The sequence below is a fragment of the Anaerobiospirillum sp. NML120448 genome, from assembly GCF_023050945.1.
Taxonomy (GTDB): Bacteria; Pseudomonadota; Gammaproteobacteria; order Enterobacterales; family Succinivibrionaceae; genus Anaerobiospirillum.
In genome coordinates this window covers 1-45,582 of sequence record NZ_JALKIM010000028.1, presented here as the reverse complement: position 1 = coordinate 45,582, position 45,582 = coordinate 1, and the positions used below count along the sequence as shown (strand labels likewise).

At 37.8% G+C, this 45,582-nt stretch carries 13 protein-coding genes; 5 read left to right on the top strand and 8 right to left on the bottom strand.

The window, feature by feature from the left end:
- Window positions 1-111: 111 nt before the first annotated feature.
- Window positions 112-450 carry a GNAT family N-acetyltransferase gene (locus tag MXE38_RS06475; RefSeq protein ID WP_246913327.1) on the top strand — a complete coding sequence of 113 codons (339 nt, stop codon included), beginning with the start codon at window positions 112-114 and terminating at the stop codon, window positions 448-450.
- A gap of 1,160 nt (window positions 451-1,610) precedes the next feature.
- On the opposite strand, the gene MXE38_RS06470 is transcribed toward MXE38_RS06475, so the two are convergent.
- The 5 genes from MXE38_RS06470 to MXE38_RS06450 form a co-directional block, all read right to left on the bottom strand.
- Window positions 1,611-2,603 (bottom strand): hypothetical protein, encoded by a 993-nt coding sequence (locus tag MXE38_RS06470; RefSeq protein ID WP_246913326.1) that lies wholly within the window; start codon window positions 2,601-2,603, stop codon window positions 1,611-1,613.
- A gap of 590 nt (window positions 2,604-3,193) precedes the next feature.
- On the bottom strand, window positions 3,194-7,102 hold the full coding sequence (locus MXE38_RS06465) for a hypothetical protein (protein ID WP_246913324.1): 3,909 nt from the start codon (window positions 7,100-7,102) through the stop codon (window positions 3,194-3,196).
- A gap of 1,061 nt (window positions 7,103-8,163) precedes the next feature.
- Window positions 8,164-11,751 (bottom strand): hypothetical protein, encoded by a 3,588-nt coding sequence (locus MXE38_RS06460; protein WP_246913323.1) that lies wholly within the window; start codon window positions 11,749-11,751, stop codon window positions 8,164-8,166.
- Between the two features lie 228 nt (window positions 11,752-11,979).
- Window positions 11,980-15,906 (bottom strand): hypothetical protein, encoded by a 3,927-nt coding sequence (locus MXE38_RS06455; protein ID WP_246913322.1) that lies wholly within the window; start codon window positions 15,904-15,906, stop codon window positions 11,980-11,982.
- A 1,232-nt stretch (window positions 15,907-17,138) separates the two neighbouring features.
- Window positions 17,139-21,641: a hypothetical protein gene (locus MXE38_RS06450; RefSeq protein WP_246913321.1), complete on the bottom strand. Its 4,503-nt coding sequence runs from the start codon at window positions 21,639-21,641 to the stop codon at window positions 17,139-17,141.
- 8,373 nt (window positions 21,642-30,014) lie between these two features.
- Between MXE38_RS06450 and MXE38_RS06445 the strand changes: the two genes are divergently transcribed.
- Window positions 30,015-30,440, top strand: coding sequence for a cyclophilin-like fold protein (locus tag MXE38_RS06445; protein ID WP_246913320.1), 426 nt, complete (start codon window positions 30,015-30,017; stop codon window positions 30,438-30,440).
- A gap of 164 nt (window positions 30,441-30,604) precedes the next feature.
- Here the strand turns inward: MXE38_RS06445 and MXE38_RS06440 are convergent, their stop codons facing one another.
- The 3 genes from MXE38_RS06440 to MXE38_RS06430 all read right to left on the bottom strand — a co-directional run bounded on the left by MXE38_RS06440 (window position 30,605) and on the right by MXE38_RS06430 (window position 42,169).
- On the bottom strand, window positions 30,605-31,831 hold the full coding sequence (locus MXE38_RS06440) for an AAA family ATPase (protein ID WP_246913319.1): 1,227 nt from the start codon (window positions 31,829-31,831) through the stop codon (window positions 30,605-30,607).
- A gap of 1,448 nt (window positions 31,832-33,279) precedes the next feature.
- Window positions 33,280-37,362 (bottom strand): S6 family peptidase, encoded by a 4,083-nt coding sequence (locus tag MXE38_RS06435; RefSeq protein WP_246913318.1) that lies wholly within the window; start codon window positions 37,360-37,362, stop codon window positions 33,280-33,282.
- A gap of 646 nt (window positions 37,363-38,008) precedes the next feature.
- A complete protein-coding gene (locus tag MXE38_RS06430) occupies window positions 38,009-42,169 on the bottom strand; it encodes a S6 family peptidase (RefSeq protein WP_246913316.1) in 4,161 nt (1,386 codons plus the stop codon).
- 830 nt (window positions 42,170-42,999) lie between these two features.
- Between MXE38_RS06430 and MXE38_RS06425 the strand changes: the two genes are divergently transcribed.
- The 3 genes from MXE38_RS06425 to MXE38_RS06415 all read left to right on the top strand — a co-directional run bounded on the left by MXE38_RS06425 (window position 43,000) and on the right by MXE38_RS06415 (window position 45,506).
- Window positions 43,000-43,659, top strand: coding sequence for an SMI1/KNR4 family protein (locus MXE38_RS06425; RefSeq protein ID WP_246913314.1), 660 nt, complete (start codon window positions 43,000-43,002; stop codon window positions 43,657-43,659).
- Between the two features lie 415 nt (window positions 43,660-44,074).
- Window positions 44,075-44,857, top strand: coding sequence for a DUF4253 domain-containing protein (locus tag MXE38_RS06420; protein WP_246913312.1), 783 nt, complete (start codon window positions 44,075-44,077; stop codon window positions 44,855-44,857).
- A gap of 412 nt (window positions 44,858-45,269) precedes the next feature.
- Window positions 45,270-45,506 carry a hypothetical protein gene (locus tag MXE38_RS06415; protein ID WP_246913310.1) on the top strand — a complete coding sequence of 79 codons (237 nt, stop codon included), beginning with the start codon at window positions 45,270-45,272 and terminating at the stop codon, window positions 45,504-45,506.
- The last annotated feature ends 76 nt before the right edge of the window (window positions 45,507-45,582 follow it).

Below are 45,582 nucleotides of genomic sequence, written 5' to 3'. Positions count from 1 at the left end.
CAATATCAGTTTTAAATTTACGTACTTTCATGTTAAGAGACTATATTGAGCTATACCTAAAACTATTTTAACATGAATGTAGTACTAAGCTTATTTATTACCTAATTATTTATGTCGTTTACTATAGTTTATGGTGCTTTTTACGAAGGTAAGCTCAAAGGCTTTGTCTCAGTGGAAGCTGAGATCTTTAATGATGAGCATCGCTACTGCGACCTGTCTAGTATCCATGTTTCAGAAGATATGAGAAATAATGGCATTGGTAAGCAATTATTTTTGATTGCTAAAGCATGGGCCAAAGAAAGAGGTGCTCATAAGCTTTATATCTCAGCTCACAGTGCAGTAGAGAGCCAAGCTTTTTACAAGGCCATGGGATGTGTTGAGGCTAAGGTCTACCTAAAAGCTCATGTCGAGTCTTTGCCTTTTGACTGTCAATTAGAGTGCCCTCTTTAGTCCAAGACAGGCCGTTTGCGTTAGCTTGAACATAAATCATAAAAGCTTGTAAATCGCCAAATTGAAAACTCATTCCCATCCTCGCTATGGGATTAACTTGCCTTGACTTAGCTCCAGATAAAGCCTCACCCCCAGATCCATCCCCAGCTTCCATAACTACTGTGTGCAAAAGCTTACAGGCTAAGGTTGAGATAAGAGAGGCAATGTAAGTTCAATTTCACTTCTAAGCAATGCTTGCTGGTGGTTCGTGGTAGGGAGTAGGTGGTAAGCAATTAGGGGCAAAACAAACAAAGCTAAAAACATAGCTGTCTGCAAAGCAGATTTTCTAATTGATGGCCCCTGAAATAAGTATTCACAACCAGTATTGTCAGTGGCGAACATTGCTATTTTTTAGGAACTACTTAAGAGTGGTAAGCAAGCATATATGCAAGCCAGCATACATGCAACTAACTAACTAACTAAGTAAATAAGTAAGTAAACAAGCAAACAATAAACTAAGAAAGTAAAGCGAGCCAGGAAGAGGGCATGTCAGGCAGGACGGGTCTCTGAGAGGTAAAACAAAGCTCATTTAGTATGTATGCTCCATATGACCTCTGTGCTCACAATCAAAGTAAACACCATCGAACTTGAACAGAACTGTAAATTGCGTATCAGGCTTGCTTATTAGGAATGTAAGCCCAGCTAAGCCAAGCCACGCTAATCTAATCGAATCAAATCAAATCAAATCAAATCAAATCTAAGACAAGCTAAGTAATGCCAAGCATGGGCAAGATTTAAAGCACAAGCTATGATATCTTGGCGAGCGCTCATGAGCTTGTCGAATGGGAATTGTGTAGCAAATTATAGGGGCAAGGGCGGGTGCTTTAAAGCAGTATTAGTTGATCTTGTTAGGTGGAAAAGTTCGATTCTCTTAACTCTTAAGCCCTAAGGCTCAACTTAGATGGCCTCATATGAGGCGTAACTTTTGAGGGCCTCTTAGTAAGCTTAAAAGGAGCGCCCGCCCGCTCTATTATTAACTGCACCAGTAAGGCCGACTTAGCAGCATCGATTAAAGACTTGTTTTTCCGATGGCTATGTTTTAGCAGCATATGCATTAGCAACTGCATCTGCATCTGCAATAGCTAAAGATACTGGAGTGCTTAATCGGCATCTTTTGGTACTTAAACGGGTTGCTTGTCTTTGTCTTTGTTTTTGCCGTTGCTGTTTACCAAGGCTGTAGTCATGTTTGCAAGAAGCTTGTTAAGCTCAGTGATATTACTATTTAGAGAGCTAATACTACTTGCAAGATTATGGCTAAGGGATTGATCTGTTGATGATGGGGTTGAGCCCTTGGCCGCTACAGCTGAGGCAGTGGCAGTGGCTGTGTCTTTGTCTGTGGTTGTATCGGCATTAGCAGCTGCTGGCAGGTTAGCTTGCTCATAAGGTGGCTTGTCAGCATTAGTTGCTACTTTCGTGGCTAAGTCAGAGCTGTCCTTTAGGAGCTTATCAATAGATTGATCTAAGACTGGGATTACATTGTGCAATACAGCATTTAAAGCTTGCTGGCTTTTGTTGGCCATACTGTGGCAGAAAGTAGCCTCATGATGGTATGGAGCATGGTTTAAATGCTTATCAAGAGGGGGAGCTCTTGGCTCAGACAGAGCAAACTCACAAGCATCAAACTCAATGTTGTTTGCTCTTAAGAGAGCGAGGGCTTTTTCAAGCTTTACTTTAGCTTCTTGGTTTTGCTCCATAATGGAGTGCAGTTTAAAGTTAATCTGGCTACCAACAATCATTGAAACAGACTTAATCAAATAGTTTTGATAGTCCGTTGCTACTCTTGTCAGTTCATTGCCCAGCTCATCAAGGGCAACATTGAGATTGCTATTAGGAACAGCGTTGGGATCATAGCGAGAACTGCTTAAGAGAGTATTAGGGTTAGAGCTCTTGTAGATCTCTTTGAGCTCGTGAATGCAGGCAGATAAATCACCACCAGAACAAGTAAATATTCCGCCATTATTAAGCTTTGCGTAATACTCTTTAGCATTAGCATAGAGTTCTTGCTTATTTGAGGGCGGGCGCTTGGGAAAGCATGATGACCAAGAGGAAATTAAGAACTTTCTATTAGCCAAAGCTTTTGCCGAAAGATTGGAGCGTTTTTTACTATCGACCATATAAACCTCCTGCGGTTTAGGATGGAATCAATATACAGGCCTAAGAGATTACCTTTAGCCTTATCGCTCTTTAATTATAGAACTCTATCTATCTATTACCACCATAAACACTTATTGTCGTGACGGTAATCGTATGAAAAAAGCTATATCAGCTAAGCTAAGCTAAGCTAAGCTAAGTTCTTAGTTCCTGGTAGTAAGAGCAATTAGCTCATAAGTGTGAGCTTAGAGCTTCCATACCTTGATTGGTGCCATTACAACTATAATTGGCTGTCATAGGGATTTTATAAGAGGAGCTTCTTGGTGAAGCCTAAAGGCAACTAAATTAGGAAAGGGTAGGTCTAAGAGTAAAATCATAATGAAAAAGCCATTGTCGTGCTTGCATAGTAAACCCATGAGTATATGGATTGTGAGCGATTATAATCTTTAGATAATCTGCCCAACAAGCATTGAACAATGGCTTAAATAAATCATTTATAAGCTTTCTACCATCAGTGGTACCTTAGAGTGCACCTTATTTAGTTAAGGCAAATCTTAGGTTTCAAGATGTATGTAGAATGCTTAAAATATCTTGAGCTTAGCTGTGACAGCTGCTACTTCATAAAGATTGTTTTCATAAAAGAATCTTTTACTTTAGCTACGAGATTAAGATCATTATTAAAGGTTGGATCATCATAGCCACATTCAATATATTTTAAGAAAAATGTCATCGTGGCTTGAAGAAACTTTACTTCTGCCATGTGCATACCTGGTCTTAAATAGGTAGGATAAATACTGGTAATCTTGTCGCTAGCCTTAGCAAGCGTATCATGATTAGCTCTACATTCGCGAGCTATCAAAATTGCTTTATCCAAAAAGCCATCTGCATTTTTTATGCAGCGAATGGTAAATTCTCGAGCATCATCAGATTCAGGATTTGACAATGATGACTGATGGAAAAGTAAAGTTGCTTTAAACAGTGATAGTAGTTCAAGCTTAGGTTTAGATAGTCTAAGTTGTTCTTCGGTATTTATAGCCCAACCAAATGTGTTTTCAACAAAATCATCGATTGCGTCATCCATTTCATAAGTGGTTTTAATGTTTGAGGTAGTTTGTTTGATAAATTCCTCATAGCTCCAATTATCAACGCTCATGTCAACACCTTGATAAATATCAATTGACTCAAGAGAGCTGGCAATGAAGTCATCACTGACCTCTTTAAGCAATTGATTTAGAGCTCGTTCAACAACAGGCTTACATTTTATTTGGTGCTTGCTAGGAGAGAAATATTTATTGCAATCAGTGCCAGGCTCAATACCCCTAAAGTGAACACAAGGATGGAAAGTTTCAGTGAACTCTTTGCCAAATAAGCTTAAAAATACAGGAACGTTGTTCTTTTTAACAGCAGCTTCTTCCATAATATGGCGAGTGCAAGTAGGAAAATTAAATACTACAGGCCCATAGAACGGAGCAGAGGAAGCATATACTCCCTTTGAAATGCCCATAGCATGCTCCTTGATAGCATCAGGAATAATATAGGTTAATACTGTTGCAGGATCTGCGAGCAACTGCTCAAAGAAATAAACACTTCTTACTAAGAAATTCTCATGATTTAAGCTATCGAGTTTAAAATCAGCATAGTTAGGGTGTAAAACAGCCTGAGTAGCCAATTTCAAGGTATTGAGATATTGACCAACAATCTCTCTAAACTCATTATTTTCTGTTAAGAAAAAGTGCTCTTCGCCTGCTTGTGAATACAAAGAAGTAGCATGATCTTTTAAAGGGGCTAAGCTCTTTAGCTTATGGATAATGCTTACTAACACATTAACTTCATCAATGTGTTCAACCAAACTCTTTTTAGTAGTAAGTTTGGCCACATAATTAACCAAGCAACAACCTATACAACACAGTACTTGATACAAGAGCTTAGACACATAGTTAATGAGTACTTGTATAAATACGTGTTCACAAACAAAAGATTGCTTAACTTTTGCCACTTCCTTTGCATCTAAGTTAGGGTTGAGCGCTAACATACGATCAAGGCCAAATATAGCAAAGTAATCCATATCATAAACTGATTCATTACGAATGTCTGCGCATACCAAAGAGTAGTACTTCTTAAAAGACTCTATATCTTGGTAGTTCCAGTATGAAGAGTAAGGGCGCGCAAAATTGCACATCATTTTGCCAAAGAGGATAAAGATAGTCTCTTTGATGCTTTGATAGAAAAGAGCATTAATCGCAGAGTTTTCGTAATCTTGCTTATGGTTAGCAAAATTTGGCTTAAGTTCCTCTGGGACATTATCTAAGCTGACAATCAAACTGTTAGAGAAATATTGGACAATGTAAGTTATGTTCTTAAGTCTTGCAACAATTGAGTTGTAGTAAGACTGAGTTTTTTTAGGCGCTTGAGCAAAAATTTCGTTAACAAAAAGGATAGAAGTATGAGTAAACTCAAAAAAGCTCTGGCTAAACTCATCAACGGTCTTTAAAAAGTTAACAATGGCCTTATTTAATAGCACGTTTTCTTGAGTGCTAAGCCCAGCATCATCCTCATTGTTGTTAGCCAAAGAGTTAGCAAATTCTTCATCGTAAGAATCTGTGATCTTGAGTAATGCAACAAAGTATGGGTCTTGATAAAGCTCATTAAGCTCACCTTTAAGATCCATAATAAGAACCAATAGCTCAAAGCAACGCTTATGCGCATCAGCTAATTTAGCCACTATAGGGTGGTTGCGCCACTGCTCATAAAGAGGGTAGATAACATCAACATCTTTGCTATTGTCGCCATACCAATTAAATATGGCAGGAATGCCTTGAGTTTTGGTCTTAAAAGCAAATAGTTGTATATGATGATCATTGATTGCGTCTAATAGTAAAGACAGGCAACTAAAAATGAATACATAATCATTTGGCTGGCAGTTTAGCTGGAGCGTTTTAGAGTGAATATCGAATGTATTAGGCGCTAACGCTACCGCAAAGTCTCTTTTGAGTTGGTATGTTTGACTAAGTTCAAATTTGTAAGTACCTGGTTGATAACTGTAGTTATCAAGCTCAATGGTATATGGAAACTTGAGACAACCAATGGATTCAAGCTCTTGAGAGTAATTTAACACCTTTTGAGCAATAGCCTTAAAATCAGCCGTCACAGGATGAGTTGACTCAATGCTATCAAAAGTGGAGGCAAATTTAGAACAAGCTTGATAAATGGTCATAGGAGCATTATCGTTGAAGTCCTCAAGGAGGTCATTGTCTCTATGGCGCATGTAATCAATAGCTTTATTCGGGCTATTGGAAAATAAATAGAAGAGATCCTTGGTATAGCAAGTATCACAAAACCAGAATAGAGGCTCAGCTATCAAATTAAGATTGAAGAACTTTTTGGAATAAAACCATGGATGTTTATCATCATTAATTTGATGGTCGTATACACTTAGTTCATCAAAGATTTCAATATAGAAGCGTGCGTATTCAGCTAAGGCATTGTTGCGGTTAAGATAGGCACCTAAACACTTGGATCTAAATTGCATGCCATTTGTTACTGCTGAGCAAGCTGTTTGATACTCTTGACAAGCCTTAACTGCGCTGTCATGTAAAGACACTAATTCATTAAGGTCAATGTCAGCAATGGCATCATAGTTGCCTCTATACTCATCGCCTAAAGTAGTTTCAAAATGATACTTTCTTCTTTGGGCTACTAAGATTAAATGTAAGCCAAAGAGATCAAGGTTTTTAACAAGGTTAAAGCCAAAGTCAGCGTTTTTGCTTGGCTGGAAATAGCTAAAAGGCAAGTCATCACTTAAGCGATAGCCTAAGTTGACAGCAGCTACCTTATTGGTAATAGCTTTGGCCTTAGCAGAGCTTTTCTTTACTCGTCTTTTGTGAGCACTGGTAGCAGAGTTGGCATTTGACTTGTTCATCTGCTTCAAGAGATCTTTAGCAGTAAAATTCAAAAAGTCGAACTTTGCTACTAAATCATCCTCAGAAAAATCTAAGTGTCTTACATCTTCAAAAAAAGTAAATGGATAGTCCTCAGAGCATCTGTCAAAATCAAGATGCTCTGGCTCAGGAAGATAGTCAATATAATCTTGCAGGTCTTCTCCTTCAAGAAGGAATCGAAGTTCATCAAAACTATCTTCATGGAGTGCATCAAAATCCAGATCTTCAAGAACCTGTTTTAACTGCTCGTCAGATACATCATCTAAACAATAGAAAATTTCACAACGATCATCTGTGTAGTCTAAGCCCTCATCTAATAAAAGGGTATACATGACATGGATCGAGTGTAAATCCACATAAGCGTTAATACCATCAAAAAATAAGGAGAAATTAATATCCTTAGTAAATGTGTCCTTGCGAGGAAAGTTAATATTAATTTCATATGGCTGAGCACACTCTTGAAGATAGCTCTTTGCCGAAGCATCTCCAGATGTGTATTGTTCAATGTTTGTAAAGAACTCATCAAAAAGCCCCAATTTAAGCATTCGGCTTAATAATTTCTTGTGAGCTAAAAACAAGTACATATCAGAATAATTCCTACAGAAAAATTTGTCTTAATGTTGCATAAATCAGATATAGGGGGAAACAAGTGGTTATTTATCACAATGAGCTTGGCTCAACTGTGCATTCTAAAGTAATCTCCAAACAACAAATTTTAATAAAATCCCATATATATCAAGTTTTCATGGCACAAGATTAGAGGTTAACCTATTGTTAGGTAAGCTATACGATTTTTTGATAAACATGATATATAAGGCAAAACTGTTTCGAGGTTGTTTTAGTATGCATAGTTCAGGGCTTAGCTGTTGTGATTGAGCAGACCCCAATCTTTGATAAATGACCGCCGACTTGCAATCAACAATGTTAGTTTAACTTAACTTTTTGATTGACTCCCTTATGTCTAATACAAAATTAAATAATACCAAGCAAACTTATTTATTTCCCATAATGCAGGCAATTTTTTCAATCAACATTAATGATGATGGTAAGTAGCAAAGAGTAGGCAGGGTGAATAATAGCTTTTTGAGGTCAATAGACAATTGTGCAATATTTTTTGATGCTGCCTCGGGAAAAATTTTACTAAAAGCTAAAATTTAAATAGAAAAATGCAATTAAATACTATTCTTTTGGAGATAACAGACATAGGGGAGACAGTTGGTTATTTATCAAATTTTGCTTAGATTTTGCGTTGGGAAGGTAATAAATTCGTATAAATGACCCTCAACATACAACAAAACTGTTAGTTTAACGTAAATAATTGAATGTCTCCCCTATGTCAGAGATAAGGCTAATATTGTAAGCATTAAAGGTACTCCTAGACAATTTGGGTATGGAAGCCTTCATATAAGCCTACCTATAAGCTTTTATAGAAAACAATGTGAGCTTGCCTTTGGTAAGGTGTATGGCATATAAGCAGTGCTTAATTTTTGCCATTACTAATTAGCAAAAGGTAGGGGAAATAAAGATAGAAAAGAGCTTTGCTCATAAAGAAATGACACCTCCTGTAAAACTTAGAGAAGTTAGCCTAGAGGAGGTGTCAGAGGTCAGGATTATTAATTGATTTAGCTATGCTAATGCAGCTTTATTAATTCTTAAAAGTTCTTTCAAAAGCCCTCATTGCCAGTATGAGCTCCATTAAATTTGGATCAGCTGGCAGATTAAAAAAATCAATATCGTCATCGTCATAGTCCTCGTCCTCGTCTTCATCATCCTTGCAAATAGGAGTTTCAATGTTCTTTTTAACCTGATTGCTATACTCCTCGTAGCTCCAATTATCAGCGCTCATGTCCACGCCTTGATAAATATCAATTGACTCAAGAGCGTTGGCAATGGACTCATCGCTGACCTCTTTAAGCAATTGATTGAGAGCTCGTTCAACAACAGGCTTACATTGAATGGCTTTCTTTCTGTAAGAGAAATATTCGCTAATATCAGAGCCTGGCTCAAGATTCTCAGAGAATACACGAGGATGGAAAGTTTCGGTAAACTCCTTGCCAAATAAGGTTAAAAATACTGGAACAGTATTCTTGTAATAGCTATGTTCGTCCATAATAGGGGTAGTGCAAACAGGAACATTTAATACCACAGGACCGTAAAATGGTGCAGTGGAGGCATATACACCCCTGGTAAGGACAAAAGCATGCTCTCTGATGGCATCAGGATTAATATAAGTTAATACTGTTGCTGGATCTGCAAGTAGCTGTTCCAAGAAATAAACATATCTTACTAAGAAGTTTTCATGATTTAAGCTATCGAGTTTAAACTCTGTATAGTCAGGGTGTAAAACAGCCTTGGTAGCAAACTTCATAGCAGTGAGATATTTATTAATAATCTCTCTAAACTCATCGTTTTCAGTTAAGAAAAAGTGTTCTATCACTGCTTGTGAATGTAGAGAAATACCTTGGCCTTTTAAAGGAGCTAAGCTCTTTATATGCTTGGTAATGCTCAGCAACACATTAATTTCATCAATATGCTCAACTACACTCTTTTTGGTAGTAAGTTTGGCAACATAATTAACTAAGCAACAGCCTATACAACAGAGCACTTGATAAGAGAGCGAGTCCAATGATTCAATGAGCATTCTTAAAAATAAGTGCTCACAGACAAGAGACTGTTTAACTTTTGCTACTTCCTTTTCATCTAAGTTAGGATTTAGCGTTAACATACGATCAATACCTAAAATAGAGAAGAAATCAGCATCATATATGATATCTGTGCGCTGGTCTGCGCATACTAATGTGTAGTACTTCTTAAAAGATGCTAAGTCCTGGTAGTTCCAGAATGATGAGTAATGACGGGCAAAATTGCACATAATTTTGCCCAAGAAGATAAAGATAGTTTCTTTAATGTTTTGATAGAAAAGAGCATTAATCTCAGAGTTTTCGTAGTCTTGCTTATGCTTAGCAAAATTTACTGCCAGCTCCTGAGGAACATTATCTAAGCTAATAATCAAACTGTTAGAAAAATAATACACGACGCTCAGTATATTATTTAGTTTTGCAACAATTGAGTTGTAGTAAAGCTGAAATGAATTAGGAGCTTGAGCAAAAATTTCGTTAACAAAAGGGATTGAATTATGAGTAAACTCAAAAAAGCTTTGGCCAAACTCATCAACGGTTTTTAAAAAGTTAACAATGGCTTTATTTAAAAGAACATTTTCTTGCTTGGTAAGCTTTGGTGCATCCCCAGCGTCATCCTCATTGTTGTTAGCCAAAGAGCTAGCAAATTCTTCATCATAAGAGTCTGTTTGCTTAAGCAGGGTAACAAAGTATGGGTCTTGATAAAGCTCACGAAGATCACCTTTAAGATCCATAATAAGAACCAACAGCTCAAAGCAACGCTTATGCGTATCAGCTAATTTTGCCACTATAGGGTGGTTGCACCACTGCTTGTAGATAGGGAAGATGATATCAACATCTTTGCTGTTGTCGCCATACCAATTAAATATGGCAGGAATGCCCTGAGTCTTGGTTTTAAAAGCAAAGAGCTGTATGTGATAATCGTTGATTGCGTCTAATAGTAAAGACAGGCCACTAAAAATGAACACATAATCATTTGGCTGGCAGTTTAGCTTTAATGTTTTAGAACGAGTATTGAATTTATCAGGATCTAAATCAAATTCTCTCTTAATCTGACATGAGTAATTAAAGTCAATATGGTAAGTACCTGGTTGATAAGTGTAATTATCCAACTCAATGGCATAAGGAAACTTTAGATAGCCAATGGATTCAAGCTCTTGAGAGTAATTTAATACTTTTTGAGCAATAGCCTTAAAATCAACCACCAGAGGATGTGTTGATTCAATGCTGTCAAAAGTAGAAGCAAATTTAGAGCAAGCTTGATAAATGGTCATAGGAGCACACTTATTGAGATCCTCAATGAGTTTGTTGTCCATATTGCGCATGAAATCGAGAGCTCTTTTTGGACTATTGGTAAATAAATAAAAGAGATCGTAGTCATAGCAAATGTCGCAAAACCAGAATATAGGCTCGGATATCAAATTAAGATTGAAAAACTTTTTGGAAATAAACCACGGATGGTCATCATCATTGATCTGATGAATGTGGATGTTTAGTTCGGCAAAAATTTCATTGTAGTAGCGAGCGTATTCAACTAAGGCATGGTTGCGGTTGAGAAAGGCTCCAAAGCACTTGGTTCTCAATTGCGGAGCAGTAATTGCTGCTGAGTAAGCAGTTTGATACTCTTGACAAGCCTTTACAGCGCTGTCATGTAGAGACACTAATTCATTAAGGTCAATGTCAGCAATGGCATCATAGTCACCTCTATATTCATCGCTTAAAGTAGTTTCAAAATGATACTTTCTTCTTTGGGCCACTAAGAGTAAATGTAGGCCAAAAAGATCAATGTTTTTAACAAGGTTAAAGCCAAAGTCTGCGTTTTTGCTTGGCTGGAAGTAGCTCAAAGGTAGGTCATCGCTTAAGCGATAGCCTAAGTTTACACCAGCTACCTGATTGGTAACTCCTTTGGTCTTAGCAGATTGCTTCTTGACACGTCTTTTGTGAGCACTGGTAGCAGAAATGGCATTTGATTTATTTTTCTGCTGCTGCTGCAATAGATCATGAGCAGTTAAATTTAAAGAGCTAAACTTTGTAAATAAAGAGCTCTTATTCAAACCTAAGAACTTACAGTCTTCGAAAAAGAAAAATGGATAGTCCTTGGAGCAGTTTGCAGTAAAAAGCTTCTTTGCCTCAGGAAGATCGTCAGTATAATCTTGCAGGTCTTGTTCATCGATAGTGTCTTCGAGGCATTCAAAAGCAGAGTCATAGATATCATCATAATCCAGATTTTCAACAACCTCTTTTAACTCCTCATCTGATACATGGTCTAACAAGTCTGGAATATCCTCAGGATTTTCCTCGTAATAGTTGAAACCATCATTCTCTTCTAAAAGGGTATACAATACATGCATTGAGTGTGAATGAACGTAACCGTAGATACCTTCAAAAAATAATTCGAAATTAATATCCTTGGTAAACTTGTCCTTGCGAGGAAAGTTGATATTAATATTATAAGCCTGAGCGCATTCTTGGAGATAGCTCTTTGCTTGGACATCACCATTAGTGTATTTTTCAAGGCTGGCAAAAAACTCATCAAAAAGCCCCAATTCAAGCATGCGGCTTAATATTTTGATGTGAGCTAAAAAAAAGTACATATTAGAATATTTCCCTTGGTTAAAAATTGCCTTAGTGTTGCATAAGTCAACAATATAATAGCAATAAAATTCATGTGAAAAAACATGAGAGCTAGGCTTTTCATAAGGCTCATTAAAATTATTAGCTTGCCCCCATGCTTCGAGCAAAAGCAAAAGCACAAGCTTTAGCTTTGGATAATGGTTGCGATGGAGGCAGATAACAGTTTGAGCGTATTAAGGCTCAATTCCTTAAGGGATATAATCAGCTTTGACCTTAGCCACGTTGCAAAGATTATTATTAAAGGCTCTTTCAGACCAGATCAGCTCAATATAGTCTAAAAAGAGAAGCATGACTGATGAGAGTGCCTGAACTTCTTCTATATGCATTCCCTGATATACAAAGCTACAATAGAGTTCAGAGGCTCTGTCAGTAAATATCTCAAAGTCTACCTTAGCAGAATGAAATCCACGTGCTAGCATCATTGCTTTGAACAAGAAGTCATCAATCATGGCCAAACGGCGAGATAGCTTTGATATTTCGTCTTGGTCTTGAGCCTTGTCTAAGGCGGTTCTATGGGCTTTCAAATTATTTTCGAGCTCTTGTAGGACATCATTCTTGTTGCGAGCAAGTGGAGCGTCACCCTCACCATCATTATCGCCAAAACCATCATCAGCCTCACTCTTGTCCTCAGTCTCATCCACTGGGGCTTGAGCAGGAGCACTATAGAATGGTTCTCCAAAGTATGGATAAGCTCGAATGTCATATTCTAAAGCGTTCCAATTATCAACGCTCTTATCAATACCCTGATAAATGTCAATTGACTCAAGGGCGCTCGCAATAGCATCGTCACTTAACTCTGTAAGCATTTCATTGAGCGCTTTGGCAACAATAGGCTTACATTCAATCTTTCTCATATGATGAGGGTAAAAATTGAGACAATTGGTATTAGGTGCGACCTGCTCAAAGTAAACACGTGGGTGAAGTGCTTCGGTAAATTCTTTTCCAAATAAAGTTAAAAATACGCCAACTGTATTTTTATCATCATTGGTTTCTTTTAAGACTGCCTTTGAGTAATTAGGGAAATTAAACACTACAGGGCCATAAAAAGGAGCAGATGAAACATTTCTTACCTCAGGGAGTTTAAATATATGCTTTTTAAGCTCAAGAGGGTTGAGATAACTTAATACTGTTTTAGGTTCTGCCAGTAGTTGCTCGAAGAAATCAATACATCTTATTAAGAAATTATCATGGTTTATTGCAGTGAGTTTAAAGTCTGCATAGTTAGGGTGTAAAACAACCTGGGTGGCAAATTTTAATGGACCGAGGTATTGCCCCAAAACGGCTCTAAACTCATAATTTTCCATTAGGAAATTATTATCAGCATTAGCTTGAGAGCGCAAAGAAAGAGCATAACCCTCTAAAGGAGCCGTAGTCGATAAACGCTTAACGAGGCTGACTAGAAGATTAATTTCATTTATATGTGCAACCACACTCTTTTTAGTAGTTAGTTTGGCAATGTAATTAACTAAACAACATCCTATAGAGCTAAGCACTATATATGTGAGATTAGCTGCAAACCTAATGGCCAGTTGTGAAAAATCATTTTCACAGACAACAGATTGCTTAATCTTTACTATGTCCTTGGCATCTAAGTTAGGATTAAGAGCTAATAAGCGCTCCATAGCAAGTAAAGCGTAGGTATCAGCTTTATGCAACAAACCTAAACGTATATCAGGGCATACTAGAGAATAGTATTTCTTAAAGGAGTCAGCCTCTTGATAGTTCCAATAGGATGAGTAACTACGGGTAAAATTGTTTATGGTCTTGCCTGAAAAAATGAAGATAACTTCTTTAATGCTATTGTAGAAAAGGACATTAATCTTTGAGTTTTCGTAGTCTTGCTCATGGCTAGCAAACTTAGTTTTAAGCTCTTGAGGAATATCACCAAGATTTACTATCAAACTGTAAGAGAAATAATGGACAAAGCTTAATATAAGCTTCATACCATTAATCACAGAGTAGTAAGTAATTCTAGAATTGTTTGGGATATTGCCCACAATTTCGTTAACGAAATCTACAGAAGTATCTAAGAGCTCATAATAGTTTTTAGTAAACTCATTTACGTAGTTTAAAAAGTTAACAGTAGCCTTATTTAAAAGCACATTGTCTTGTGAGCTAAGCTTAGTTGGTTCTTTTGATAGTGTTTGGTCATCATTTAACGATTGAGCAAACTTTTCGTCATAAGAATCAGTGTTCTTGAGCAATTGCACAAAGTAAGGGTCTTGATAAAGCTCATGAAGCTCACCTTTAAGATCCATAATAAGAACCAGCAACTCTAAGCAGTGCTTATGTGCATCAGCTAATTTGGCCACTACAGGGAGTGCGCACCATTTCTTATAGATAGGGAAGATGGCATCAACTTCATTGCTGTTATCTCCATACCAATTAAATAGAGCGGGCATGCCTTGATTATCACTCTTAAAAGCAAATAATTGTAGGTGAGCATCGTTAATCGTATCTAAAACTATCGATAAACAATTAAAAATGAGTGCGTAATCATTAAGATTCAGGTTTAACTTTAGAACTTGAGAGCAAAGGTTAAACTTGGAAGGGGCATTAAGGGAAAAACTGTCTTTTATTATTAGAGCTGTCTGGTTGCGATCAAAATGGTAATTATGTGGAGTATAAACATAATTATCCAACTCAATTGGAAATGGGAATTGAGGGTAAACAACCTTAAGCTCTTGAGAGTAATTTAAAACTTTTTGAGCAATGTCTTTAAAGTCAGCTGTCAGTGGATGGGTTGACTCAATGCTGTTGAAAGTTGAGGCAAATTTAGAGCAAGCTTGATAAATGGTCAAAGGTGCACGCTTGTTAAGCACCTCAATGAGGCTATTATCAAAATTGCGCATGACATCAAGTGCTTTATTAGGGCTATTGGTAAATAAAAACAAGAGCTCTTTTTTGCAGCTATCCTGACAAAAATTGATTAATGGCTCATATACAAGATTGAGATTATAAAAAAGTTTTGTAATAAACCAAGGTTGATCGTCATGGTTAAGCTGATAGCTAAATAAGCCAAAGTCTGCAAATAAATTATTGTAAAATCCTGCATATTCAGCCAAAGCAGCGTTGCGCACAAGATAGGTACTGAAACACTTAGTATGCAATTGCGGTGTATTGGTTTGTGATGAGCATGCTGCTTGATAAGCTTGGCAAGCCTTAACGGCCTTATCATGTAAAGACACTAACGTATTGAGATCAAGGTGCTCAAGGGGATCAAAGTTGCATCTGTATTCGTCGCACAAGGTAGCTTCGAAATAAAACTTTCTTCTTTGAGCTACTAAGATTAAATGTAAGCCAAAGAGATCTAAGTTTTTAATTAGGTTAAAGCCAAAGTCAGCGCTTTTGCTTGGCTGGAAATAGCTCAAAGGCAGGTCATCGCTCAAGCGATAGCCTAAGTTTGCAGCAGCGATTTTGTTGGAAACTTCTTTAGCCTTAGCAGTGCGCTTATTGACTCGTCTTTTATGAGCGCTGGTAGCGGAATTTGCATTAAACTTATTCTTTGGTTGCAGAAGGTCGTAGGCAGTATTATTTAAATAGCCAAACTTTGAGTTTAAAGCTTCATTGCTATAGCCTAAATACCTAAAGTTTTCAAATGCAGTGAAAGGAAAGTCTGGCGGTAGGTTTAGGTCATAAATACTGCGAGCCTTAGGAAGGTTCTCAACATAATGCTTAAGATCTTCCTCTTCAACAGTTACTTTGAATTTAGCAAAATCATAATCTAACAGAACATTATAATCGAGGCATTCAAGAACCTGATTTAAGTGCTCATCAGTTATCTTATTTAAGGTTGCCTCAATATCCTCAAGATTACCATCAAAGTAGTAGATATCGTTCTTCTCTGTTAAGAGGGTATACATTACATGAATGGAGCTGATATTAATGTAATTATAAATTGCCTCAAAAAACAAGGAAAAATGAAGCTCCTTGGTAAATTTGTCCTTGCGAGGAAAGTTAATATTAATCTCATATGCTTGAGCACACTCTTGAAGATAGCGCTTGGCATTAGCATCTCCAGCAGTGTATTTTTCAATGCTGGCAAACAACTCATCAAAAAGCCCTAAATCAAGCATGCGGCTTAATAATTTCTTGTGAGCTAAAAAATAGTACATATCACAATATTTCCTTAAGAAAACTTAGCTATTAACTTTAGTTTACCAAAACCAGTCATGTCTCTAAAAGCACGTAAGACCAAACAAAGCAAAGCAAAATGCTCTCTAAAGGCCGTGCCCATCATTAGGCAAGACTGCATATACCAATCATGTGTAGCCATATGTGCGGCCATTATTGGAAATAAATCAAGACCACCATCAGCAAATTAGGCATGGCTTGTAAGTATAGGAATAGAAAAGCCTCGTCTTAAGCCAAGACCAAGTACTCTATTGTGTTGGGAGTCTTAATTAAAAAGAAGGGAAGCTCATAAGGATTATTACTTACCTTATCTTACCTGACCCAACTTAACCTAATCTTACATCTTGCGCTTGCCAAGAATATGGTAAGCTTATCTTAACTTATGTCTACAAGAGCGCTAGCTAAACAAGGTGTATATTATGAATGGTGTAGTTATCTTAGTTTTAGGTTTGGTGGCCATGGCCATAATCAAACTTATCATTGATAAGAATTGGGTTGGCCTTGCCTTATGCATCATTGCTCTATTTTTGGTTTTGGGTGTAGGACATAGTAGCAAATAGCTCCCTAGAAAAAGCGCTAGTTCAATACTAATCGCCCGCTCAACCGTTCAACAATTCAATAGCGATACTAAACCCATTTTTTTATCACAAGCGCTTAGTATCAGTGCAAAAGCAGCCCTTTAGTAGGCCAAGTATTACAAGCTGGTAAAAGCGTTGAGCTCTAAGAAATAAGGCAGCATTTAGCACCAAGAGCTTTGCTATTAAGCATTGCAAGGCAGTCAGGCAAGTTAATGCTGTATTTGAGGTTTAAGTGTGGAACATAGCTGTAGGTAGCATCAAAACAAAGCGCCCGCTCAACCGTTCAACAACTCAATGGCGATACTAAACCATTTTTTGCATAAGCTCCTAGCCTCTGAGCAAAAGCAGCCCTTTAGTTGGCTAAATCTTACATGCGGGTAAAGGTGTTGATCTCTAAGAAGTTAGGTGGCATTGAGTGATAAGAGTTTTGGTTTGTAGCATTACATGGTAGGAAGGATAGCAATAAAATCCATGTAAAAGCCCAGCTAGAGCCAGAAGAGTCATAAAGCACATTAAAACTCTTAGCTTGCCCCCATGCTCAGAGCCTCAAACTAAAGCTAAAGCTAGTTCTTTAGCTTTAGCTTTAGCTTTTGACAGTGTAAGGTTGCGATGGGGGCGGCTAATGGGTTGAGCTATTAAGGCTCAATTACTGAAACGATGTACTCAAATTTAACCTTAGCCAAGTAAGAAAGACCATTATTAAAGTTTCTAGCACCCTGGCTTAGCTCGATATATTGTAAAAAGAGAAGCATTATCTCTGTCAGTGCTCTTACATCTTGGTATTTCATACCCTGATGAAGAGTGTTCAAAAATAAGCTTTCAATCTTTTCGGCAAATAGCTCAAACTTAGCCTTAGAAACATGAAATCCACGTGCCAGCATAATTCCTTTGTTCAAGAAATCATTAATAATTTGCAAACGACGAGAAATCATTGATTTTTCGTTTTGGTCTTGGGCATTGTCAAACGCTTCTCTATGGGCTTTCAAACTATTTTTAATAGCTTGTAGCACATCACGTTTGTTGCTATAAAGCGGAACGTCACTAGTAGTGTCTCCACTAAAGAAATCTTCATCCTCACCATAGTCAGTAGCATCTACTAATACGTATTCATGCCCACCATCAGCGATGGAAGTATCAGCCTTTTTAGCCTTGGAGCGGGTGCTCTTAGCCTTGGCCTTAGGCTTGGAATCAGTCTTAGGTTTAGCGTCATCCTTAGCTGCTGTTTCAGCTGCAACGACAGCATTCTCAGCCTGGGCTAAATCTTCGCTGGAAGTATCAGCCTTTTTAGCTTTAGAGCGGGTGCTCTTGGCCTTAGGCTTGGTATCAGCCTTGGCTGCTGTTTCATCTGCAACGGCAGCACTCTCAGCCTGGGCTAAATCTTCACTGGAAGTATCAGCCTTTTTAGCTTTAGAGCGGGTGCTCTTGGCCTTGGCCTTAGGCTTAGCATCAGCCTTAGCTGCTGCCTCAGCTGCAACGGCAGCACTCTCAGCCTGGGCTAAATCTTCGCTGGAGGTATCAGCCTTTTTAGCCTTGGAGCGGGTGCTCTTAGCCTTGGCCTTAGGCTTAGCATCAGCCTTGGCATCTGCCTCAGCTGCAACGACAGCATTCTCAGCCTGGGTTAATTGTTCACTGGAAGTATCAGGCTTGGTCTCTGTTTTAACTGTATCCACGGTATCCTCTGCTAGGGCAAAATATACAAGGGTCTCATCAGCCTTGTTATCAGCCTTATCTATTTTTAACTTAAAGGTGTTGGTTTTTGATTCAGCTAAGAAGCTTAAAACTTGGCTAATTAAGCTATCAGTAGCATATGCTCTTGAGCTGATTGTTGCTTGAACAGTGGTTAAATTACAGCATAAACCTTTCAAGAGCTTTTCACCATATAATTTGGAAGTTTCTTTATCCAAAAGGTTTAAGATTGATTGCTTGGCGCAATTTGTTAAACGACCATCTCGGAGTACTGGGCTAACTCTATTTGGAGTTGGGGATAAGAGCTTTGCTATTTCAATACCAAAGATATGACAATGCAAGCTTCCAATAGGGCCATATTCGTAATGGCGCACTGATTCTATAAAGTGTTCTGCACTAAGAGCCTGGTAGTAGCAGGAATCTTTATTAAATAAAGATAATTCCCCACAAATATCAACCTTATTAAGGTCTTGATTGAGATTCATATCAGAAAGAACTTTTAATGGATCTGTTAATAAATCCTCTAGCATCTTCTGTAATGGTTGTAAAACCTCAGCATCACTTAAGCTTTGGCATCTGGCGCTTACTGGTGCTAACAGAGTAATAGTTGCTGCTAAAACTTGAGTTAGTTCCAGTACTTCTTGTGCCAAGTCTCTAAAATGCAATGGCTCGGAAAGTATGATACTTAAATTACTGATTAAGTAGTCAATGTTCTTGGTTTGCTTAATATACTTAATGGCATTGATGACTATATTGATAGTATCAAAGGAGCTCTTAAGCTCTTTTTGAGTTTTTGCATTACATAAGTAAATTGCTAACTCACAAGCAACAGCCATGGTGCCATAATTAATGACAGCTAAGCTTTGGGACAATAAGTACTCATTTAGGCCTTCTTTAACCATAGGATAGCCAAGACACTCATTTAATTCATAGCTCTTGTTAGCTTGTCCATTTAAGGCGTTTAAATGCTTAAGGGCTTCTAGACCAAACATTGATGGCAGGGTAAAGTTGGCTACAGCAGGAACACAGCTGATATAAGCCATATGTTCAATAAAGCTTTCTTTAGTCTCGAAGTTAGCATAGCAATAGCAATCAAGAGCAGTACGCTTGAGCGCAATATAGCTGTTCAAAAGCAGGACATCTCGTGCAGCATTAGCTAGCTCAACCTGATTTAACTGTTTTAACAGCATAAGATTAAAAAATTGCCTTGCCATGTTTACTAGGTGCAAAGATTTTTTGAAATTATAGTCAGCAACACCTGAGAAAACGGCAGTATTGCTATCAAGAATTGATTGTATCTCGCTAGGTAAATCTTCTTGAAGATTAATTAAAGCATTAGATAATTTAACCAGCTCGTCATCTAAGAGAACAAGTGCGGCTCCTAGAGGTTCAGAGAAATGATTATTACGAATTTCAAAGGTAAATGCTTTGATAGTTTCTGAGATTGTGTCGTTTAAAGAGGCATAGTAAGGCTCTTTAGATAAAACATCTGCATCAACTCCATCGAGTCCTTTATGCTCAATGATAATCCTTAATAAACTAAAGCAATTTTTATGAGCTTGTATGAGGTCTCTAAAGTTGTAATTAGTTAATAATTCTTGGTACTTAGGATAAATTAACTCAGCAAGCTCTCGGTCTTCTTGATACCAGTTATCGAAAGCCAAGTAATTCTTGGTTGGCCCTAAATGCTTTAAGGTACGGATAAAGAATTGGTTGATATTATCAACAGCTAAAGTTAGACAATGAGCTAGCATGACACTATCGTCTGTAGGCACAGTTAAGCTAAAACTATCAAGATAGCTTAGAGGCTCAATATCCTTATTATCTTCAATACGATAAAGGATCTTACTAAAGTCTTGCCCCTCATAATCACTTGCGTGACTAATTTTGTTTGTTAAAGAGCAATCATCCCTAAAGGAAACAATGGCAGCTATTGGTAGGTGGCTGCTCAGCAAGGTATCACGATAGCCAAAGACCTTTTGCAAAATGCTCTTAAAGTCAATGTTCTTAACTTGAATGTCTTGAGCTGTTTCAAAACCTGAGCTATATGGTGCACATGCTTCATATAGACGAATAGGAAGCTTTGCAACTTCTTGCTCGTAGCTTTGAGCAAGATTGCTAATACTATCGCATACCTCATTAGTATCATGAGTCAATGATGCCTTTACGCAGCTTGTGGTCAATTGCGATAGATTGTCTAGCATAGCAACGTAAGTAGAGTAGAAGTTAAAGAAATTGCTGGTAATACTCCAGCTGTACTCATCGTTAATATCACACTCGTACTCTAAAACATCAGACAATACGTACTCAAAATGATCCATATAGCGGCTCATGCGTACATAGAGCATGATGCTGGCAGTGGATAGTTTTTGCAGAAAACTTGGATCGCTTGCTTGGCTGGAGTTGACTTGAGCTGAGAGTTCACTAAAGCTATTAACAGCCGCAATAGCATCCTCTCTCAGTTGGTTGTAGTAATTAACATCAAAATTTCTCAGAGTACAACCAAATCTTTCATTTTTAAAAACTTCAAAACGAGTAAGCTTACTGTAGAGTTCACGTCTAAAAGATACTAAGCATCCGTGAACAACGAAAAGATCACACAACTTAACCCAGCTAAGTAGATCTTTGCTATTTTCCATAGGTTGGAAATAGCAAAGCTTAGTTTCATCGTTGAGCTTAAAAACAGGAGCAGCTTGGCCTTTATCGGTTGTTTGCTCCTGAGCCCATTGCTCTACTGTCTGGCTTTGATTGGATCGGCAGCTAAAAGTAGAGTCTTTATCGCAATGATCATACTCAAAAATGCGTTCACGAACTCTATCGTCATCAAAGGTATGAGTCCTCCAATCAATATCGTTACGCCTTTCGCCTAGTAAGTAGTCATAATAATATTGTAGTTCTTTTGCTTCAGAGCAAAAAATTTGGCGTAAACGTCCGCAAGGATCATTGTTAAATACTAAATTGTCCTTTAGCTCTTGATTTGTAATATTAAAGAGCTTGAGCTCATCTTCTACAGTGAGATTATTCTCTAAGTCCCATAAAGTGGCTGAGTATGGATCGTAAGGATCTTCGATATCATAGTCCTCATAATCGTCGTATTGATAATTCTCAGACTCCTCAGTTTTAACTGGCTTATTAGAGAAATCAAAATAGCTGTACTCACTATTATTAATGTACTTATCTTTGCTGGTTCCAAGGCCTAAGTAATTAAAGGTTACAACTGCACTGGCGTATGAGCGATAGCGCTTATATGCAATGATAAGGCTATTATCATTGCTCTTGGTCAAAGATAAATTATGTGGGACGTACAGACCATCCAAAATTTGGGTAATCTTGAACAAGGTTTCCTCATTTGGAGTCTGTTTAAACTTAGCAATGTTTTCTGTTAATGGGTCAAACAAATGAGCTTGAGCCATGCGAGCTTCTATATAATTAAAAGCGGGGAACCAACGCATAAGATATCCTTAACTAGAAGAAATCATAATTGAAAAGCTATAGATAGGCTATAAACTAAACCTTGCTAAGTAATAGCACTAAGATAGGGTGCCATGAGCGTTAAAACTATGATGTTTCATCCTGTCTTACCTATTACAATGCCACCAATACCATTTACAGGTAATGGTAAAGGTACAGATGCTGTATTAACAATGAGATAGAGAGCCTTTATAGCTAAACATTTAGGAAATATTGTACATGGATATTTAGCAAAATTTCATAGTAAGCCTAATAAGCTCTAAGAAAAAATCCTTATATCATCTGACCATACATCATACTTAAGCCTTAATAAAGCTTAATATGGATAAGACAATAAAGTATTAGACCAAGGGTTGTGCTTAAATCACCAACAATAATTCTCAAGATTGCCAGCTTGCCCTAAAGAGGCTGCTAAAACTTACTTTCAAAACACGATAAAGAACAAGGCTCTTCCATACGTACTAATATGCTTATGCTAAGGCTATTGCAGTTGTCCAAAAGATTGCAAGTACATACCTCTTTAAGGATGAGCGCTCTACCAAGCACTATAGGCAATTTGATTAACAGAATACTCGACCAGTTCGCCAGCTCGAGACAGTCAAGCTTTACTTACCAAACATGACAAACATGGTAAGAAACAAGGCATTAATAAGAAGGCTAATATCCTATTGGTGTTTATTCAAAAGCAAGCAGCAAAAATCAATTAAATAATTAGGATGCTACTGAGTGCTATAGGTAATTCGATTACCAGGCTACCAGCTTGTGCGCAACGTTTTACAAAACCTTACTTTCAAACAAGGCTTTAAAGAGAAAGCGAATCAATACACACGCCAAACGTTGTCTAATCCGATAAAGGCCTGCTATAGCAGGTAAAAGAGTGCTAGCCGCTATTAATGCGATAAATAACAAGGGTTTTGCATACGTACTAATATGCTATGACTATAGCAGTTGTCCAAAAGCTTGCAAGTACATACCTCTTTAAGGATGAGCACTCTACCAAGCACTATAGGCAATTTGATTAACAGAATACTCGACCAGTTCGCCCGCTCGAGACAGTCAAGCTTTACTTACCAAACATGACAAACATGGTAAGAAACAAGGCTTTAATAAGAAGGCTAATATCCTATTGGTGTTTATTCAAAAGCAAGCAGCAAACATCAATTAAATAATTAGGATGCTACTGAGTGCTATAGGTAATTCGATTACCAGGCTACCAGCTTGTGCGCAACGGTTTACAAAACTTTACTTTCAAACAAGGCTTTAACGAGAAAGCGAATCAACACACACGCCAAACGTTGTCTAATCCGATAAAAGCCTGCTATAGCAGCTAAAAGAGTGCTAACCTGTTTTTAACACAATAAAGAACAAGCCTCTTGCTTGCATAATAATAATATGCTATGGCTATTGCAGTTCTCCAAAAGATTGCCAGGACAGGCATTTTTAATGATTATGGCGCTACCAAGCACTATAGGCCTTGTGCTTAGCAGAACACTCAATCAGTTGGCCCGCTCGAGGCAGTCAAGCTTTGCTTCCCAAACATGGTAAGAGACAAAGCTTTAACAATCAGGCTCATATCCTATTGGTGTTTATTCAAACGCAACCAAAAGCAACTAAGCCCATACCACTAACGTTGCCTATGACAATAAAATCAAGCTCTAGCAGGAAAAGAGTGCTAGCCTGTTCTCAAATGTTGAATAAAACATTAGCTTTGCCAAAAGCTAAAGCTCAACTCTTTATCAACTTTAAATTAAATGCAGCCATTACTCATGCAATTATGAACTGAAACTAGCCGACTATCATATCAAACACTAATGCCCTGTGGAGCCTTAAATTTGAGCAACAATATGGCTCAATGAGATATCCTATTATTACTTGTGGGTATATGCCTTAATAGCAAAATAGAGTGATATTTGATGTGCTGTGATACTCGTAAACTATACCGTAGTCCCAATAGTCCAATAGCCCAAGAGCAAGCTAACTAGTTGCTTAGAGGTTGGTGATTACAAAAAGCGATAGTACGTCTGGCACTCCTATAAGAAGTGATTCAGGCCATTCGTATAGTTCTTTTATGGAGTTTTGAAACAGCTTTGAACTAGAAGTAATCACTCAAGCTAAAGAGCAAGCCCATACTCTAGTAGCCAAAGAGCTATCGAAAATTACCTCAGCTTTAGACGCTATCACTGTTCAAAATGCGTCCTTGCAAGAAAAGTTAGCTAAAGCCCTTATTTTACTTAACCAAAACGGCGTGAAATTCGATGCTAAGGACTTTGAAATAATTAGCATAAATGGTGCTGTAAGAGATAGAGGGAATGATTTTTCACAGCCTAATAGTTGCGCTGCTGATAGAGCGATTAAACTCCAGTCTATAGACCTTAGTAAGTTGTTTACTACTTCAATAGAGGACTGCATTAGTTCTAATAATCTCGCCATTAGTATTAGCTCTTTAAGCAAGAATGTTGCAGAACTTAATATGCTCATAGCAAGCCTAGCCCAAACCTCAGCAAGCAAGTTATCAAGGCTACAAAAGATTAGCAACCTGCAATGCTCCACTAGTTCAAGTCTTAGCGTAGTAAGAGTAAGACAGACATACTTATGCTCTAGTCGGACTATATTCCTCTGAATCACTTTAGAGCTCATTGTCTAAGGTAGAGTTGCCAATGGTTGTAGGTTTTAAGAAGCAATCTAATATTAGCCTTAGCCTTGGCGTAACTTTATGCTCATACTTGCAAGTATAAGCATTAGACCATATTCAACTACATACGAACAAAGCTGGGCGGGCGATAAGCATTCTTAAATGCAAGTCTGCACTGCTCAACAAGTTCAAGGCTTAGCTTATTCAGAACAAGACAAACATACTTATGCTCTAATCGTACTTACCATTCCAAAGGAGCGTTCACTTATATGCATTGTTAAAATTGAAGAAATGGTATGACCCAAGTCTAAAGCATAGGGAAAAGCAGCTCTTAAGCATAAGGTGACGCTTGGCAATTGCCTTATGCCTCAAAAGCACGCTTACTAATTCAAAATAAATACACTCAAAGAAGCATCTGTTTTAGTTAACAAGCATCCTTAAGCATTCACTCGCTTACAATCGCTTAAGTGCACTGTTTCTAGCTAAGAAAGAGTAGCGGTTGAAAAGCAAAGGCTGTAGTGGCGTTGAATAATAATAAAAGGGAGCTTTGTTAACCTAATTGTTAATCAGATGGAAATCCTACGTAATTAAACACACGAAACGACGACTTCTATAAAGAAGGTATCTTCACTAGTGCTTAGCCAACAGGTACATATTAGGCTAGTACTGCTCATGGCAAATACACTAAAAAGCGAATGCTCTTACTCTTACTTTTATGTGCACTCCTTCTATAGGAGAAAAGAAATGGTCATGTGTGAAAAGCAAATGAGTAAGCAGCTATTAAGCATCTTAGCGCTTTTTGGCTATTAGAGCTTTGGCTGTAGCTTCATAGGTGAGTTTACTTTTTGCGAAATAAATGAATATACACAGATAAGAAGCTATCTTAGGTAGGAGTGTTTTGGACACTGCATCAGCTAATGAAGTAATGGTTCTTGCTGCATATAAGAAACATACAGGGAGGTGCTTTATTCTAAAGGCAACTCTAAAGGCAACCTTTAGGGCGTATAAAAGTAGCGACTAAGCTTGGAGAGACTAGTCAAATGCTGCTAAGAAGGATAATAACGTGCCTTATTAATCAACTCAGGAAAAGGAAATGGTTGCACTAATAAAGTCTAGTAAAGCAAAGGCATGAGCCGCTGTCAGGTACTATAGGATTCAGCGAAGGCTACCAGATAATGCTACTCGCTCCATATAAAGAAATAAACTCCAATAAGATGCGGTATTGTTTAGCAATCTTAAGCTAATTGCGGCACTTTACACTTAATCAGCTTACTTTAGCTTTCCTACCTAAAGGTAGTCTTTTATGTGCAAACAGCTAACACCTAATGGCAGTAAGAAATAAACTCCAATAAGAAGCTTGGTTGGCTAGGCGTACTTATGCAATTGAAAAACTCAGTTAAAGGAAATGGCCGTTTAGGTAAAATCAAGACCATATAAGCCCTTATCACCAGAATGACTTTAAGGGAAAGCATTGTTAATCAGCCTACGGATGCATGCATCCTAAATGAGCTACTTACAGCTATCAGCTAATACCAGCTAAGATGAAAAATGGCTATCTGAGAAAGCCATGGCCAAGGCAAGCGCTGCTCTTAGGAATAAAGGAGAACCTTATTAGTCAGATTGAAAGCTCGCACGTTCCTATGCAGTCAATAAAGTCCGATAAGAAGTCTGCTTGATTAATAATACTAAGTCTTTTCAATCAAAAACTGTGAATACAGCATCCTTGTGCTTAACCTGGCAAACAAACCTCTATAGAGACGATTTAAGAGCACAAGATCCCGATTAGGTACCCCAAACTTCTAAATCTGGAGCTTATTTAATATTTAAGCTATTTGCATAAGAGAGAGAATAGGGGCGGGCGATTAGGATTATAAGAGACTTTCACTTAATCTATCTGTTCAGGCATTAACCTACTTAGAATAAGGGCATACGTACATACTTATAGGCCCATAATTCTCTTTTGCTCTCATTGGTTTATAGTGTAGCCAGTCGTTGTAGGTCTAACTTATGTCTGTCCTAAGAAGCAATCCTAAAACTATGTGCCTTCAATTGAAAGAAAGGCAATCCTATTATTCAATAGAAATCCAATAAGAATTTATCTTCGTAAAATGCCCAGTCAACAGAAGCCCACAGAAGCTAATAAAGCTGGTAGTTCTTGAGGCAAATCATAATGGAGCTTTATCCTAAATATATTTAACGGACAGCGTTGTTAGTCAGCCTACAGATGCATGCATCCCAAATGCGCTACTTACAGCTAACAGCTAATACCAGCTAAGATTAGAAATGGTCTAACTGATAAAGCCAAAGCCAAGGCTAGTGCTGCTATTAGGTATACAGAAGAACCTTATTATTCAGGCTGAAAGTTAGCTCAGTCTGAGGTAGTTAATAAATTCCAATAAGAAGTCTGCTTACTTAATAATACTTAGTCCATTCAGTCAAAAACTGTGAATACAGCTTCCATATGATTAACATCGCCAATAAACCTCTATAGCGTCGATTTAAGAGCATAAGATGCCACTAAGGTATCGCAATATATCTCAAAGCAAACAATGCTTTTAAATGAGTCGTATTGGGCCTTATTTAATGTTTAAGACATTACACACGTGAAAGATAAGCTGGGCGGGCGATAGAATAGTGTAGGCAACAAGAATAGCTAATGTTAAGAGAACTCAGTGTTAATCCATGAATAAGAGCACTCATTAGTTAGCTAGAAATGAAATCCATGAATCAGAAATATTGTTTAGCATAGGTTTGTCAATTACAACACGATAATAGACTCAAAAAGCCTGTTGGTACAATATCAATAAATGGTTGCATCTAATGGCTATTAATGGCTATCTTATAAGCTGATAAAACAAACAATAAAGGTAATGGGGCTATGTGAAAAGCTAAGACTATAGTCTCTCATAAGTAAGCTTAATAATGAACTCTTCAATAAGAAGGTGGTTTTGTTAGAAATGCTTTGACAACTGAAACAACTCAGGAGAATAGAGCTTATTGTTAATATACCTGAAATACCACTCATTCCCTAGAGGTAAACATGCACCTAAAGGTAATCTTATAAGCCAAGAAAGATAATAGCTCCTGCAAGTAAATCTTAGAGAAAGTGGCTTATAAGATTCATAGGGAAGCTGGTTAATGATTTCAAAACTAAACTCAAGCGATGGCAATAAATAAATAAAAACCTATAAGAAACTGGCGTTAGAGGTGCTTAGTCAGCAGGGGCAGCGGGATTAGTTCATGGTAAAAGAGCTCTTTGTTAATCTACCTAAAATGGCACTCATTCCCTAGAGGTAAACATGCACCTAAAGGTAATCTTATAAGCCAAGAATGATAATAGCTCCTGCAAGTAAAGCTTAGAGAAAGCGACTCATAAGATTACTGGGGATGTTGGTTAATGATTTCAAAACTAAACTCAGGCGATGGCAATAAATAAATAAAGACCTATAAGAAGCTGGCGTTAGAGGTGCTTAGTCAGCATAGTCAGCTGGAATAGTTCATGACAAGAGAGCTCTTTGTTAATCTACCTAAAATGGCACTCCTTCATTATTAAGTAATAAAGCTAGTTAAGAGGGCATATTGTTTAGGAAAAGTTAGTCAATTGCTGTTGTAGTACGTAAGGCACAAAAATCTTTTTGTTAATCTGAAAAAGGGTATTTGCTTATAAGGACTATCCTCTAAGTATATAAAACTCTTGAGAAAGGCAATGGCTCTATAAGTGAATCTGATAATAGAGAAGCTCATAAGCTTAATAGGGAAACATGTTTAGTATCGCTAGAGTTCACTTAGTCAAAGGCAACAAAGACAACTCTATAAGAAGTTGATGGCATTATAGCTGCTTAGGCGGCTGGAACAGCGCAAGGTATAAGAACTCACTTTTAATTTGCATAAAATGGTATGCAGTCTTTAGCAATGAATTAAATCCATTAAGAGGGTGCATTGTTTAGTAAAAGTTGGTCAATTGCAACACGATAAACTAGAAAAGCTAGTTGGTACCCTCTAAATAAGGACTTGCATCTAAAAGTAAGCTTCTACGCTGAAAATACACACAAGAAAGTTAAGTGCTCTACGTAAAAAGCTAAGACAAGAGTCTCTAATATGCTAAGTGGGGAAGCTGGTTAATGATTTCAACACTAAGCTCAGATAATAGCAACCAACACAGCCCTATAAAAAGCTGAAGGTGTTAGAGGTGCTTAGGATACTGGAATAGTTCATGGTAATAGAGCTCTTTGTTAACCTACATAAAATGGCACTCATTCCTTAAAGGTAAACCCTCACTGCACCTAAAGGTAATCTTATAAGCCAAGAAAGATAATAGCTCCTGCAAGGAAAGCTTAGAGAAAAGCTGCTCATAAGATTAATAGGGAAGCTGGTTTATGATTTCAAAACTCAGCTCAGGCGATGGCAATAAATACATCCTTATAAGAAGCAACTTTAGATAGAGGTGGGTAGGCAAATGGAATGGGTCAATGTAAGAGAACCCATGGTTAATCTACCTAAAAGGGAATTTACTCATTGAAAGCTGCTGATGATAAAGGCAATAGATCTGCTTTGCAAGCATAGACAATAGTCGTTCATAAGCTTAATAGGTAAACTTGGTATTTACCTTTATATGGCGCTTAGTCAACAGCAATGAGTAGGGCTCTATAAGAAGCTGGTTGTGTAAGAGGGGCTTTGGCAACTGGAACAGTGCAGGGTGAGAGAACTAAGAGTTAATCTATCTACAATTGAAATCATTCACTAGTAAGTAATATGGCTCCTTAATAAGGAACATTTTTTAGGAAAAGATAATCAATAGCTGAGGTAGCATGTTAGGCACAAAAAGCTCATTGTTAATTAGCAAAAGTAGATTATCTCTAGAAGGTAATCCTCAAAGATGAAAAAACTTCTGACAAAGGTAATGGCTCTACAAGTAAAGATGAGTATAGATTAGGTTTTAAGCTTAATAGAGAAACTTGCTAATCTCCTCAAAACTGAGCTTAGTCAACGGCAATGGGTACAGCCTATAAGAAGCTTACTTATGTTTGAGGTGCGACGGCAACTAGAACAAGTCATGGTAAGAGAGTAGCTTGTTAAGCCACCTAAAATGGCACTTATGCTTTAGCAAGAAATTTAGTCCAAGATTAAGTAGGTCTCATGGATGAGACAAGAAAAGTGCGCACTTATTATTTAGAAGTAGGCTTTGTTAATGATACCTAGTCAAAAGTGGCATAGCGTAATAGAAAGGTTCATTGTTAATCATCCTATTGGTACCTTTTCTTAAAGGTATTCGTTTGTGGTGATAAAGGAAATAGCTATGACTTTAAGGCAAAGGCAAAGGCTGAGGTTGAGGATGGGGCTAAGGCTAAAGCTAATGTAAGTGCCGCAACGTAAAGACTATTTGGTATTTAAGCCTTGAGTAAGGTTTTAAGAAAGTAAGGCGAGATTTGATAGGAATAAGCAATTATTTTGGACTTTTAATCATTTTCATAAGCTAATCATAGCTCTATTATTTTAGACATCAACCACGTAATTGTTCGCCTAGATTTGTAAAAACATTAGCCCATTCAACGAGAGGTAAATCATATATGCGTTTTTCAACCAAGTTATCTTAGAAAGACCGTTGGGACTGAACACATCTACCTCATCATAAATTTAATCACCTCGTTGCAACACTATACATGGTTAAACAATTTAGGCAGCTTAAGACGTTGTTCCTTAAGTTAGTTTGAAGAGCATTAAGATGGTAAGAAAATCGAAACTGTTTATTATGGCTGCGCTTGCATCATTATCATTAACATCAGGAGAAGCTATGGCACATAAGTTAAACTTTGCTTTTGCAAATTGTAATTATCAAGTAGAGATAGATGAAAATAGCAATAATGCTAAATTAATAGCTGCGCTTCCTCTAACCCTTACTTTTGAGGACTATGGTTCTCATGAGCGAATTGCATATCTTGAAGATAAGCTTGATATACCAGCTAGCGTCTCATGTAATCCTGTTAGGGGAGACTTTACTTATTACGTTCCTTGGGGAAACATTGCTGTGTTTACTAAGGACTTTAGAACATCGCAAAGTTTATATCGATTTGGAAAGCTTAGCGAGGAGCTGCTAGACGCAATAGCTAACAGTGGACAAGAAACAGTCACCATCAGTGTGATTGAATAATTAATTCTTACAGAGTTTCATTCTCTTAAGGCTAACACCATTAAGATACTGATAGAGGCTATTGGGGCGGGCGCTTTTAACATAAAACAAAAGTGCGCCATTGAAGGAAACGCACTTTTGTATCTTATGAACCAAAAATGGTTGAGTCAAATGATATAGGGCAACTAGTGAATTTTCTCTAGCAAGTTCTCCATTGTTACCCTATGCAAAGAGCAATTATGATAGCTTCTGACAAAGATACCATTGCGATCAAAGTGCTTACAAACAGCATCATGGTAGCCACACTGATAAGCTCTCATGCCATTACCAAGTTCAACAAAATCAATGTAATTAGTTTGCTCTTTGGCAGCAAAGCTGCTGGATAAGCGCCAATAGCATATTGAAATATTGCTTCTGTTGAGGCAATGCATTTTATAGCGCTCCATATAGAAGAGATTCTCGAACAGAGCATGCTGTTCTTGCTCGTTACGCTCTTCAATAGGGCTAAAATCATCAATAAGGTAATTACGAATTGCTATATCCGTAAAATAAACCTTAACCCCATCACTAAGCTCACCTTTAACAGAAAGATGAATAGATTTGCAAAGTTTTACAGCTAAACAGCGGTCAAGGACAGCAATGTACTCCTCAATCAAGGTTCTGCCCAACCCCATGGTTTGAGCTAACTCATTTAAATCAAGCTGTTTACCTAGCTTTTGGGCGAGAATTAACAAAAGCTCATTGAACTTGCCAATACTTAGCTGTGGAGCTAATAAGTGGATATCATGGAGTAGTAAGTCAATCTTGTCCTTTACTTCAAGTCGGATTTGCTCGCTAAAGTCAGGAGAGTTGTTTTCGTAGTTTTCAACTACCTGAGGGGTTAGGCCTTTCACTAAGCATTGATCAACAATCTGCTTATAGCTCTCTGGAGGGCAATCTGCAAGCAATTCATTGAGAGTAAACGGCCATAGGTTAACCTCTCTGAAAAGCAGGTCATGTTCATCAATATCAAGCATGCGCTCAATGTTAAAGGCTAAAAGGTTGTTCTCATCATGATTGAGCTTTAAATCGATGGCGCTGGTTACAACGATGGTGCGTTTTTCTTTAAAACTATTATTGGCTTGAGCCAAGACCTTTAGTAAATGCCTAATTTTAGGAACCTTATGGGCATTCTTAATAAAAAGGGAGGTCTTATCTTGCAAAAACTCAACAGCTGATTTTTCTGAAATAGTTAGCAAATACATAATATCGCTGCTGTCATCACCATCTAAGGAGACACAGGAACTTTGTTCTTGTAAGATTTGCTTAACTAAAGAGCTTTTGCCACAGTAATGAGGGCCATAAATGGCCAATAATTGTCTTGGATTATGCTCATTTATGACTGGGAGCAAAGTCCTTTGAATGATTGCCATACAATACAATCTCCTTACGAGTGCTAAATGACGAGCCTAAAAATAGTAAGCCATTGCGCACATGTGAGAGCAAAATAAGCAATAGCCACGAGGGTGCTATACCTTGGGCCGCATACTACAAAGATAGCAAAGAGATATGAATATAAAAAGCATTTAATCTGTTAAGTGCCACGAAGCTCAAACAATAAAAGATTAATACTACATATTTAACATATTTGACAGATAGTACAGTGATGTACTATTTTTTAATTTTAAGAGATTGTTTATAAAACTACAAGGAATTTGTCTTTTGCACAAAAGCGCCTTTAAAGGTCTAAACACGAACAGAGTAGGGAAATGGATAAGCCAATCTATAGGAAACCCAGAAACAAGAAATACTTCTGGCATTTTAGGATTTTGAATAGAGAAGATTAAGCTTAATACGCAAACTGCTGAGGCAACTAAAGCGGTTTGGGTTAAATAGATCGGTTCGATAAGTGCTTAAAAGGTGCTTTCTCTTCTTACAGGTATTTAGTGTTGTTGATATATTCATATAAGCATTTAACGTGTCCATGCCATGAAATGTAGCCATCCAGAGTTTTTATGAAACTGATGATTGACTAAGATAGGGACAAAAGCATCTAACCTAACCTAACCTGGACTTAAGCTATAGGTCTAGGGAAATTACAGGCAATAATGTTCTTTTCAAAGTTTATGGAATAGTCGATCGCTAAGATTATGTGATCTTAGTGATAATGGTTAATTGCATTAAGTCATAAGCTCGGTAAGTGGATACATTTGCCAGGATTGTTCAGTTTTTGCAGAGACTTCTTATTCCTTAGATCACTGCTGGTTTTAATGAAAGATCTTTCAATAGTACTAAGCGGACGGTGGCATTGTTTCTATCTTGAGCGACTACATAGTCAAACAAAGCAGCAAACTTAATGATGTGGACTGCAATAGGGGAGAGGCCTCTTATCTATGATGGGGTAGTGTTATAGTCGTTTTATGCAATTTAACCTCAGAACCATAGACAAAAGCCATTGATTAAGATCTATAATAGGCCAATCGCTTTTGCTCAGGTCTGGCTTTAGGCCAAAGCAACAGCCACGAATGATACTAGTGAATTTCAGTTTAGGAATAGTTAGGTGAAACCAATAGCTGCATTCAATAATCCATGGTTAACCATGTTTGCAGGCTACTCAACTGCTTCTTTTTCTATCTTTATGAAAAATTTCGATATATAACATATTATTTGCAATAAGCGTGATATTTATCAGATTTATCACTTAATATGTTAAATTTCAAAAATTTAAGAAAGTTTGTACTAAATACCATCGAGCAATACCTTATTTGTTTAGGTAGTAGGGTGTAAGGTGTTGTAAATTGGGTGTTCACTTATTCCAATAAAGCAATTAAAAAAGGCCTAAAACATTGTTTAGGCCTTTATTATGAGTTTAATTTACTGCTTAAAAGAGCCAGCGTACTCGAGCGTTGGCATTCACTCCTACAGCACCACCAGTACTAGCTGACATTCCAGCGCCCACATCTACAGTTACATCATGTTTCAAGCGCTTGCTTATCATAAGGTTGCCTGAGAAAGTCACATCATCTCGATCTTCTAAAGCATATGAAATATAGCCCGCTGCATTTCTTAAGTTTAAGCCAACTTTATCAGCAGAGCTTAGCACATTGCGCTTAGCTGTAAATTGGAATAGGTAGCTCATATCATCTTTTGTACCCTCAAACTCTATGCCCATGCCCAGATCTAAGGATGCATCATTTATGGCATCACGTTTTAAGTAGTCTGATTCACTACTTGAGGTATGGGTAAAACCAATATCCATTAAGATCATTGGTCTAATGCTAATAGGGCCTTTGCGGAAGTGGTACTTAAAGTAATTGGAGCTCATTAATAACCAGCTGTCCTCGTCAAACTTTTGCTCTCCAAGAAAGATTTCTGGAGTAAAACTGCGATCATTATTGAGGTAACCAGCAGTCAGATAGCTTTGGAGTTCCAGACCTTCTTTTTGTTCAAAAGATAGGTAGCCAGTAAGTGAATACATCATGGCTTCGTCTTTAGCATCATCTTCATTGCGATGAAGCTTAGTCATGCTAAATGCACCACCTAAAACTAAGCGACTATTATCAATGCGCCATATATTGTCATAGCCTACAGAGGTAGAGACAACATTTTCTTTCATATTGCCATCTTGCTCATAACCTACAGCAACATCAGCGTATAAGCTCTGGTGTAAGAACTTTTCAAACTGTTTCTTACCTGTGTCTTTATCGTATGTTAAGGAAGCTACAGGCTGATAGGCATTGATGCTTGTGCGTGCAGAACGACGTAAAACGGCTAATCTAGAGTCAAGAATATTATGGATAGGACGTAAAAAGCTTTCCTTTTTGATAGTTCGGGCAGCTTGGTCAAACATCTTGTTTGTACGGAAAATGATGTTGTTTAATGCCTCTACGCCTGCTTGAGTATCTGACATTGATAAGGCATCTTCGATAGCAACCTCTTGGAAGGTTAAGCCACCTTTACTATTGTGTTGCAAAATAGAAACTAAGAGGTCTTTTGCATTAGGTATTTTATTTTGATCTAAAAAAGCATTGCCCACAGGAGTATTTAGGAGTTCATCAACTGGGTTATTATTCTCCCCCCCCCCTAGTCCTGGGCCATTTTCTGGCTTTGATCCAAAAGAAAATAGGATGGTGTTATCCTTAATTTCTGTGGTTACATCAACGGCGTTACCTTGTAAGCTTATGATGATTTCTTTGTTCTTGCGTTGGTCATCTAAAGTTAGAGCCTTAACAAGTGTATGCTGGCTATTAAAGCGGATGTTCTTTAAGGATAAATAGTCATTAGAAAGTGAAGCTGATACTTCTGCATCACTCTCTAAGGTCAAAGTTTTACCAACATTAAGACCAATCCATTCTCCATTGTTTAATCCTGCCTCATTAGGATTAAGGTCGCTCATAGCGAGCTTATCACTAATAGTGATGTTGGCATCAGCTACTTGTTGACCAGCTGACTCTAAAGTTTGGAGATGAATCTTGCCATTGCCTTCTGAAATTAAATTGCCATCCTTTAGCTTCCATGTATCAGTGTAGATATTGCCATCTTGATAAGCTTTAAGGTGGCCATTTACTACTTCACCAGGTAGTTGTAAAGATGCAGCTTTTACCTCAACATTTTCAACAGAAACAGTTGAGTCAGAGCTCTTAGTAATGCTAACAGGCTGATTGGTGTTCTGTACAACGATATTACCAAGCTCTAAAGATGACTTGCCATTAACTTTGATACCTTTATCTAAAATACGGGTCACGCTGCTCTTATCTACAGCTGTAAACTTAGAGTTGTCATTAAGCTCAAAGCTGGCAGCCATTACAGGAATATGACTGGTAAATGTTGATTGAGAAGCTTTAATATCACCTTCAAAATAGATAGTGTCATTTAGATTAGACTTGCCTTCATTTAACTTCTGTTGGAAGTCAAAACCAGTAACATTATCACCTGCATTATCATCTCGGTAGATAATGGTATCACCACCAAAAGTAACGGTAGAGTTCTTAGCATCAATGTTGGTGTAAAGTGAGCTTTCACGACCTAAGCCAAAGACTGCTTTATCTAAAGCCAAACGAGATAATCTATAAGTACGATGTTTCCAATCAGGTTGGTCAAAAGAGTTCTTTTGGTTTTGTGATTTATAAATTGAGTTGTTCTTATTGTTTGCGCCTAACTCTTTGTTATAAAAATCTGCTACATAATCTCTTCTACAAGGGAATACAGGCGGGTTGCCACATTTTGATTGACCAAAAGTAGCATGAGTTACAGGCAGACCTTGCATGGTCAGCTTGGCATTTTCTACAGCAACATCACCTAAAATCTCCATGCCGCCATCAAAGATAAGATGACGTTCTTTATGCTTGGTGTCGTTACTAACTTCATCGGTAAACTTATGGTTGACATTAACATTGCCTTTAAATTGTCCATGATAGGCATAGGCCCATTTAGGTAAAGCAAAATTAATATTAGCTGTTTGAGCTGCTGTGTTGGTAATAATAGCACCATCATCAGATGCTCCAATACGCTGAAAGGTCTGTGAGTAGCCATTAAGGTCTAAGGTGCCACCATAACGAGCAAAGTAAATGCCCGTCATTTTCTCACCTTTGTTAAGTGCATCGGCATGCTCAAGCTTAACAGTGGCTTTACCATTAGCCATATAAATATTTTCGAAGGTCTTTTCAGCTCGTAGCAATACTGTACCATTGCCGACTTTAAGCTTATTGCCTTGAGCAATTTTTACGTCTAAAGTTCCTTCACCAATCTTATGCAGATCATCACTGCCATCACCTTTGATATTCCAGTAAACGGTAGTGTCTTTACCAATGTCAACACCAGCACCTTTATAGGAGTAAGTATTTCCATTGACTGTGTATGAAGTACCAGAGTCAAAGATAAGACCTCCAATGCCTAAGTGAAGATTTCTGCTAAGATTAATTTCACCACCGCCAGTAAAGGATAGATCTTTTCTGTCGGCATATTTGGTTGCTAATCCTCCATCAATGGTGTACTGATAGGTATCTTGGGGATCAAAAGTTAAGCTTCCTTTATTTAAGGCAATTTTGTGAGTAAACCTATCTTTTAGTGTATTTACAGCATTTTGATCCCAAGTAGCGTATTGGAAGAAAAAACCGCTAACGCTGCCAGAGGCACTGCCGTTTAAGGCACCAGCAAGCACCCATTCTTCATTCTGATTATCCCAAACTAACAGTCCTGAGCCACTATCACCTGTAGTTAGTTCATTGACAAAAGAAGTGAAATTCTTAAAGCCAATAAGGTTAGACTTATAGCCTCTTAAGTAGGTAAAAAGAGAGCCTCCTAACAGCTCAGGCTTATAAGAAACATCAATATAATTGATACGACCATCATTGTACGTTACGTTTAGCACGCCAGAGCCAGCACGATAGGCAACTACTTGCTTTCTGCCATCATAAATAACTCCATAACGATCAATAAACTGTTGCTCGGTTAGACTTGTGTCTATACCATGAGGCACGCCAGTAGTTTCAACAACAAATTTATTTAGGCGAACAACGGAAAAGTCTTTACCAGACTCGACATGATCCTCAGGCTTTGAGTCGAGAGTTTGATAAGTAGTTTTACCAAAAGAAGGCTTGGCAACTGAGTCGTGCCATGGGCCATACTTCTTATTGTGGGTAGCTGTAATCATATAAGCTCCACCAATAGAGGTAGCAGAGCCTAAATTTGTTACCACACTAAAGTCAGGGAATGGCACATTAGGAAGAGGGAGTACAGAGCCATCTTTACGAACTAACTCAAGACCAGTAGCACCACGCTCAAATATGCCTTTGTTTTGGCCATAGTCAAGATAGTCTTTAATCCAGTGATTAGTGACATTCATATGCAGAGCATATGCATTATCAATATATGCAACAGCTAAGCTTGGTAATACTAGTAGCCAAGGCTTAATAGAGAAAGCTCTATGTGAAGCTTCAATCTTTCGTTGTTTATTATTAGCCACTTTTTTGCCTAATAAGATTAAGACACAGCAGAGACAATTTCGTTAGTGAACTACAAGCATACCCAAAGAACAAGTTTGTTATAGTCTCAGCCCATAAAAAAATACATGTGAGGGAGTTCTTGATAAAATTAATAAAGCAAATTATTACCAAGTAAGCTTCTTATGAGCAAATTGTCTTGCGAGTCTGTAAAGTTGGTAACCAGAGAACATAAAAAAACAGCAACCAAGAAAATAAATTTCAACATTATGCAATGGTCAGTTAAAAGTGCATAGGCTTGGTAGCTGTTCCTTATGTAGTGCAATTTGCACCTTATTATGGCATTTTAACCAATACGTATGAATAGGTTAAGGTGTTGCGCTCAAAATATTAGAAAAATTCTTATTTTACTGATAAAAACTTCTAAGATGCTTGCATATTTATCCCTAATAAACTAATAGCAGATTGTAATGATGCATTTAGCTATCTAATTAAGATAAAGGCCTTCAAGTACTTTAAAGAAACTATTCGCTGAAAGGTACATTACCGCACATAAGCCTTTATGCGGCAGGGTAATTAGGGTGGGTAGATTTTCTTCGTTTGGTCAAGACTAAAAAGGCCTAAGCGGTAAGCTTAAGCCTTTTTTGATTTGTGAGTTTTAGCTATTACTTAGAATGACCTGCGTAAGCGGGCATTAGCATTCACACCTAAAGCACCTTTATCGGTAGCTGATACACCAGTACCTAAGTCCATAGTAATACCATGCGTAAAGTGCTTGGTAATCATCATATTACCTGCAAATCTAATATCATCTCGCTTGCCTAGACCATAAGAGATATAGCCGTCAGCATTTTTAAGATTAATACCAATCTCATCAGCGCTGCTCCAAACATTTCTGGTAGCAGTTACTTGGAATAGGTAGCCAATACTATCTTGAGAGCCCTCAACCTCTAAGCCTAAGCCCAAATCCAGGGTAATATCGGTTAAGGAGTCACGCTTTAAATAATCTGACTCACTGCTAGAGGTTCTAGTCCAACCTAAATCTGCAATAATCATAGGTTTGATACTGAACTGGCCCTCGCGGAAGTGGTACTTAAAGTAATTACTGCTCATAAGCAACCAGCTATCTTCATCAAACTTTTGCTCACCAATGGAAATCTCAGGCATAAAGGTGCGCTCATTGGTCATATAGCCAGCAGTTAAGTAACTTTGGAGCTCAAAGCCTTCTTTTTGCTCTAATGATAAATAGCCAGTAAGAGAATGCATAATGGCATCGTCTTTAGCACCATTGTCATCACGGTCAAGCTTAGTAACGCTAAATGTACCGCCTAATACCATGCGTTTATTATCAATGCGTAATACTCGGTCATAACCTAAGTTAGAGCTTATTACATGTTCTTTAAGTCCGTCGTCTTTCTCGTAGCCAACACCCACATCAACATAGAGACTTTGATTTAAAAAAGACTCTTTTTGGCTTTTTGAGAAAATAGGGGAATGAACTACAGAGGCAACAGGTTGATAGTAGTTAACCTGACGACGTATAGAACGACGTAAAGCTGCTAAACGTGCATCAACTACATTTTTGATTGGCTTAACCATGGTCTCATTACGAATTACCTTGGCAGTTTTGTCGTACATTGACTCTGTACGAATCACAATGTTGTTTAATGCCTGTACACCTGCCTCAATATTATCCATAGAAAGAGCATCTTTGATAGCTACTTCCTGATAAGCTAAACCTCCTTGATAGTTATGGTCTAAAACGGAAATAAGAATATCCTTACCATTAGGATGTAGTCCGCTTGTTAAGAATGCCTGACCTACTGGGGTATTAAGAGCATCTGGTAATGGTTTAGAGCCCGAACCAGAGCCTGCACCAGGGCCATTATCTGGGTTAGGCTTTGATTGATCGTCAGGGTTAGGATGTGGGGTGTCAGTAGTAAAAGAGAATAGAATAGTATTATCCTTAATCTGACTAATTACATTTACATCATTACCTTGTAAATCAAAGATAATATCTTTGTTTTTACGATAATCATTCAAGGTTAAAGCCTTAACCAGAGTATGATCCTTATTAAACTCAAGGTTTCTAAGAGACATATAATCGTTAGAAATCTGAGCTTTTACCTCAGCATTTTGCTGCAAGGTTAAGGTATTAACACTAAGACCAATCCACTCAGATGAGCCATTATGATTGCTCCTAGGGTTAATATCGCCCATATAAAGATGTTCACTAATGGAAATATTAGCATCGGCAACTTGCTGACCATAAGTCTCTAAATTAGCAATATTAATAATACCATTATCAGTAGTAGCTAAATTACTATTGTTAAGCACCCATTTATCAACAGTGATAGAGCCATCTTTATAAGCGATAAGCTTGCCATTGACTACATCACCAGGCAGCTGAATAGCAGCACCACGAGCTTCAACATTCTCAACAGAAACGACTGAGTCATCTGACTTAGTAATAGTAATAGGCTGGTTGGTGTCTTGAACAACGATGTTGCCAAGCACTAAGGTAGACTTATCTTCAACCTTAATACCCTTATCAAGAATACGAGTTATGCTATTCTTGTCAGTACTCTCAAACTTAGAACCATCTTTAAGGTCAAAGCTAGCAGCCATTACAGGAATACTGCTGGTAATATTAGACTTTTCAGCGTCAATATGGCCTTCATAATAGATGGTGCCATTTTGATCTGACTTACCCTCTTTAAGATCTTGTCTAAAGTCAAAACCAGTAACGTTGTCGCCAGCGTAGCCGTCACGATAGATAGTGGTGTTACCGCCGAAAGTTATAGAAGAATTTTTGGCATTAATGTCAGTGTAAAGATGAGTATTACGACCAACAGCCACCTCAGAGTTTTCTACATTGAGGTTCTTAAACTTATAGGTACGAGTCTCCCAATCTGGCTGGTCAAAAGAGTTTTTCTCATTAACGGACTTATAATGAGTGCCATATTTATTGTTTACCGCATTTTCTTTATTTTTAATATCAGCAACATAGTCTCTATAACATGGGAAAACAGGTGGGTTGCCACATTTGGCCTCGCCGAAAGTAGAGTGGCCAACAGGTAGACCCTGCATAGTCATCTTGGAGTTTTTAACTGACACCTCACCAGAAATCGACATACCACCATCTAAAATAAGATGGCGATCCTTATGCTTTGTAGCACTATCAGCCTCAGAGTCATACTTGTGGTTAACATTTAAATTGCCAGTAAATTGACCGTGGTAGGCGTACTTCCAAGGCACAGCAAAGTTCACATCTGCTATTTTATTATTACTATTAGTAATAATTGCGCCCTCATCGGAGGCACCAATACGTTTAAAAGTTTGAGAGTATCCATTGAGATCTAAAGTACCACCATAACGAGCAAAGTAGATGCCCGTCATCTTCTCATCTTTATTAAGCGCATCAGCGTGCTCTAGCTTAATGGTTGCTTTACCATTAGCCATATAGATGTTTTCAAAGGTTTTAGCATCTCTTAAGATAACTGTGCCATTACCAACTTTGAGCTTATTGCCTTGAGCAACCTTAACATCTAAGGTGCCTTCACCAATCTTATGAAGGTCGTCATTAGCAACACCTTTGATATTCCAATTAACGGTAGTGCCCTTACCAATATCAACGCCCGCTCCCTTAAAGGAGTATTTATCTTTAATTACATGGTTATCTTTATCAGTAAAAGTATAGTCGCCATTTACAGTATAAGTCTTGTTCTCATCAAAAATCAGGCCGCCAACACCTAAATTTAGGTTTTGGTTCAAAGTGATAGTACCGCCACCAGTAAATGACAGGTCTTTACGGTCTGCAAATTGCTCACTAGGGCCTTGATTGATTTGGTATTGATTTTTGTTTGTACCGTCAAAGGTTAAAGAACCTCTATCAAGGGCAATCTTATGGGTAAAGCGATCTTTTAAAGTATCAACAGCCTTTTGGTTCCATGTGGCATATTGGAAAAATGTACCTGAGCTTGAGCCCCATGCAATACCATTTAGAGCTCCAGCTATAACCCATTCTTTATTCTGATTATCCCAAACTAAAATACCTGATCCACTGTCACCTGTAGTTGTTTCATTGACAAAAGAAGTTAATTGCTTAAAACTAATTAAATTGGTTTTGTAGTTGAAATAATAGGTAAAAAGTGAACCACTCAATAACTCAGGTTTATATGAAATATCTTTATAGTTAATTCTACCATCGCCCCATGATACGTTTAGTACACCAGAGCCTGCACGGTAAGCAACAACCTGCTTTTTTCCGTTATACTCAACGCCATAGCGGTCAATAAACTCTTTTTCAGTTAGAGTTGTATCAATACCTCTTGGCACACCTGTGGTTTCAACCACGAATTTGTTTAAACGTACAACAGAAAAGTCTTGTCCTGCATGAACATAGTCATTTGGACTTGAGTCTAATGTTTGATAAGTGGTTTTTCCAAACGCAGGAGTGCCTACAGATGCATGCCAAGGACCATACTTTTTATTATGAGTAGCAGTTACCATATAAGCTCCTCCAATAGAGGTAGCTGAGCCCTGATTGGTAACTACACTAAAATCAGGAAATGGAACATTAGGTAAGACTAACTCTGTTCCATCCTTACGCATTAAAACTAAGTTAGTTGCTCCACGTTTAAACATGCCTTTATTCTGTGCAAAGTCAAGATAGTCTTTGATCCAGTGATTGGAAGTGTTCATATGATTGGCATGAGCATCATGAATAGGAAAGAGAACTAGAGATGGTAAAACCAAAAGCCATGGCTTTACCATTAAAGGGAGTGAGATTAAGGAAGCTCGTCTTTCTGTTCTAGTCTTGGAAATCATAAAAAAGCCTTAGGATGCCCTAACTCTTAAGGTGGGGTTCCCTTAAGATCATTGTTCAACAACTAATAAAGATTATTTGATTAACTCATTCAATCTGATGCCACACGCAGATTGATAGTGAATTACGCACCAATCTTAACTAAAGATCAATATCATGGTGGATCGTACAATTTTAAGACATGCAGCTTGCTAATTGCAATGCGGTATTTGAGCAAAATCACAAACTAGATAAAAATCTTTTGCAATTTCTCAAAAAGTATTATCAACCAACTTCAATATTAAGATTTTCTTATTAACTAAATACACAAAATAGGGCCATCTGTATTTACAAAGATATCAACCTTCATATTGCATACCGCCAAACACAAACACAAACACAAGCACAACTATGCTAATAAGTCTCTCTAGACAACCCCATATTGCACAGCATTCTCCAAACAGCAGCTTACAGGCTATAAAGTCATAATCAATGGGGCTGATATAGCAGCATAACTTAATGGCAAGCTCTTATGTTTTATCTTGAAACTAAAAATGGTTGCAACCCCAAAAGGTAAAAAGGTAATCATTCCTTAGCCAAGCACATAGTTAACTCTCGGAGCCATTAATTAGTGCTGGATAAAAGTACCTAAATTACCTTAAGATTGTCCACAGTGCCCATGTGCTTGTATGTGTCTTTTTGTTTGCAAACTATATAAACAAAGTAGAAGCGCAACCCCAAGGCATAAACTTATTGAGTTGAATCAGAACTTAAGTATTAATGGTTTGACACTAACTTAACTATAAAGTAGTGTGGTAAGCATGAAACTATCTGGTATAAGAAGGAACATACAATGCCCATTAAAAAATCTGTGAATGCCAATTTTGATTACCGAAAGGCCTTAGAAAAACTTTATCAAACCCTTGCTGAAACCTTTGACGATGATTTCACTTATAGAAGTGGCGATCCTAAAGACAAGCCTATGAACGAAGTTAAAGACGGCAAAGAGCTTTGGAAGTTTATCCCTTGTACTTATGATAGTGAATTTCTTGCCAAAATCGAGAAAGTTAACAAAATTAAGCTACCTCCACCTTATAAGCAATACTTACTTTCTTGCCATCATAGTATGGGACATTTCCTTGGCTTCAACAGCATTTCAGATCCTGCTAATTTAAGGAATTGTTCAAGGTATCGCTTATTGGTGCAATTAGGCTACATTCCTTTAGGCACCGACCCTTACGAAAGAAACATCTTTTGTTTAAAGCGCAGAAAGACATCTGCCACTGGTGAATATTCAGTGTATGTGATTGAATCAAAGTATTATTACATGGCTCTTGAGATGGGAGATGCCATGGAGTATGGCAAAGATGCCTTCTATGAGTACAATTACGGCGATTGGGAAGAAAGCCCAGAGGAAATTTTACGCTCTGGCCTTATGAAAATAGCCTCATCCCTTAGCGAGTTCATTACTTATCTAAGCGATAAGGAAAACCTAGAGGACTATATCATTTAACGAGTAGCAAGTATCAGGTATCAAGAATACCAATAATCAATGGCTTTCACTACTCTAAAAGTAATGCCGCTTAAACACTTATGAGCTCAACCAGCTTATGCTTAAGCTGATAATTAAACCACTAACATGATACCTGAATGTCTCAGGCAGCCAATCAGCCTGTCAGTGAAAGTTTGAGCTTACATTTATGATATAAGCACCAAAAAGCCCAGAGTAGTGGGGGCTTTAAAACAACATTATAGGTGCACTCCGCTGCTACCTATACAAACAAAATCTGCTTTACACAGTGATTCTATGCTCTTAAGTGCTACGCAATGTAGTTCGTAGCAGTGCAGCGCAGTGCTCTGCTACGCTCAGCTGTGCTGTTTACATTGCAGCACCATAGTTCATTAGCCAAATAAGATAGGGGAATGTCATGAATACTCAACATACTATAAGCCCATTAGCCCAAGCTTTTATTGACTATTTAGACTGTCCTTGTGAGTATTTTGCTCCAATGAAAGAGGATGGCCCTATAATCAAAGCTTATGAAAACGCCTGTAGTGATGCTAAAGCTAAAGGCTATGTTCCTATGTTGGTAGTAGTGGATGAAACCTTATGGGAATGCTTGATACTTAATTCAGACCCTGATAATGACGGCTCTGATAATTATGGTTTTGATAAAGAAAAGGTCTTAGCTTATCGCTCCGCTATGCTCAAAGAAAACCTTCCTGACCCAAAAGAGTTGCTTGCAGACCTGATTTCCTCTCGTATGGAGGATGCAGCAGAAGATGAGGTTGAGTGGGATGAGGAGGTAATTGGCAAGGTAGCTGATGGCTATGAAGCTGATACCTTTTCATCGTTAATGTACTATAGTGGAAAGGAAACAAGGGAAGTAATACTTGCGAAAATACCAGTAAAGCACCCTTATGAAGTATTTGCTTATTTGCCTTTTGGCAACTGGAATGAGTGCCCAGACACTAAAGTTTTAATGGCTCTTTGCAAGTACTGGTTTGAAAAGTATGGAGCAACCCCAGCCGCTCTAAGTCATGACGAACTGGAGTTTACATTAGAACAACCGCTAAATGCAGAAGATGCCGTTAAAACAGCAGTAGAGCTATATGGCTTCTGCCCAGATTGCGACCAAAACTTTGATTGCATAGGCCAATTGGCTGATACCCTAAGCAAGTCAACATTTTGGTACCTCTGGTGGGATTAGGCTGAGTATCCTTTTTACCATCAGGCAAACCACAAACCTATATCTAATGCCCATCCTTAAAGGCAAAGCTATAAGACAGCACAGCTATGCTATGAGCTGAACACACCATATCGACTAAACTCAAAATGGATGCTGTATAATGAAAGTTTCATCTCATTTTTGGAACAACTAAATTGCGGCACAAAGCTACTAAATCCAATGGTTTATGCCGAGTGAGTTAGTGCTAATTAACAGTTTAATGCATCTTGTTTTTTCAATAATTAGGTGAACATTCCAATAATATGCACATTAAGGTGCCGCTTAAAGCAACCAAGGAGATTGGATAATGTCCTCAAAAAATTCGGGTAGCATGCCCCCTCTAGCCAAAGCTTTTACAAAGTTCCTCAACTGTGAATGTACATACTTTCCACCGATGTCTAGCAGCCAGCCAATTATGGATGCTTTAAACGAAGCTCTCGTTGAGGGCAAAAAGAAGATGTATGTACCTGTCTTGCTAAGAGTAGATGATCATCTTTGGAGTGGCGTTCTGCAAAATGTTTTCCCTAACTCATTTTTGAAATATGAGGATAACTACAACTTTCCTTTAGAGCCAATTGAAGGATCAATTGAAAATCTTGTGGGATTAGTTGACAAAAATCGTGCCAATTAGTAAAAATTATTTTTTTCTAAAAAATATTGACATTATGAAATATATATGGCGACAGAACTTGATTGTGTATGATTTG

What these genes read in the sequence shown, in the direction of transcription:
- MXE38_RS06475 (WP_246913327.1), top strand. Translation starts at nt 112, where the DNA reads ATGTCGTTTACTATAGTTTATGGTGCTTTTTACGAAGGTAAGCTCAAA.
- MXE38_RS06470 (WP_246913326.1), bottom strand. Translation starts at nt 2,603, where the DNA reads ATGGTCGATAGTAAAAAACGCTCCAATCTTTCGGCAAAAGCTTTGGCT.
- MXE38_RS06465 (WP_246913324.1), bottom strand. Translation starts at nt 7,102, where the DNA reads ATGTACTTGTTTTTAGCTCACAAGAAATTATTAAGCCGAATGCTTAAA.
- MXE38_RS06460 (WP_246913323.1), bottom strand. Translation starts at nt 11,751, where the DNA reads ATGTACTTTTTTTTAGCTCACATCAAAATATTAAGCCGCATGCTTGAA.
- MXE38_RS06455 (WP_246913322.1), bottom strand. Translation starts at nt 15,906, where the DNA reads ATGTACTATTTTTTAGCTCACAAGAAATTATTAAGCCGCATGCTTGAT.
- MXE38_RS06450 (WP_246913321.1), bottom strand. Translation starts at nt 21,641, where the DNA reads ATGCGTTGGTTCCCCGCTTTTAATTATATAGAAGCTCGCATGGCTCAA.
- MXE38_RS06445 (WP_246913320.1), top strand. Translation starts at nt 30,015, where the DNA reads ATGGTAAGAAAATCGAAACTGTTTATTATGGCTGCGCTTGCATCATTA.
- MXE38_RS06440 (WP_246913319.1), bottom strand. Translation starts at nt 31,831, where the DNA reads ATGGCAATCATTCAAAGGACTTTGCTCCCAGTCATAAATGAGCATAAT.
- MXE38_RS06430 (WP_246913316.1), bottom strand. Translation starts at nt 42,169, where the DNA reads ATGATTTCCAAGACTAGAACAGAAAGACGAGCTTCCTTAATCTCACTC.
- MXE38_RS06425 (WP_246913314.1), top strand. Translation starts at nt 43,000, where the DNA reads ATGCCCATTAAAAAATCTGTGAATGCCAATTTTGATTACCGAAAGGCC.
- MXE38_RS06420 (WP_246913312.1), top strand. Translation starts at nt 44,075, where the DNA reads ATGAATACTCAACATACTATAAGCCCATTAGCCCAAGCTTTTATTGAC.
- MXE38_RS06415 (WP_246913310.1), top strand. Translation starts at nt 45,270, where the DNA reads ATGTCTAGCAGCCAGCCAATTATGGATGCTTTAAACGAAGCTCTCGTT.